Genomic DNA, 55,302 nt, shown 5'->3' on the forward strand with positions numbered 1-55,302 from the left:
TTGAACTCGTTGAGGATGCCCTCTTCCAGGGCGGTCACGTCGGCCGCGCCCTTGCCGGTGGCGAGGTAACGGACCAGCTTCGGCCGGTACTCGCCGAGCTGTGCGGTCTTGCGCAGCTCGATCTTGATGCCGGTCTGCTGCTCGTACTGCTTGATGAGCTCGTCGTAGCCGAACTCGCCGAAGGTGTCGACGACCAGCTTCGCGGGCTTCTCGCCCTCAGCCGGCGTGTCGTCGTCATTGCCGCAAGCCGCGAGACCGCCGACAGCGGTGATCGCGGCCAGGGCGGCTGCCGCCATGCGGGAACGCCGCGTGGTGAGGCTCATCCTGACCCCTCTTTCGATGGTGAGGCTGCATTTGTCTGTGGTGGGGGGTGCCGCAGCGCCTGCCGACACCGGCTGCGTCAGCCGGGGTCGGCGCCCAAGCGCGCGCCATGTGATCCACGCCTCTTGGGAACGCTCCCATGAGATTGCCGGCAGGTGTCGGGAGTGTCAATAGTCCAGTGGGAGCGATCCCAGATCGTTACCACGCAGCTCGTTTGACCCGGCAAACAATCGGGAAAGGCAGCTGGGTTGCGATCCGGAAGCGGTGTTTCAGCAGAGACGACGCAACAGGGTGTCCACCCGGCCGGCGTCGAAGGCCGCCGGGTCGAAGCCGGCACCCACCCAGTCCCGCATCGTCAGATGCTCCGGATGGCCCGGCTCGGCCAACGCGGCGAGCAGCACCAGGTAGCCCTGTGGCCCGCCGACGTCCTCCGGTGGGCAGGCCCGCTCCCCGTCGAGGCAGCGCGGATAGCGCTCGTCCGCCTCGGCGGTCAGGGCGTCCTCCACCAGCAGGTCGTGCTCCCACCAGTCACCGAAGTCGTACGTGTAGTGGAACCGGCTGCCCTTGCCGACCACCGCGTCCAACCGGACGTCCAACTCGTCGTGCAGGGCCAGCTCGCCGTCGGGGTCGGGTTCGCCGTACTGCACGCCGTCGATCTCAAACGAGTGCAGGTGACAGTCGTGCCAGCCCATCGCGTGCTGCACCACCCGGTGCAGCCGGTCCAGGGTGTAACCGCCGGGTACCAGCACCCGGCGCCAGATCGCCGGACGAACCCCGGACAGGGACATCCTCAGCTGGAAGATCTGACGCGGCATGGGTGTCCCATCCTCCCTCGGCATAGGCTGCGAGCATGATCTGCCGAGCGTGCCGGGCGCGGCGGCACGACGACTGCCCGGGCCGGAACTGGTGCGACTGCCAGCACCGTACCCCCCGACCGACCCCTCCCGTCACCGGTCCGGCCGGCGAATGAGCAACGGAGCACCGATTTCCGTCCTCTGGCCGGACCCGTCACCCGAGCCGGTGGACGACGACACGCTCATCGCCCGGTACGGCCGCGCCGGGCAACCGCACTTGCGGATGAACTTCGTGACCAGCGTCGACGGCGCGGTCAGCCTCGACGGCTACTCGGCCGGGCTGTCCGGCGCACCCGACAAGCGGGTCTTCGGACTGCTCCGGATGCTCTGCGACGCGCTGCTGGTGGCCGCCGGCACACTGCGTCACGAGGGTTACCGGGCGATCCGGCTCGATGAGCGACGCCGGGCCTGGCGGCGTGCGCACGGGCTGACCGAGTATCCGACCCTGGTCGTGGTCTCCGGCTCGCTCGACCTCGATCCGGCCCAGGCTGCCTTCGCCGACGCGCCCGTGCGCCCCGTGGTGCTGACCCGCCGGGACGCGACAGCGCCGCCCGGCCTGACCAGGGTGGCCGATCTGGTACGCCACGGCGAGGACCGGGTCGATCTGGTCGCCGGGCTGGCCGACCTGCGCCGTCGCGGGCTCGGTCAACTACTCTGCGAGGGCGGTCCGCACCTGTTCGGCGCCCTCACCGCCGCCGACCTGGTCGACGAGGTGTGCCTCTCGATCGCACCGCTGCTCGCCGGGGCCGGGCCCGGCCGGATCACCGCCGGTGACCCGAGTCCCGCCCGGCACCTGCCGCTACGGCACGTCCTTCGCGCCGACGACGGCACCCTGCTGCTCCGCCACGCCCGGCACTGACCGGCCGCTCCGCCACCACCGCTGCGGCCGCCGCCACGAGTTGTCGGAAAGACCGCGAAAGCGCAGGTCAGCTCACTACCGTGAACCGGTATCGGCGGCTGCCGGAGGGCGGAGACGTGGCGTACGAGGTGGTCGAGCTACGGGTCCACGGGGTCTCCGGAGCCGCCGCCGAAACACTGCTGGACCATCCGGTCGTGACCAGGGTCGCCGGCGACGACAACGCCGGCTTCTACCGCCCCCGGCCCGGCTTCGGCGTCAGCGACCGGCCGCAGGCGCTGCGGGTCGAGGCGTACCGCTGGGGGGCGCTGACGGCCGGCGGCGCCGTGCGTACCGCGTCGCTGCTGTTCCTGCTGCCGTTCATGCTTGTCAACCTCGCGGTGTGGACGCGGCCGGCGACCGGTGGGGCCGGTGGTTTGATCGGTCCGCTGTGCCGGCTGCTCGCCGCCACCCTGACCGCCGCGTTCACGCTCTCCGTGGTGGGCGTGACCGTCGACCTCGTCGGCTGGCAGTGTGTTCCCTATCAGCCCTGCCTGCGCGGACGCGGATACCTCTCCTGGCTGGCCCAGCTGCCGCTCGGGCCCCGCCTGGCACTGCTCGCCCTGGTGCCGATCGGCGCCCTGCGGCTGCTCTGGTGGCTCGGCGAACGGTCGGCCCGGGTGTTCGAGGCGTTTCCGGCGGCCCGGGGGCAGGATCGCACCAGCGGCGGAGAGGACCGCATCGACAGCCCGGGCTTCTGGAACGACGCGCTCGTGGTGCACCGATTGCGTGCCATCCACGTCGCGGTCGGGCTGGGCGTGCTCGACGCGAGCCTGCTCGCCGTGCTGGTCCACCTGCATCCCACGCCCGCCGTCCGCCTGCTCTTCGGTGTGACCCTGATGCTGCTGGCCACCTGTGTGGTCCTGCTTCTCCGGCCGGCGCGCACCGTGCCGGCCGGCCAGGGTCGGGGACCGGTGGACCTGCGCGGCATCCGACCGCTGCGGATCGGTGCTCTCGCCCTCACCGTGCTGACGCTCACCTACAGCGCGGTGGCGGTGGAGCCGGCGCCGCCGCACGGACAGTTGCCCGGACATGAGGGAGCGGTGGCTGGTCTGGTGGCAGTCCAGGCCGTCCTGCTCGGCGCGCTCGTCGCGGCGACGCTGCACCAGCGCCGGCGCAGCCCGGCGGCCAGCTCGTCGTGGCTGGGTGGGCTCGCCCCCCCGTCTTCGCCGCCATGGCGGTCGCCGTCTCGTACGGATTCGCCGCCGCGCTCGTCTACCGGGTCGCCGACCTGCTCGACCGAGGCGACATTCCGAATCCGGCCCGGTTGGACCGGTCCGGCGCGCCACCGCTGGAACCACCGGTCTCCTACCGCTGGGCCGCCCTGGCCGGCCTGCTGACGGTGCTGGTCGTGGCTGCGACGGCGCTCTGGCGGATCGCGGCTACCCGGCGGCAGCGACGCCGGATGGCCGAGGAGATCGTCCGGCAGGACTTCCCCGATCCGCCGCCGGAGGCGTTGCCTCGACGCGCCGACGTACGGGAGATCGTCGCCCGGTCCGCGATCGCCGAGCATCTGGGGCCGGTGCTCACCGTCTTCCTGGTGCTGTCGGTGCTCGGCGTCGCCGTCGTCGCCCTGGACCTGGTCGGCATCGGGCCTGCGGAACTCAGCCAGCAACTGGCTGGTACCGATGGCGCGGTCGCCACCGACCTGGCACTCGTGACCGATGCGGGGATCTACGTCATCGGCCTGGTCGGGCTCGGCATCGTGGTGCTCGGGCTGTTCTCCTACCGCTCCGAGGAGACCCGGCGCACGGTGGCGGCGATCTGGGACCTCGGCACCTTCTGGCCACGCACGGTGCACCCGTTCGCGCCACCCTGCTACGCGGAGCGGGCGGTGCCGGAACTGGCCAAGCGGGTCGCCGCGCTGACCGACCACGGTGGCGTGATCCTCTCCGGGCACAGCCACGGCTCGGTGCTGGCCGCCGCGACCCTGCTCCAGTTGCCGTCCCGGGCGCTGCCCCGGGTGGCGCTGCTGACCCACGGCAGCCCGCTGCACCGGGTGTACGCGCGCCTGTGCCCGGCCTTCTTCGGCGACCCGATCCTGACGGAACTCGGCGACCGGATCGGGTGGCGGTGGGTGAACCTGTGGCGGGACACCGACTCGGTCGGCGGGCCCATCTTCTCGGCCCACCGCCCGGGGCAACAGCCACACGTCACCGGGCCGGCCGGCACGGTCGACCGCCGGCTGCGCGACCCACGCGGCATCACCGTGCCACCCGACGACACCGTCCCGCCCCCGGTCAACCGGCACTGGCCGTACCACACCGACGAGGCGTACGAGACGGCCGTGCGGGACCTGGCCGGTTGGTTACGGCCCGCCACCGGTACCAACCCGCCACCGACGCCCTGACGGCGCGGCGGCGCCGCGGACTCGCGGCATGACGGGCCGCCGGCTTGGCGCCTTGTCTCACGAAGCCCGGACACCCGCCGTCAGGTTCCGATCGCCGTGCGCGTTCGGCGTGATGTCGTTACGTGGCCTGCGCCGCGTCGCGTGGCGGCCTGTCGTACTCCTCCGGCAGGATGCAGGGCGTGTGTGCCGACCGCGACGACCAACCGAGCGGAGTTGCCCGATGACCGACCAGGGGTTCGACGGCCCGGGCGAGGGGGTGGGCCGGGTGCTGGGCACCGCCGACGCCACTCCCCTGCAGTTCTGGACGGCGGTCGCCCCGGGCAGCTATCTCCAGCTCGACGACGTGGTGGTCACCCGGCGGGAGCTGCCCGACCGGGAGCCGGTGACCATCGCCGGGGTGGTCACCCAGGTCCGGGCGCGGCACGAGGGCGCGCAGTTCGATTCCGACGTCTTCGCCATCGCCGACGGCACACTGCCGGCGATGGTGCAGGAGGCCGCCGAGATCACCACCACCCGGGTCGACCCCGAGTTCTACGTGCCGCCGCAGCCGGGCGCCGTGGTGCACCGGGCCGAGGGCGATGCCCGCGCCCGGGCGCTGCACTTCGACCGGATGGAGCGGCGCATCCCGATGGGCACCGGCCGGGACGGCGTCCCGGTCTACCTGAACGCCGACTTCCTCGACGGCAGCCGGGGCGCGCACGTGTCGATCTCCGGCATCTCCGGGGTGGCCACCAAGACCAGCTTCGCCACCTTTTTGCTCTACTCGGTGTTCCGCTCCGGGCAGCTCGGCGGCGACGCGGTAAACGCCAAGGCGCTGATCTTCAACGTGAAGGGCGAGGACCTGCTCTTCCTCGACCATCCGAATGCCCGGCTCGACGACCCGACCCGGGCCGCGTACGCGCGGCTCGGCCTGGCCGCGGACGCCTTCCCCGACGTACGGGTCTACGCGCCGCCCCGGGTCGGTGACTCGTCCGGCACGCCGGACGTGAGCAGTCGGCTCACCGGCGTGGACAGCTTCTACTGGACGCTCACCGAGTTCTGCGCCGACCGCCTGCTGCCGTACGTCTTCGCCGACGCCGACGACGAACGCCAGCAGTACACGATGGTGGTCCACTCCGTCGCCGCCCACCTGGCCCGGTACGCCCAGCCCGCCGACGGCGGCGTCAGCATCGACGGTGTCCGGCTGGGCAGCTACGGCGATCTGGTCGACCACGTCGTCGAGCAGCTCAGCGACGACGAGACCCGCGGCGACTGGGCAGGCAGCGCGGTGGGGCTGGGCACTGTGAACGCGTTCGCCCGCCGGTTGATCGGCAGCAAGAAGGACCTGTCCCGGCTGATCCGGGGCGACCTGGCCACCCGCCGCCCGCACAGCATCAACACCGCCGAGAGTGCCCAGGTCACCGTCGTGGACCTGCACAACCTGCCGGACCGGGCGCAACGTTTCGTGGTCGGTGTGACGCTCAAGAGCGAGTTCGAGCGCAAGGAGAAGGCCGGCACCGCCAAGCCGCTGCTGTTCGTGGTGCTCGACGAGCTGAACAAGTACGCCCCGCGGGAGGGTTCCTCCCCGATCAAGGAGGTGCTGCTCGACATCGCCGAGCGGGGCCGTTCGCTCGGGGTGATCCTGATCGGCGCGCAGCAGACCGCAAGTGAGGTGGAACGACGCATCGTCACCAACTCGGCCATTCGGGTGGTGGGCCGGCTCGATCCGGCCGAGGCGTCCCGCCCGGAGTACGGTTTCCTCCCGCCCGCCCAGCGGCAACGCGCGCTGCTGGCCAAGCCGGGCACGATGTTCGTCAACCAGCCGGACATCCCGGTGCCGCTCTGTCTGGAGTTCCCGTTCCCCGCCTGGGCGACCCGGGTCTCCGAGGCGGGGGCCGCGCCGTCACAGACCCTGCGGTCGATCACCCAGTCCGCCGATCCGTTCGCGGTCGTCGGCTCCGGCGGCGGCGCCGACGACGACATCCCGTTCTGAGAGGCAAGTCCAGTGAAGATCCTGCACACCTCCGACTGGCACGTGGGCAAGGTCCTCAAGGGGCAGTCGCGGGCCGAGGAGCACAAGCAGGTGCTGGCCGGGGTCGTCGAGATCGCCCGCCGGGAGCGGCCCGACCTGGTCGTCATCGCCGGTGACCTCTACGACACGGCGGCACCGACCCCGGAGGCGACCCGCCTGGTCACCCGGGCGTTGACCGCGCTGCGCCGCACCGGCGCGGACGTGGTGGCGATCGGCGGCAACCACGACAACGGTCCGGCCCTGGACGCGCTGCGCCCGTGGGCCGAGGCCGCCGGCATCACCCTGCGCGGCGGCGTACGGGAGGATCCGGCCGAACACGTCATCGACGGCACCACCGCCGACGGGGAACGCTGGCGGCTGGCCGCCCTGCCGTTCCTGTCCCAGCGGTACGCGGTCCGCGCGGTGGAGATGTACGAGCTGACCGCCGCCGAGACCACCCAGACGTACGCCGACCATCTGGGCCGCATCCTGGCCCGGCTGACCGAGGGTTTCGACGAGCCGGACCGGGTGCACCTGGTCACCGCCCACCTCACGGTGGTCGGCGCGGCCACCGGCGGCGGCGAGCGGGACGCGCACACCATCATGGGTTACGCGGTGCCCGCCTCGGTCTTTCCCGGCACCGCGCACTACGTGGCGCTCGGGCACCTGCACCGCGCCCAGCGGGTGCAGGGGCCGTGTCCGATCCGCTACAGCGGTGCCCCGCTCGCGGTCGACTTCGGCGAGCAGGAGAACGTCCCGGCGGTGACCCTGGTCGAGGTCACCGCGACCACGGCGGCGCGGATCCGGGAGGAACCGGTGACCGCGGCCACCGCGTTGCGCACCGTACGCGGCACCCTCGCCCAACTCGCCGAGATCACTGCGCCGGAGGGTTGGCTGCGGGTGTACGTGCGCGAGCAGCCCCGCGCCGGCCTGCGCGAGGAGGTGCAGCAGTTGCTTCCCCGGGCCCTGGAGATCCGGATCGACCCGGAGCTGGTGCCGGCGCCCGGCACCGGCACCCGGGTGGCTCAACGGTCCGGTCGGTCGCCCCGGCAGTTGTTCGCCGACTACCTGGACAGCCGGGGGCATGCCGACGAGGGCGTCCGGGAACTCTTCGACGAGCTGCTCGAGGAGGTCGATCACTGATGCGGCCGATGCGGCTGGACCTGGCCGGTTTCACCGTCTTCCGCGACGACACCACAATCGACTTCACCGACGCGGACTTCTTCGCCCTGGTCGGGCCGACCGGTTCGGGCAAGTCGACGGTGCTCGACGCGATCTGCTTCGCCCTGTACGGCACGGTGCCCCGGTGGGGTGGCACCCGCGGGCTGGGCAACGCGCTCGCACCGTCGGCCACCGAGGCGCGGGTCCGACTGGTCTTCGAGTCCGGCGGTGCCCGCTACGTCGCCACCCGGGTGGTGCGTCGGGACAGCCGGGGCAACGTCAAGACCGCCGGTGCCGGCTTGCAGCTGATGCCGGACGGGTTCGACGTCACCAAGCTGGACACCGGGCTCAGTCCGGAGGACCTCGGTGAGGTGGTCGCCGGCACCCCGGCGGAGATGGACGCCGCCGTGCTGGCGGCGGTCGGTCTGCCGTACGAGCAGTTCACCAGCTGCGTGGTACTGCCGCAGGGCCAGTTCGCCGACTTCCTGCACGCCCGCCCGGCCACCCGGCAGCAGATCCTGGTCAACCTGCTCGGTCTCGGCGTGTACGAGCAGGTGCAGCAGCGGGCCACCACCCGGGCCGGGCAGGCGGAGGCGAAGCTGGAGGCGGTCGATCAGCTGCTCGCCGGGCTGGCCGACGTCGACGACGACGCGCTGGAACTGGCCACCGGTCAGGTCGACCGGATGCGGAAGCTGGCCGGTTCGGTGACCGCCGCCGTACCGGAACTGGAAGCGGCCCGCACGACGGTGCGGGAGGCCAACGCGGCGCTGGCCACGCTCGACGCCGAACTTGCCGCGTTGGACGAGGTTCGAGCGCCGGACGGGGTGGCCGAGGTGGCCCGGGCGGTAACCGCCGCCCGGGCCGAATCCGACGCGGCGGCGACCGCGGTGTCGCTGGCCGAGGAGCGCGAGGAGAAGCTGCGCGGCGAGTTGACCGCCGCCGGCGACGAGAGCGCCCTGCGGATGCTGCTGCGGGCGTACGCCGACCGGGAGCAGCTGTCCGCTCAGGCGGAGCAGGTGCGGGCCGGGCTGGAGGCGGCCGACGGCGAGCACGACGCGGCGGTGCGGGCACTCACCGGGGCGCAGGCGGCGGCGGAGCGTGCCGAGGCGGAACTGGCGGCGGCGTTCCAGGCGCACGAGGAGGCGAAGACCGCCGATCAGGCGACGGCGTTGCGGGCCCACCTGACCGACGGGGACGCCTGCCCGGTCTGCGAGCAGACCGTGGCCCGGGTGCCGGCGATTCCGACCGGCTCGGCGGTGGCGCGGGCGGTGGCGGCCGGCAAGGCGGCCCGGGCGGCGAGCGAGGCGGCCAGGAAGGTCGTCGCCGAGCGGGACGCTGCCGCGCGTGACCTGGAGCGGGTGCTGCTGCGCGCCCGTACCGAACATGACGGGCTGCGGGCCCGACTCGCCGAGCTGGATGAACGGCTGGCCGGGGCGGCGACCGCCGAGGCGCTGCGGGCGCGGTTGACGGAGCTGGCCCGGCTGCGGCAGGGGCTGGACGAGGCGACCACGGCGGTCCGTGCCGGCCGGGACGCCGCCCGGCAGGCTCGGGCGGCGGTGGAGGCGGCGCAGGATCGGCTGCGGACGGCGTGGCGCAGCTTCGACGGCGCCCGCGACGCGGTGGCCCGGTTCGGGCCGCCGGCCACCGACCGCGACGATGTCGCCGGTGCCTGGGCGACGTTGGCCGAGTGGGCGCGGGACCAGGCGCAGCACCGCCGGTCGGAGCGGGACGGGCTGGCCACGGCCGTGGTCGAGGCGGAGACGGCGGCCGGCGCGGCGGCGGACCGCATCGCCGGCATCTTCGCCGACGCCGGGCTGCCCGCCCCGGACGACCCGGTGCGTGCCGCCACCGTCGCGGTGGAGCGGGCCGAGGCCGAGCTGCGCCGGCTGACCGAGCGGCGCGAGCAGGCGGGGGCGCTGCGGGAGCAGCGGGCCGGGCACGAACGCGAGGCGCAGGTGGCTCGGGCGTTGGCGGGGCACCTGCGGGCGAACAACTTCGAGCGGTGGTTGCTGGCCGAGGCGCTGGATCTGCTTGTCGACGGTGCGTCGGGCATCCTGCGGGAACTCTCCGGCGGTCAGTACGACCTGGTCCACGACAAAGGCGAGTTCTTCGTGGTCGACCACCACGACGCAGGGCTGCGTCGCGGGGTGCGGACACTCTCCGGCGGTGAGACGTTCCAGGCGTCGCTGGCGCTGGCGCTGGCGTTGTCCGAGCAGCTGGCCGGGATGTCCACCACCGCGGCCAGCCTGGAGTCGATCGTGTTGGATGAGGGTTTCGGCACCCTCGACGCGGCCACCCTCGACACGGTCGCCGCCACCTTGGAGAACCTCGCCGCCCGGGGCGACCGGATGGTCGGCGTGGTCACCCATGTGCCGGCGCTGGCCGAGCGCATCCCGGTCCGCTTCGAGGTGCACAAGGACGCCCGCTCGGCCCGGGTGGAACGGACCGGCCGGTGATGTGGACGTGAACCGCTTCTTCGTCGATGCCTGGGATCCGGGCTACGGGGCGTCGTTCGAGGCCGCGCCGGCCGGTCCGGCCGCGCCGAGCAGCGCCCAGGTCGAGGCGGAGCACGAGCTGCCGGTGGTGGACTGGCGGGCGATCGGCCCCCGTCCGGAGGTCCGGGTACCGGACGTGGTGCTGCTGGTCGACGGGGTACGCCGGATCGACGCCAGCATCTGGACGGCCGAGGAGGACGGCGGTTCGTTTCCCGGGCTGGCCGCCTCGTACGCGGCCGGGGTGGTGCGGTGCGACCTGGATCGCGGTGCCGCGCAACTGGCCGGCGCCACGGTGGAGCGTGGCCTGTTCACCGCCAGCCCGTCGGCGACCGACGTGGTGGCCGGCAACGTCCGCTACCCGGTGCACCGGGTCAGCGGCAGCGGTGAGCTGGCCAAGCTGCCGGCGGCGGTGCAGGGGCCGTTGACTGCGCTTGAGGTGCAGGTCTCGGCCGCCGCGCGGACCGACGACGACCTGCTGGTGGTGGACGGGCCGTTGCGTAACCGGCGGCAGCTGCCGCGCACCCTCGGCTACATCAAGACCCAGCACAGCCAGTATCTCGACGCCCGGCTCACCGCCGTGGTCACCGGTCTGCCACCGGGCCACCGCTCGCCGGTGTTCCGGCTCGGCACCGCCTGGGGCGGCTGGTCGTGGTATCTGCGGCTGCCGGTGGCAGCGGGCGCGCCGTGGGCGGGAATTGTCCGGCTGGAATGCTCCGCCGACCTGGAGACCGCCGAGGCGGTGCGGTTGGCCGACCTGTCGGCGGTCACCCTGCCCCGGTTCGCGTCCAGCCCGTACAAGGATCCCCGGGCCCCGCAGAACCTGGTCCCGATCGCCGGATTGGAGCGGCTGCTGCGCTCCCGGCTGGGCGACGCGCGCCTGCTGCACCGCGCGCTGACCGTCGCCGCCCGAGCCGCCACCCGGACCGGCCGCTGATGGGTCGGCGTCGCGCCGCCGACCGGATCACCGAGCCGGTCGACACGGGGCTCGCCGAGCTGGTGCCGGACCGGGACCGGTCCGGCTCGTGGACGCTGCTGCTCGACGGCGCGCCGCAGTCTCATGTGGACCTTACCGATCCCACGCACCTGGAGTTCGAGTACGTCCGTCGACTGGCCGCCGCGATCGACCTGGTGGCACCGGCGGGTGCTCCGCTGCGGGTGCTGCATCTGGGCGGCGGTGCGCTGACCCTGCCCCGGTACGTCGCGGCCACCCGCCCGGGCTCGACGCAGCGGGTGGTCGAGGTGGACGGGGCGCTCGTCGACCTGGTGCGGCGGGCGTTGCCGTGGCGGGCCGATCCGCGCCTGAAGGTACGCGTGGGTGACGCGCGGGCGGTACTCGCCTCGTGTCGGGAGGCCAGTTACGACGTGGTGGTCGCCGACGTCTTCGCGGGTGCCCGGACACCGGCCCGGCTGACCTCGGTGGAGTACGCGGCCGAGGCGGCCCGGGTGCTGCACCCGGCGGGCTGGTATCTGGCAAACGTCGCCGACGGGCCGCCGCTGCGCCACGCCCGGGGGCAGGTGGCCACCGTACGGGCGGTGCTGCCCCGGGCGTGTCTGGTCGCCGACGCCGCCGTGCTGCGGGGGCGGCGCTACGGCAATCTGGTGCTGCTCGCCGGCCGTCAGGACCCGCCGGTGGCCGCGCTGACGCGCCGGGCCGCCGGTGACTGGTTTCCCGGCCGGGTGCTGGTCGAGGCGGAACTCGATCGCTTCACCGGGGGCGCCACGGTGGTGCACGACGCCGACGCCGTCGACTCGACGCCACCTCCGCCGGGGATTTTTTCCGTCGAACGTTGATCCGTTCGGTGCTGCCTCCCGTACCAGTCAGCAGCCATGCCCGTGGGGGGACGGCTTTCTGTCCATGGACGTCGGAGGTCTGCATGCACGCACTGGCGGTCGGTTGGCAGGGCGACCGGGTGCGGGTGGACTGGATGTCCGCCCGGTCCCAGTCGCGGCCGACCACGTCCACCCGTGGGGTCGACTCTCGTGCGGCGGCTCGCCAGAATAGCCCGGTGACGCCGCGACCCACCCCTGGCCGCCACCAGGCTTCCACCACCGAAGCCGCCCATTCCGACCAGCTGGTCCGCACGCTCTACGCGGAACACGCCGGGCCGCTGCTGATGTTCGTGATGCGGTTGACCGGCGGTGACCGGCAGCGGGCCGAGGACATCGTCCAGGAGACCCTGCTGCGGGCCTGGCGCAACGCGCATCGGCTGGGCACGCAGGGACAGGGGTCGCTACGGCCGTGGCTGGTGACGGTGGCGCGACGGATCGCCATCGACGAGCACCGCAGCGAGCAGGCCCGCCCGGCCGAGACGTACGACCGGGACCTGACCGCGTTCGCCGAGGCCGACAGCACCGACCGGGTGCTCCGGTCGATGACGGTGGCGGACGCGCTGCGAACGTTGAGTCAGTCGCACCGGGAGATCCTGGTGGCGACGTACTTCCGGGGCCGGACGGTGCCGGAGGCGGCCGAGGAGCTCGGTCTGCCACTGGGCACCGCGAAGTCGCGGGTCTACTACGCGCTGCGCGCGCTGCGCACAGCTCTGCAGGAGAGGGGGGTGACGGAATGAGCCGGGTTGACCACATGGACGTCGCCGCGTACGCGCTCGGCGTGCTTGACGAACAGGACATGGAGCGGTTCGAGGAACACCTCGCGACCTGCTGGGCCTGTGCCGCCGAGCTGGAGACGATGGTGCCGGTGGTCGGGCTGCTCTCCGACATCGACGAGGAGTCGATCACGGCGCTGGAGCAGACCCACTCGGATCCGGTCCTGCTGGACCGGACGCTCGTGGCGCTGCGTACGCATCGTCGGCGAGCCCGGTTCCGGCAGGTCCTCGCGACCGCGGCGGCCGTGGTGGTCTTCGGTGGGCTGACCGGTGTCGTGTTCAGCAATCTCACCGACAGCAGCACGGCGCCGCCGTTCGCCGGACCGACCACGGCTCCGGTGGGCCCACCGAGCGACCGCCCGGGAAATCCGAGCGGCCCGAGCGTGGGTGGCAACGAGCAGGAGGGTGAACAGGTCGACGTCACCGACCCGACCACCGGCGTCGACGCGACGTTCTGGCTGATCTCGAAGGACTTCGGCACCAAGATGGACTTCAGCCTGAGCAAGCTGCCGGGGCCGCGCACCTGCCGCCTGGTGGTGGTACGCGACGACGGCTCCACCGAGGTCGTCTCCACCTGGTCGGTGCCGGACGGTGGCTACGGCACGAACGCCAACCCGAACTTGCTGGCCCTGTCGGCGGCCACGTCGACGAAGCTGGACGACATCAAGCACTTCGAGGTGCAGGAGATCGACTCGCGGGGTGCCACGGACACTCTGGTGACCGTCCCGGCGGTCTGATCCACCTGTTCGAAAGGCCCGCCTCGATCGAGGCGGGCCTTCGTCGTTGCGGGCCCACCCGGTCGGGCGCGGCGCGGCGACCTGGGGATACGGACTCACACGGACAGAGAACCCAGACGGTTCAATGGATGCTTGTGAACTTGCCCACCCTTTCGGATTCAACCTTGACAGCGCTGGTCCCGTATCTCCCGGTGAACTTGCCAAGTATGAGGAGGGCACGTGGCACAGATGAAGCGAACCGTCATCGCCGTGGGCGCCATGTTCGCACTTACGGCCTGCGCTCCCGCAGGCTACAACGGGGCGGACGCGGGCGCGGCCGAGCCGGTCGCCGTCGCCGCGGCCGAGCCCAGCGTGACCGCCGACCCCGAGGCCAGCGCGGAGCCGGGCGCCTCGGCGTCACCGGGCGCGGAGGCCGAAACCGACGCTCCCCTGCCCGACGGTGTCGAACTGACCGACAGCCTGACCGGCAAGAAGTTCCCCCGGATGGGCAGCGCCGTGGTCAACCAGGACGGATTCATCCTGTACCGCTTCGACCGCGACACCAACGACCCGCCGTCGTCCAACTGCGACGGTCAGTGCGCCGAGGTGTGGCCGCCCGCGCTTACCGACGGCGCCCCGGAGCTGAAGGGCGTCTCCGACGACGCCGTCGGCACCATCACCCGCGAGGACGGCACCCGCCAGATCACCCTCGACGGATGGCCGCTCTACACCTACATCGGCGACAAGAAGCCGGGCGCCTGGAAGGGCCAGGGCGTCGGCGGCACCTGGTTCGTGGTCAACCCGGACGGCAGCAAGAACCTGGAGTGCCTGCCCAAGGGCACCCCGAAGGCGGTCGCCCCGCCGTCGAAGACCGAGTCGAACGATTCGGACTCCGACTACGACTACTGATCCATCAGCACGTCGGTGGCCGGCCGCAGCCAGCAATGGCGCGGCCGGCCACCGGCGTTCCTGACGCGGACCAGCGGGTGCGCCTCGTTGACCCGGGCGGCTCGCGTGGCAGAGTGAGCCGGTGAACTGGACGGCACCAACCACGAAGCGGGTCCTGCGAACACCAGCCGGCTACCGTTTCGCCGCCTCGGTGCGTTCGCTCACCTTCAGTCCGTACGACCCGTGCGCGCGGATGATCGCGGGCGTCTTCTGGTGGGCGGCGCGCACGCCCGACGGACCGGGCACCCTCGCCCTGCGGCCCGAGGGCGGCCATCTGATCGCCGAGGGTCACGGGCCGGGCGCCGGCTGGATGGGCGAGCATGCCGACGCGGTGGCCGGGTTCCGCGACGACCTGACCGGGTTCGCCGAGCTGGCCGCGAGCCACCCCGTGGTGGCGCGGCTGGCCAGCCAACAGGCGGGGCTACGGATGCCGGCCAGCGGGCTGATATTTCCCCGGGTGCTGCGGGCCGTGTTGGAGCAGAAGGTCACCGGCAAGGAGGCCTACCGGGGGTACGCGGCGACCGTGCGCCACTTCGCCGAGCCGGCCCCGGGTCCGGTACGGCTGCTGCTGCCACCCGACCCGGCGGTGATCGCGGCCGCGCCGTACTGGGTCTTCCATCCGTTCGGCGTGGAGCAGCGACGCGCCGAGACACTGATCCGGGCCGCGCGGGTGGCCGACCGCCTGCAACGATGCGCCGACTCGACCGAGGCCACCCGGCTGTTGCGGTCGATCCCGGGCATCGGGCCGTGGACCGCCGCCGAGGTGGTCCGGGTCGCGTACGGCGACGCGGACGCGGTGAGCGTCGGCGACTACCACGTACCCAACACGGTCGCCTGGGCCCTGGCCGGCGAACCGCGCGGCGACGACGCCCGGATGCTGGAGCTGCTGGAGCCGTTCCGGGGCCACCGGGGCCGGGTCTGCTGCCTGCTGGAGGCCGCCGCCGTGCAGGCGCCGAAGTTCGGCCCGCGCGCCCCGATCCGATCCTTCGCCCACTACTGAACGCCGGCCTCAGGCGGCCTCGCGCAGGTCGGCCAGGTCGACCGGGGTACGCCGACGCAGCAGCTCGGCCAGCTCGTCGACCGACCCCACCTCGCCGAGCACGTTCTTGCCGCCGCCGAAGCGCCGGGGATAGGTGTGCACCAACCGGTACACGTACCGGCCGTGGATCAGCTCGACGCTGACCCGCCACCGCCCGCAGCACCCGCACACCCACTCCGCCACCTCGCGAAAGTAGCTCTGACCTGCGGTTTTGCGATTCGCCCGGGTAGTACGTGACGGGTCAGATGCGGACAGGCCGCCCACCAGCCGACCGTGATCCGGCTCACCACTGTCGGTGCCGTCTGATTGACTGATCGCCGTGGACCTGCCGATCAATTCGCCGGTGGAGCCGATGCTCGCCCGCAGCGTCAATTCGATCCCCACCACCCCGGGGATGACCTACGAGCCCAAGTGGGACGGCTTCCGCTGCATCGTCCTCCGGGACGGCGACGAGGTGGAGCTGGCCAGCCGGGGCGGCAAGATGATGACCCGCTACTTTCCCGAAGTGGTCGAGCAGGCCCGCCGGCAACTGCCGCCGCGCTGCGCGGTCGACGGCGAGCTGATCGTGATCCGCCGCGACGGCCCGGACGGGAAGCCCCGGCTCGACTTCGAGCTGCTGGCCCAGCGCATCCACCCGGCGGCCTCCCGGGTGAAGCTGCTCGCCGAGACGACCCCCGCCGACTTCGTCGCCTTCGACCTGCTCGCGCTCGACGACGAGAGCCTGCTCGACGCCCCCTACCCGACCCGCCGGGCCCGACTGGAGCAGGCGCTGGCCGGGGTGCGACCCCCGGTGCACGTCACCCAGATCACCACCGACGCCGAGGTGGCGCGCCGCTGGTTCGACGTCTTCGAGGGCGCCGGCCTGGACGGGCTGATCGCCAAGCCCGCCGACCTGCCGTACGAGCCGGGCAAGCGGCTCATGTCCAAGGTCAAGCACGCCCGCACCGCCGACGCGGTGGTCGCCGGATTCCGCTGGCACAAGTCCGGTCCGGTGGTCGGGTCGCTGCTGCTCGGCCTCTACGACGACGCCGGGGTGCTGCACCACGTCGGGGTGAGCGCCTCGTTCACCATGGCCCGCCGCGCCGAGCTGCTGGACGAGCTGGCCCCCTACCGCGACGCCGGGCCCGAGCACCCGTGGGTGCACGGCGACCACGAACGCGGGCAACGCATCCCCGGCGGGGTTAGCCGCTGGACCGGCACGAAGAACCTGGAATGGGAGCCGCTGCGCCCGCAACTGGTGGTCGAGGTGGCGTACGACGCGATGGAGGGTGACCGGTTCCGGCACACCGCGCGCTTCGTTCGCTGGCGACCCGACCGCGACCCGCTCTCCTGCCGATACGATCAACTCGACCGGCCGGTCCGGTTCGACGTGGACCAGGTGCTGCGGGGTGACCCGGCGGTGCCGGCCGGGCCCGCATAGCTTGGCCGTCGACGATCACGGAGGCTCGTTCGTGACCCGTACGCCCGACCGGACCCGCCGTTTCCGGCTCACCGTGGCCGGCCTGACCGCCGCCGTGGTGGTCACCGCCGGCTGCACGCTGCCGGCGTTCGCGCCGCGCACCGACGTCGACGGCGAGGCCGCGGCACCGGGGGCCGCGCCGACCTGGCGATCCTGCCCGGAGGTGGCCGACGAGGTGGTCGGGCGACGCGCTCCGGACATCAGGTACGAATGCACCCGCATCCAGGTGCCGCGCGACTGGGCGGGTGGCAGCGCCGCCACGACCGGTCCCGGTGCCGGCGAGACCTTCGAGATCGCGCTGCTCCGGGCCCGCTCCACGAACCAGCGCGACCGGATCGGCTCGCTGCTGGTCAACCCGGGCGGCCCCGGCGGCTCGGGCGTCGACACCGCCGTCTACCTCACCTTCGGTGAACAGTACGGCGGCCTGCCCGACGCGATCCTCGAACGCTTCGACATCGTCGGCTTCGACCCGCGCGGAGTGGCCCGGTCCAGCCCGGTCGAGTGCATCCCGGACGCCGACCTCGACGCCGTCTTCGGTTACAACCCCGACCCGGAGAGCCAGGCGTCGTTCGACGACTTCGTCGCGCTCAACGAGCAGATCGGTCAAGGGTGCGGCGCCAAGTACGGCGACCAGCTACCGCTGTACGGCACCGAGCAGGCAGCCCGCGACATGGACGCGATCCGGGCCGCTGTCGGCGACGAGAAGCTGACCTACCTCGGCTACTCCTACGGCACCCTGCTGGGGGCCACGTACGCCCAACTGTTCCCGCAGCGGGTGCGGGCGCTGGTGCTCGACGGCGCGGTCGACCCCCGGCAAGACCTGATCGAAGGCTCGGAGAGCCAGGCGAAAGGCTTCGAACGCGCCTTCGACAACTTCACCCGCTGGTGTGCGGCAAACGCGGGCCGCTGCCCCATCGCCCCCGACGCCCGCGCAGCGGTCACCTCGGCGATCGACAAGGCAGAGGTCTCCCCCGTCCGCTCCGCCGAAGGGCGGGAGGCCACCGCCGGCTGGATCTTCTACGCCATCGTCTCGTCGCTGTACTCCGAACCCGGCTGGCAGCAACTCGCCCAGGCCATCGACCGGCTGAACCAGGGCAACCCGACGGACGTGTTCCGGCTCGCCGACAACTACACCGACCGCGACTCCGACGGCCGCTACAGCAACCTCTTCGACGCCAACCTGGCCATCAACTGCGCCGACGAGGAGCAACGCCCCGACCTGGAGCGGATCCGCCAGCTCCAGTCCGAGTGGCGCAGCCGGTATCCGCTCTTCGGCGCACCGCTGGCCGCCGGCCTGGTCTCCTGCACCGAATGGCCGGGCGGCAGCGACCCCTACCCGACCGGCCGCGCCGAGGGCGCCCCACCGATCCTTGTCGTCGGCACCACCGGCGACCCCGCCACGCCGTACGAGCAGACCCCGGCGTTGGCCGAGATGCTGGGCGTGGGGCGGGTGCTCACCTGGGAGGGCGAGGGCCACACCGCCTACCCGCAGACGGCCTGCATCACCCAGGCCGTCAACGCGTACCTGATCGACCTGACCGTGCCGGCCGACGGCGTGCGTTGTCCGGCCAGTTAGCCACCGGCCCTGACGGGGGCGTCTCGCAGTTGTCGTCGAGGTCAGTTCAGTCCGAGGCGGGCGGCGGCCATGTCGCAAACGGCGCGGGGATCGACGCCCAGATCAGCGAGGAGTTCTCGGCCGGTGTCGTCGGAGTCGGTAACGGCGGCGTACACCAGGTGAGCGCTTCCCGCCGGCATCCGCGCGCCGAGGTTGGCCAGTTCCCGAGCCCCCTCGGCGATCCGGGCAGCCGCCGCCGTCCACGGCGGGTTGTTTCGTTCGGTCTGCCAGGACCGCTTAGGGCGTGATTCGGCGAGTTCCGTGCCGTAGCTCGCCTTCGCCACCCGCAGAGCGGCGTCCTGCCGGGTCATTCCGAACCGGCCGAGCAGCATCTCGTTCGCGACATCGGACGGCGAGGCGGGCCGCAGATCCCCGGCCTGCATCTCCTCCTCGAGCACGAGAACTCCCATCATCAGGTGGGCCGGTGAGGTACGGTCGTGCCCAAGACGGACCGTCTCGGCGACCGCCTCCAACTCCAGCCAGTTCAGTGCCGGCGTGGTCTCCGCGAACAGCCGAGCGACCGAGAGCACGAGGCCTCTCTTCAACCGGCCGGTCTTCCTGCCCGGCTCCCGGGCGATGACCACGATCTCCTGTAACGGCCCGGCGAGCCCCGGCCGTGGCGGCTCCCGGTCACCCTGCGGCCACAGCTGAGCGACCACGGCATCCAACCGGCCGGGCACGATCTGGTCCGACACGAGGTACTCGTGGGCGTGCCGGCCCGGATCCTCCAACAGCGCCTCGAGTACATGGGGGCTGCCCACGTACGGTGCCCGACGCCGCACCGCAAGATGAGCGGCGAGCCGTAGCACCGCCACCGCAGGTGCCTCCCAGCCGAGTGCCTCGGCAAACCGGTCCCGCGCCGGGCCGGGCCAACCAAAACTCCGCCAATACGCCTCCCGCATCGCCCGAACGACCTCAAGGGTCAGCTCCCCCGACAACTCGACATCACCGGTCGAGACGCGCGACGCCTCGCTACGCCGCCGCGGCGGCTGCTGCGGCCGGACCGGGATCACCGACCGCAGCAGCGGATAACGCCCCAGCATGCCGAAGAGCACATCGTCGACGCCGATTGTCGTCTTCTTCAGGCGCACCGCCTCGCGCGCAGCGCGGCGCAGCACCGAGTAGACGCCTCCTCCCATCACGATAGACATCGTGGCCTCCCATCTGGCGCTACGCTCTCCGGCACCACAATGACGGTCGACATCAACTACTCCGGGTCGCCCGATGTGGGCTGGACAGGTCAGTGTTCCTACGAGGCGTGCCGGTACAGCCGCCGCAGCGCTCGGGTTGGCAGCAGCCCGCTCGAACACTTCGTAGGCGCCGAGCCGAACTGATCGAGCCTCAGGGTTGGTCGGCAGTGAGCGTAGAGATCGCAGATTTCGCCTGCGGCATCGCGAACAGTTGCTCCAGGACCTCGGGATAACTGGCACCTTGCGCGACCCGGCCACGCGATTGTTCAAAGGCCGTCTCAACCTCGGGTGAGGCGACCGGTGGGCGGGCCGGGATGGTGAGCGACTCCCCAGCGGACGCAGACAGCGCAGAGCCGGCACGAGCGACAAGTCGGCGTATCAGGTCCGCGTAGGAGAGGCCGTACCCGTCAAGTATGGGCCGGGAACTGCGCAACTCCTCCGGCTCAGGAATCTCACTCAGCGCCAACTGATGAAGGATCGAGGCTGCGGCGAGCACGATGTGCTCGAACTGAACATCGGCAGACCCCTCACGGACGGCCTGCCGAACTGCCTCATCCTCCAGCGTCGTCAGCAGGCCGGAACGCGGCCCGTCGACCTTCCACGAAAGCACGGTGATGGGCCACATCAGCAAGCGGCTCACCACGTTCACCCGCAGGAAACCTGTCCGCTCCAGCGAATCGACAGCAGGTGCCCACGGGTGCTTACCCTGGAATGGCTTCAGCCGGCCGACCTCCGACAACAGCTCACCCCGATCGACGCCGCTACGCGTCACGAGGGCACTCGCCGTCGTCCCCTCGCTCGCGAGAAGCGCAAGTAGCACTTCACGGTCGCCGACCCACGGAAGTCCCCGCTCCACAGACATCGATCGCGCATTGGCCAGGACCTGCACGGCCCCTGCCGTCCAGCCGGGCAACACCGCAGGCTGCTCACCAATGAGGAAGTCAGACCCCTCGCGAGAAACCTCGCGAAGGAGGGCACGAGCCACATACGAAGAGAGCAGCTCTACGGTGCCACCCTTCCCCTCGTTGTCGAAACTCGCGCCCACAAACGCCGAAATGTTCGACCTCAGAATGGACCTGAGTAGGGGCAAATTACCGCCCAACCTCCGACAGAAATCAAGCAGCAAGTCACCGGATCCGACGGAAAATCGACCGCTACGTGATGCTCTTTTGAATGCCGGCATAAGGACCGCCATAACCGTCCAGCTTGAATAGTCAAGCACGTTCACATGAAGATCATTCGTGAGGCTTCAAGTGCCGTCCCCGCATCCATCCGACGTGTTGCAACGAGCAGGTCGCCGTAGCGTCTCACGATCAGACTGCGACAGCGAGGTAGCGCCGCACAACGTCGGTGACGATGTCGCGGTCGCCCTCGATGCGTACGGTGCCGGCGCGCTCGGCGCCGGTGAGCGGCAGGCCGTCGAAGAGCACCTCGCTCCAGGCCGTCGAGTCGGCGGTCACGGTCGCCACCGGGTCGACGGCGGCACCGGGCCGGACGTCCAGCAGCCCGTTAAGGGCGGCCAGCCGATATTCGCGTACGGGCGGGTCGGGTTGGCGGGTGTCGTAGAGGCGCAGGGCGGTCGGCGGCAGGCCCTCGGGGACGGGGGGTGCCATGGTGCGCATGGCGAGGACCATGGCGTCGGGGGTCATGCCACCGCTGGTGCGGGGGTCCGGTCCGGAGGAGTACCAGCGGCCCAGGGACGCGAGGACCGACTCCAGGCCACGGCCCCACTCGGTGACGGCGTACGCGCGGGTGCGCGCCAGGTCGGTAAGCGTCACCTGGTCGACGATGCCGGCCTGTCGCAGGGATCTGAGCCGGTCACTGAGGACGGCCGGGGTGATACCGCGAACGGCGTCCTGAAGGTCGGCGAAGCGTTTGGGACCGAGGAGCAGTTCGCGGACGACGATGAGCGTCCACCTGTCACCCACCAGGTCGAGGGCGTTGGCAGCCCGGCAGGCGTCGCCGTGGTGCGCGTAGGTCAACTTGGCAGGCAAACCTGATCAACTTCTTTCACACGAGTGGACGCTATGTTTATAGTAGCGGCATGCAGAGTATGGACACATCGCCAGCGCCTCCGGTGGTCGACCGCGACACCTGGCTTCGGGAGCGAAACGCACTGCTCGTACGGGAGAAGGAGCACACCCGGGCGGGTGATGCCATCGCCGCCGCTCGCCGTCGCCTCCCGATGACCGAGGTCAACCCGGTCAAGCTGGTCGGCGAGCAGGGCCCGGTTTCGTTGCTCGACCTCTTCGACGGGCGTGACCAGCTCGTGGTCTACAAGCACATGTGGCACCTCGGCAAGCCGTTCGAGGAGCAGTGCGAAGGCTGCACCATCAGCATCTGGAACTTCCACGAGGCTAGCTACCTGGAGGCACGGGGCATCAGGTTCGCGGTCTTCGCGGAGGGACCGTACGAGGAGATCGCACCGTTCCGCGAGTTCATGGGCTACCTCCACCCGTGGTACTCGACGTACGGCATCGAGGATCCCGCCGTCGCCGGCGGCGGCGTCATCGCCTGCTACCTGCGCCGGGGTGACCGGGTGTTCCTCACCTACGAGACGACCGGACGCGGCGTCGAGGCGATCATGGGCTCGCTCCAGCTGCTCGACATGACGGCGTACGGACGACAGGAAGCCTGGGAGGACTCCCCCGACGGCTGGCCGCAGGCCGACCCAACGTACAGCTGGTGGCGCAAGGACGGCCGCCCGGTGGCCCAGTGGACCCGCCCCGGCGCCACGCCCGTCCAGTCGGACCAGCACCACTGCCACTGAAGACCTGAGCCGAACGGTTGCCACCTACCCGGGGCCATCGGCGCAGAGACCACGCCACCGACCGGCATGTCGCTAAGGGATAGACGTGGACATTACGGATCTAATGGGTCGGTGCTAAGGATCGATGTCGTTGCTGCCGGGCTGTTGCTGGCACTGACCGGCTGCACCGGTGGCCCTCGGACACCTACCAGCACCGAGAAGGCCCCTGGTATCTCGCCGGGGCGGGCGCCGGAACCGACGCCTGCCCCGGCGGTCGGGGGCGGCCGGGTGCTGGACGGTGACGGTTACCGGACCCTGGTCGCCGGTGCGACGTACGACTTTCTCGCGGCGATGCACGGTCGAGTGGCCGTCGGTGATGGCGGCTGCCTGACCCTGTGGGACGAAGCAGGGGCCGCAGTGGTGGTCTGGCCGCCGGGCACCACGTTGCTTCCGAATGGCCGGGTGGGCGTACGCGTGCCTGACGTCGGGGAGATCGTCGTGGGTGATCGGGTCGACGGCGGCGGCGGCTTCTTCGAGGCTCCGCTCACCGAGGCCGGCCCGCCGGAACATCTGCCACCCATCCCGGCCGCATGCGCCTCCGTCGGCGCAGCCTTGGCGGTACTCGAACGCGTCAGCCGGTACAGCGACAGTTGACGGTGCTCTGCCGCACATCGGGGCGCGCCGTTGTGGGACGCTCGCGGGATGAGTGAGGTGATCTTCCGTGAGGCGGTCCGGGCCGACCTGCCGGCCATCCTCGACCTGCTCGCCGACGACATGCTGGGGCGTACCCGTGACGTCGGCGAGGTCGACGCCACGTACGAGAAGGCGTTCGCGGAGATCACCGCCGACCCGCGTAACCAGCTCGTCGTCGCCGAGGCGGGGGGTGAGCTGCTCGGCTGCATGCAGCTCACCTACATCCCCGGGCTCGGCCGGCACGGCACCGAGCGACAGTTGATCGAATCGGTCCGGGTCCGCTCGGACCAGCGCGGACGGGGCCTGGGCCGGCAGATGATGACCTGGGCGATCGCCCAGGCGCGGCGGCGCGGCTGTGGCCTGGTGCAGCTCACCACCGACAAGAGCCGCCACGACGCGCACCGCTTCTATCTCGGTCTCGGCTTCGTCGCCAGCCACGAGGGCATGAAGCTCAGTCTCTGACACCCGCGGGCGGAGGCCCGGCCAGCCGGGGTCGCCCCACGTCGCAGCCGAGGATTGTGGCCCAGAAGGTCGTCAGCGTCGCCAGACTCGACCCGTGGGTCAAGGATCGGGTGGACTTCCGGATCAGCCAGAAGTCTCCCTCGGGCAGGACGACCGCCCAGCCGATCGGAATGTCGTTCTCCGCCACGAGCACCAGCAGTTCCGGCTTGCTGTCGACCTCGATCTCGGGCAGGTCCGCCACCTCGACGGACCCGATCCCCTGCTCCGCGCTCACCGGTAGCTCCGCCGGTGGCATCGCCGCACGGCGTGGCGGGACCGCCACAGCCTGGCCAGCCGCAGCAACGGCCGCTGCCGCGGCTGGCCCGCCGTCGGGGCGTTACGTCCGGGTTGATCAGCACGGTACGCACCGGCTCGCTCGTGGTACGCGGACCGTTGCACCACGTCGATCGGTTCGTCCTGCCGTTGAAACCATTTCCACCGAGCCACCACGAGCCTCCCGCGAACACGCACCGATATTGCCGATGCCCGCCACCATCGGCCCGCGCTTCGCCAATCTGCAGCGTCTCATTCGGAGATTCGGGGAAAGATATTTACGGTGTGTCGTCTGGGCCTCGATGCTGTTCCAAACGAGACACTGGCTGCACCGATGTGAGACGGGGTGACATGAGCGACGTTGGGTCTTCGGTGCCACGGCGGCAACTGGGCAGGTTGTTGCGCCAGGCCAGAGAGGAAGCCGGCATCAACCTGGAGGCTGCCGCCGAGGCCCTCGAATGGTCGCGCGCCAAGATGTATCGCTTGGAGAGCGGACAGACCTCTCTGCGTACCCACGATGTGACGCTGATGTGCCAGCACTACGGCACCTCCGGCGAGCTGACCGAGGTCATGGTCAGTCTGGCCCGGGAAAGCAAGAGTCGGGGTTGGTGGCACGCCTACGGTGAGGCCATCCCGGCGTGGTTCGAGTTGTACGTCGGGCTGGAGGCGGCGGCCCGCCGCGTGCGTCAGTACGAGCCGACGCTGATCCCTGGGTTGCTCCAGACCGCCGAATACGCTGCGGTCATCTTCAGCGCCAAGGCTGGCCGGAGCCAGGATGAGGTTGCGCAGAAGGTCGCACTACGCATGGAGCGTCAGAAGCTGCTCGCTCGCCGCAGCCCAAAGGCTCCCAGCTTCGAAGCCATCATCGACGAGGCCGTGATCCGCCGCCCCATTACCGACCTGGACGCCTGGCGCAGCCAATTCGCACACCTGGTGAACGCCGCACAGCGACCGAGCATCTCGGTCCGGGTGCTGCCGCTGGGCAGCGGCCCCCACGCGGCATCCGTTGCCGGGTCGTTCATCATGCTGGACTTTCCGGCGGTCGGCACGCGGCCCGCAGAGCCGTCGACCGTCTACAGCGAATCGCTGACCGGCAGCCTTTACCTGGACAAGCCGACAGAAGTGGCGGCTTACGCTGACGCCTGGTCCACCCTTCTGGACCTTTCGCTGGGCGTGCGCGAGTCTGAAGATCTGATCGGGACGGTTATCAAGGAGACCTTCGATGAATGACTTGACCAACGCCCGGTGGCGCAAGAGCAGCCGGAGCGGGGAGGGCGAGTGCGTCGAGGTGGCCGACAACCTGGCCGACGTCGTCGGGGTGCGGGACAGCAAGGACGTTGCCGGGCCGGTGCTGCGGTTCGACGCCTGCCAGTGGCGCTCCTTCGTGAACGGTGTGAAGGGTGGCACCCCGAGCTGACGCTCGATCGGCGCGGGCGCGTTGCCCGCCGTAGCGCGGGGCTGGTTCGATCACCGGCATGGAGATCTTTCTGGCCACACTCCTCGCTCTGGTCGTCGGCCTTCTGCTCGCTCAGGCGCCGAGCCGTCGCGAGGTGGCCCGCACCGCATACCGGCTGACCGAGCTGGAGCGGCGGCTGACCCTGGTGATGGATCACCTCGGCGTCGCCGACACCGACCCGCTGCCCCCGGTCGTCCGGGAGCACCTCGCCCGCGGTAACAAGATCAAGGCGATCGCGGAGTACCGGAAGATCACCGGCGCGGACCTGCTGACCGCCAAGACCGTGGTGGAGGCGGGCGACACTCGCCGGTGACGGTCAGCGGGGGCGGTCGCGGTCCTTGGACGGCTGCACGCGTTTCGGCTCGCCGGGCATCTTCGGGGAGTCCGCCCCTTAGCGGTGTGCTTCACCAGCAAAAACGCAGGTCGCAGACGAGCGTAGACACGGAGGTTATCCGGCGGATTCGCGCTCGTCTGGAGGCGTCATGTCGCACCCGATCACCCGGGTTTCTCGGCCGATCGCTCGCTTGGGCGTGGCCCTGGCGGTGGCGGTCGTCGCTGGCGTCGCGGTCGTGCTCGGCCTGGCCGCCGCTCTCGATGCCACCTGGGATCCGCGCGGTGCGGTCATTCTCGCTCTGGCCGCCGTGTGGATCCCGCAGGCACTCATCACTGCCGCCCGTCACCGGCGGCGCTGACCAATAGGACGGCCCCGGCAGGTGCGCCAACACCTGTGATCCGGGGCCTTGACGGGAATCGGAGTCCCGCCCATGAGCACCCTACCGACCCTGCCCGTCTGCGGACGGCCCGCCACGATCCGCGTCGAGGCGTACGGCACGCTCGACGGCAACCCGTGCGGCACGCTCGACGCGTCCGTCTACGTCTGCCCCGACCACGCCGCCCAGACCGTCACCGTGTTGGAGGCGGCCGGGTTCGCTACCCGCCGCCTGGCCGGCGGCACCGAGGTGAAGCGCTGCGGCGACGGCATGGACTTCACCGACCCGACCGAGGTCCGCACCCTGACCGCTCCCGTGTCTGGCGTGCCAGACACCACCTCGGCCGAACCGCCGTTCAAGCTGCCCGAGTGCACCGCCCCCGCCACCGTCCGCCTGGAGGTCTACAGCTCCGCCCCCGGTGACCTGTACGGCTCGCTCGACGCCTCGGTGTACGCCTGCGACCGGCACAGCATCGACACCGTGACGGCCGTCTGGGTGGCGAACCTGACCGCCCACAAGGTCGGCATGGCACCCGACGTGCAGCGCACCTGCGGCGAGGTGCACATCTTCCCCACCGGCACCCTGGGTGGTGCCCGATGAGCCGCCCGGACCGGTGGTGGCGGCCGGAGGCGACCCGACGGCCCGGTGGTGGCGCGCGCCGTCGGGCCAACGTGCGACGGCAGACCAACGCCGCCTATGACTCCGGCTACGCGGCCGGCTACGTCGACGGCCTGGAGCGCACCCGGGCGCGTGACGAGCAGATCACGCGGCTCGCGCGGGCCGCCGACGCCGCCGAGAACGGGGATTACACCCTGTTGGACGAGATCGCCCGGGAGAACGGTCTACCGGAGCCGGGCGTTGCGTCGCTGGCCGAGGTCGACGGCGCGCAGCTGGTCGCCGGCCTCGAGAACTGGCTCGCCGAGCAGAACGGGGACGACCGGTGACGGCACCCGCGAGCGCCCACCCGCGCAGCGTCGACGACCTGTTGCCGGCGGCGCGCGCCCTGGCCGACGAGCAGGGCTCGGTGCCGTCCCGCAACGCGATCATGCAGCGGCTCAAGGTCGGTGCGCCGAAGGCGACCGCCCTACGCTCCGCCCTGCTGGCCGACGTCGTGTCTGGCATGCCAGACACCAGTTCGCCAATTGGCGAACTGTCCGAGCCTGGACAGTTGGCCGAGGTGTCCCAGGTGGGACAGTTGCCGGACCCGTGGGAGCACGCCGTACCGGTCGCTCCGGAACCCATGGGTTCCACCGAACCAGACCCGGGCTCGACCGTTACAAATGTAGCGGTCAGCGCCGAGCCGGAGCAGCAGGCCACGGGCGACGGACACCCGGGCACGGCCGCCGACGTGGTGTCTCCAATTGGAGACGTGGCGACTGATGCACCCGCATCAGACGGACCCGACCGCATCACCCTGGCCGAACTCCGGTCGCTCAAGCGGGTGCGGTGGGCGGTCCGCGGCGTGCTCGCGTTGGGCGTGGCCGCGTCGATCGCCGGGAACGTGCTCCACGCCCGAGACGACCTGATCTCGCAGATCATCTCGGCGTGGTCGCCGCTGGCGCTGCTGCTCACCATCGAACTCATCTCCCGGGTGCCAGTGCACCGTCGGCACCTGGCCGTCGCTCGGTGGTTCGCCACGGCGGTGGTCGCCGGCATCGCCGCGTGGGTCAGCTACTGGCACATGGCGGACGTGGCAAGCCAGTACGGGGAGAGCGGCGGCAGCCAGTACCTGATCCCGTTCTCCGTCGACGGCCTGGTGGTCGTCGCGTCGATCTGCCTGGTCGAGCTGGGCGGCCGGATCGCAGCGGCGGGCCGTAAGCAGCGCTGAAACCCGTGAGCGGGATACGGATTTGAGGGCCCAGCCGGATCTGTCCCCGGCTGGGCCCTCAGCGCGCTACGGGGAGCAGGTGCACCGCGTCCAGGCGGTGAATCGGGTGACCAGCTCCCCCGGATCAGCGGCCGGCAACTCGTCCAGAGCGGTCGTCAGCAGCGCCCCGACGTACATCGACAGGGCCACCCGATCACGGCCGTACGCCTCGGCCAACCGGACCCGCGCCGGGGAGCACGGCCACGGCGTGCCGGGCTCGCACGTCCCGCACGTCCAGGCGGGCCGTAGCGGCGTGTGCTGGTCGCCGAGCCGGGCCGGTAGGGCGTCGACGGCGCGGCCGATCCGGGCCGCCTCAGCGGCCATGGCGTCGCGGTACGACACGATCCGATACGTCATGCCGGCCACCGGGCGTTACGCCGCGCCTGGTCGAGCAGACGTTGCCGGGCCGCGTCCCGCTCGATGTCCTGCCAGCGTTGTCCGGTGCCCGGCGGTACGGGCCGCTGTCGCAGCCGTTGCCAGAACCTGCGCCACATGCCCACCGCCACCACCTCCGCCGGGTCGGGGAAGGCGGCGGCGGGTGCCCTGCAACGTGGGACGCGATGGACCACCGCCGCCGCCGAGGGCCTGGCGCAGGGGGACCACGCTCGGCCTCTCCCGTTCACCGTCCCGGTTGGACCGACGATCAACCAGGGACGCCGGCGACCAGACGCGCAGGTCGGCGGGGTAACTGGTACGTGGTGTGCCAGTCAGGGCGTGCAGCCGACCAGCGCGGCCAGTTCGGACAGCTCGGCCGACATCGCTCGACGGCGCCCGTCGGAGATCTGCTGCACGATGTCGCGGGCGTACCGCTGGTGCCGCAGCCACGCCGGAGCGCGGTCCCGCAGGTCCAACAGCACCCCGGTGGCGTCGGCGTACTGACGCCGCTCGGCGTACGCCCACGCGACGTCCAGGCGGTGACGCTGCCACGAGGTGGCCACCGTCTCCCCGACGGGCACCCGGTCCGCCAGCTGGAGCACCCGCACCGGGTCGCCAGCCACGGCCGCCGCCTCGACGCGCATCATGTCGACCCGGGCCGTTCGGAACCCGCCCAGGATGGTCAGGTGCCCGCCATTGACGGGCCGGTCCGCGAGTCGGGCTGCCGCAGCTGCGGCTGCGTCGAGCAGCGTCGTGGCGTCGTCCGGTCGGTTGTCCCGGGCGGCAGCCGCGGCGGCGGCGAGCAGCAGCCACCCCCAGACGGCCAACTCGGCTGGCTCGGCCTGCCGTAGCCGCGGCTCGATCGCGTCGGCGCTGGACACCGCCACCCGTTCCGCGTCCGACAGCCGTCCCTGGCGCAGCAGCAGCCACGACGAGCCTTTGACCGTGGACGCGCCGAGCACCGGGTCGCCGGCCGCCTCGGCGGCGTCGAGCGCGCTGACCACAGCCGCGTACGCCAGATCCCCGGCGCGTAGCTGAATCAGCAGCTCGGTGGCCAGGTACCGGGCCTGCGCCAGCGTCGCGTGTGCCCGGCGGCGTGCCGGGTCTGCGCTGGCGTCGGCGGCGTGCCGGGCGTCGTCGAGCAGGCCGGGCATCCCGGCCAGTGCCGCCGCGTAGTCACCCCGGTGGTAGGCCGCGTCGGCGTTAGTCAGACGGCGGCGGACCGCGTCCAGGGTGGGCGGCGGTCCGTCCGGCGCAGTGGCCACCGTTCCGACCAGGCCACGGGCGGGGGTCAGGGTGCGCCGGATCTCGGCCAGGGACAGCGGCCGGTGGTCGGGCTCGCGTCGGGCTGCGGCCTGCGAGGTGTCGCCGAGCAGCGCGGTGGTGGACACGTCCAGGGCGCGGGCGAGGGCGTGCAGCGTCGCCATGCGGGCGGAGGCACGGGCGCCGCTCTCCAGCTTGCGGATGGTTTCCACGGACACCCCGGCGCGCTCGGCGAGCTGCTCTTGCGTGAGTGTGGACTGGCGGCGGATGCGGGCGAGGTGCTCGCCGATGGTCGGCATGGTCGATCGTCTCCCCAGGTGGAGGGCTGGGCGGCGACCTGCCGGCCTCCACACCGGCGGGCCGCCACAGTCGACGGTACTCCGCGCCGGGATGCCACGACAGCGGCCGGCACGCGAGCCGGGCCGTGTCGGCGAGGCGACACCGCGATCCGCCCGGTACGGCGCAAGATGCCGTGGTGAAGATCGACCGCAAGATGGTTCTGCTGTTGGGCGGCACGGCTGTCCTGTTCGTTGTCGCCGTGGTGTTCTGCATCGCGGCGTGGGCGGTGGCCAACGCCCCCGATTCCGGTCCGGAGCGCCCGAAGGTCACCGACTGGATGCAGGCGTGGGGAAGCATCGGCGGCGTGATCGCCGGCTTGGCGGCAGCCGGCGCGGCCACCATGCTGCTGCTGCACGAACGCCAGCGAGCGGCCGAGGCGGAGCGTCTGCTGGCCGAGGAGCGACACGAGGCCCGACTGGACGTGCCCCGCTCGCTCGTCGTCTCCCGGGCTCGATTCAGCACGTACGGCCAGGGCGGTGACTACATCAACGGGGTGGTGGTCAACCTGAACAACTTCGGAGCGACACCCCTGCGCAATGTGGCCCTGGTTGTGGAGCTTCCCGAGGACGGCCGCTATCTCATTCTGAGACCCATTCCGCTGATCGCGCCCGGCGAGGCCGTACCGGTGCGGCAGGACTACAAGGGCGCGGTCCACGTACCCGGACCGTGGGTGCCGAGGACCGGCACTGCGCCGGTCACTGCTTGCTTCATCGATCACACGAACACCGCGTGGGAGAAGACGAGCGACGGCGAGATATCCCGGACAACGCTGCCGTATCCGCCGGTCATCCGTGCTGCTCAGTCCGAGGCCATCCCTGCATAGAAGGCGTGATCGGTAAGTGCGGGACGAGTTGACCGATCCTGTCAGGGCCGCCGTCGCGGTGGCGGTTTCGACGGTGAGCGGGTGTCGGGCCGGCGGGGACCGCCTGGTGACGGGCCGGCAGGGCCGGTCGGCTTGGGCGGTCCGCCCGGCCGTGGACCCGCCGGACCGGTGGGCACGCCGCTCAATAGCCCAGGGTCAACTGGACGTTGCCGCCGCCGATCAGGCGTACCTCCCGGCGCAGCATCCGGATCAGTTCGGCCTCCAGGCTGCCGCGCGGTGCGCGCAGCTCCAGCACGACGTGCACCTGCTGAGGTGTCGCCGCTGCCGCCATCCCGCCGCCACCGGCAGCTGCTCCGCCGGCCGCCGAGCGGCCACCAGACGCGATCACCTGGCGCAGCCGGTCGAACCCGTCCTTGCCGCCGAGCCGATCCACCTCGGCGGCCGTCAGGACACCTTCACCGGGGGCGAGGACCGCCGGCACCGAGTCGACACCCTTCGGGCCGGCGGCGTCGATGTAGCCACCCCGCGAGAGCGAGAACTCGCGGTGTCCGCCCCTGGCCGTGTGCTGCTCCCTGACCAGTCGCTGGTAGATCGTCGAGGTCTTGTCGAGGTTGACCTTCTCCAGCCACGCCTTGTAGGTGCGGACCTTCTTGATCGCCGCCGCCGTGTTCGCGTCGAGCCTGGTCTCCCACTGCTTCGGGATCGACAGGACGCTGTTGACGTACGCGCGGGCCTCGGCGTCGGTGCGCCCGTACGCCCTGGCCTGGTTGTACAGGGCCTCCCGACCTTCGTTGATCTTCGCCGTGGCCGCCGACGTCGACTGCGTCTGGTCGTAGATGGCCTGCGCGGACGTCTTCGCCGAGGTGGCGATCCGGTCGAGGGCCTCGCCGTACTCGCGTCCCCGCTCGGTGCCCCCGGCGAAGTCACGGGACTTGCCCTGGAAAGCCTTCCGGGCGTCGTCGATGGCGGCCTGGAAAGCGCGCTCACTGGCGTTCACGTCGAGCTGTACGCCGTTGAGGGCCTGGAGGACGTCGAGCAGCTTCGCCGACTCGCGGGCGGCGCCGCCGGCCGAGTCGCCGACCCCGTCGAGTCCCTCGGAGAGCCGCTGCGCCCGCTCCGCCGCGTTCGCCTCCCGGTCGGCGATCAGCGCGAACCCCTTCGCCAGGTCGCCGGACAGGAACGCACCGAGAATCTCACCCTGCGAGTAGAGCTCGCTGGTCACCTTGAGGAACGCGAACAGGGTGTGGACGCCGCCCTCCACCAGCGTCAGCAGCACTGACAGGGCACGGCCGCCTTCGTCGGCGTACTGGCTCAGGTCACTGAGGCCGTCACCGATCGCCTTGCCGATGCCGGAGATGCCCCGCATCAGCGAGTGCACGGCCGGGCCGGCGTTCTCCACCGCGTCGGTCAGCCCGGGCAGAATGTTCCGCCAGGTGTCGGCCAGGCCGTCAGTCACGATCGGCACCAGCCGCGCGGCACCGGCGAACAACCGGGTCATCTCCGGCTCGGAACGCTTCGCCTCGGTGCGCAGCTCGGCCAGGGCCCGCAACGCCGCCGGCACCATCGGCGCGGCGGAACGCTCCAGCACCCCGCCCACCTCATCGGCCAGATCTCCGGCCGCCGCCTTCACCGCCGGATCCCGCGCGGCTACCGCCAGGCCACCGGCCACACCGCCCAGGCCCACCCCGCCGACGATCGCCGACCCGAGGCCCGCACCGACCAGCGTGACCAGCCCGGCCACCAGCGGGGCACCGATCGCCGCGACGGCGGGGTTGAGGCCCGCCATCGGCATCCGGGCCATGACCGGACCGAGCCGACCCACGAACGACACCCCGACATCGGACGCCAGCTGCGCGCCCATCTGCGCGCCCACGTTGTCCGGCAGTAGCCCGCGTACCTTCGTCAGCCGACGCACCTCGGTCTGCTGCTTGCGCATCGCCCGCGTCAGGTCCAGGCGGTCAGCAGCATCCTGCGTGCGCGCGTACTGGCGGGCCAGATCCCGCAGCGACCCCTCGGCGGCCTCGATCTCCCGATCCAGGCGGCGAGCGTCGTCGGCGGTGTCGTCCAGCTGGTCGCCGAACTTGTCCGCCGCCCGGCCTGCCTTGTCGAAAGCCGGGCTGACCGTCTCCCGGCCCAACAGGTTGATCAGGATGTCGCGGGTGCTGCGCGTGGTCACTGGTCGCCGCCCTCGGCCGGCGGATCACCGAGCTGCATCTCGGCGAGCATCGGCAGCGGGTTGAAGTCGGCCAGCTTCACCGGACTGCCGCCCAGGTGCAACGCCAGCCACATCACACCCACCGTGCCGGCCATCTCGCCCCGCAGCATCGACGCCACCGCCGACACCACACTCAGCCCCAGCTCGGCCCGCAGCTCGTCGTCCAGGGCCATCAGCGCACGGGCGCGCAGACCGTTGAGCTTCTCCTGGTCGAAGTCGTGCCACCCGTCGCCGTAGGCTTCCCGGTCCACCTCGGCGAACCGGAACCGGATCGCCGGAAGCTCTCGCCCCATCACCCGACACCCCCTTGATCAGCGAGCACACCGGGCACCCGGTCAGTCAGCGCGGCCCGCAGTTCCGCCGCCAGCACCGCCCCGTCGTTGGTGCCGGAAATCTCGACCAGCATCCGCATGGTCAGCTCCATCAGCGACAAAATCAGGTCCGTCTCGTGGGCGCGGCTGGTGATCGCGTACACGGCCTCGAAATCGCCGTCGAGCAGCGCGGTCAGCAGTGCCAACGCCGCCGCATCCGTCACCACCGCCACCGCTCAGCCCTCCACCGGACGCGCCGGCCGGTCCACGCAGCCCGGACAGGCCACCCGCCAACCGCCGCCCGCCTCCACCGCCGTCAGGTGGCCGCCCAGCATGACGTGCGGGTCGCGGGCCACTGCCCCTGGGCACCAGTTGCCCCACCGGAAGACGTGCCCGCGCACCGCCGTGTCGACGGCGTGCTGACGGCGGGCCCGTTCCGCGTCGGCGTCCTCCAAGCGCTGCGCCAGCTCGGCGGCCCGCTCAGGTGTCAACGGCCGCGCCAGGTCGAACAGGCCCGGCGCATCCCGCACCAGCCACGGCAGGTCACCCGGGAACGGCGTGACCGGCTGACCGGCCCGCCACGGCCCGATGCGCCGCCCGTCGCGGGTCGCCTCGTAGCCGTGCAGCGCCTCGAACATCGCCGCCGGCATCAGATGCCGTCCATGTGCAGGATCACCCACACCACGGCCGCCAGGTCCGCCGAGGTGCCGTCCCAGCCCGCGTTGGTGGTGATCTCCGCACCGATCAGCGCGCCGGCCGGGAACGTCACCGTGCCGCGCGGGATCCTCGTGCGCCCCGACTGGCCGGTGGTCATCGCCACCGCCGACGCCGCGGCCTCCGTGCCGTCGACCGTCGCCCCGACCGTCAGTGTGCCCGCCGTCGCTGCCGCCGACAGCCGCGTCGACACCGCCACGATCTCGCCCTCGAACGGCATCACGTACCCGTCCACGGCGTTGCTGGCCGCCGACGCCACCTCGGCGATCAGCAGCTGCGTGTCCGTCTGCGACGCCGCCACCGCGTCCTGCATGAACACCAGCGGCACCAGCTGCCCCTTGGCGATGATGCGCTCCATCAACGACGTGCGACCCATCTACCGGCCCCCCTCGATCAGTTCCCTCACCAGCAGCACCGCCACCCGGCGCCGCAACGTCTCCTCGCTGATGCGCTCCTTGGCCCGCGCCAGCCGCCACCGCAGGTCTCTCGTCATCCGCATCAGCTCGACGTCACGGTCATGCCGCTTCGGATCCAACGCGTCCAGCAGTTGCCGAGCGCCACGTGGCGACACCCGGCCCGTCGACCGTGGCACCGCGCCGGACGAGAACGACGTCGAGCCGTTCAGGTAGCCGATCACCTGCGTCGCGCCCGGCCCCGGATGCGGCCGGCCGGCCCGGTTCACCGGTCACCGCCGAGCCGGGCCACGATCGCCCGCTTGCTGTCCAGGTGGGTGCGGATCGCGTTCACGACCTGATGCCGGCTCATGCCGGTCGCCTTCGGACCCAGCTGCCGCATCAGATGCTGCAACGACGACGGCACCGCGAACTGCCCGCCCGTGTTCGCGCCCAGCTTCGCGGCCTCGTCGACCACCGCCGCCACCTGGTCGAGCAGCGGCAGCACCTCCGCCAACTTCTCCCACGCCGCCAGTGCCCGCCGCACCGTGTCCAGCTGCGCCCGCTCCGCGTCGATCGGTTGCAGGTAGCCGCGCAGCCGCAGGTGCTCCTCCGCCAGCGGCTCACGCTGGCCGAGCAACTCGGAGATCCGCCGCCGCGCCGCGTGCAGCATCTCCTCGCTCCGCCACAACTCGACCGAGCCACCTGCGCGGGCCCGCACCGACTCGACGATGGCCTCCGCCGCGTCGCGCTCCGCCTCCTGCTGCCGCAACTCGCCCTCGATCGCCGCCAGCTGCTGCTCAACCTCGGCGAACCGTGCCCGCAACGCCTGCTCGTCCGGCGACACCACCGCCACCGGCTCGACCTGCGGCTTCCGTTTCGTCAACACCGCCACCCGCGCGCCTCCTGCTCATCCACCGGTCCACCGCCGGTCCGGTGAACACCCATCGGCCCCCGGTGATCCGGCCCGCCAGAGCGCCAGCCCGAGCGGCCTTCCTGACCGCCCTGTCCGACGTCCCGGCGAGCCGGGCCACCTCGACCGACCCCAGGACCGGGCCGCCTTCAACCTCTGCCACCGAGCCTCCAGCAGCGGAACCGGGCCGCGCGAGCAGCGGAACCGGGCCGGTACCGGCAACGGAACGGCGAGCCGCGATCAGCTGCTCCGCCTGCTCGGCGACCGCCAGCACCTCCGCCAACGCCGGATCGAACGTCACCCCGTCACGGGCCGCGCTGCGCCTTGCCTGACGCAATGCGACCGCCAGCACCCGGGCGGCCACCTCGGCGTCGATGACGACGGCCTGGCCGACCAACGCGGCACGCGACGGGAGCGCGGCCATCCTCACTCGCCCCGGAACTGGTCGGCGGTTCGCTCGTACATCTCCACCAGCCGCGCAGCACGCCGGGCCGTCAGACCGTCGATCACGCCCGCCTCGGGTCCGCACGTACGCATGTGCGACAACGTCAGAGCCAACTCACGGCGCGCCATCTCGCGCGTGTCCCCGCCGTCCACCAGCCGCGCGAACCGCACCGCGGCGTCAGCCAACGTCACCCACGCCGGATTGGTCGGATGCACCGCCCGGCGCACCCGGGCCCGGGTCGCAGTCTCCACCGGCCCCATCACGCCCCCCGCAGCAACCTGTCCAGGTCGTCATCGGACAACGCGACCGGCTCCACCGGCACCGGATCCCCCGACAACGCGGCGATCGCGTTCCGCAGCTCCCGCGCCAACCCCGCCAGCGCGTACAGCGGCGCCTCATCGCCCTCCATCACCGCGGCGATCCGCCGGGCGGTCGCGGCATGTACCTGCTGCTCGGGAGACAACTCGCCCAGCGAATCGACCAGCTCGTTGACGCGCCTCAGGATGTCGTCAGCCACGGCCGTACCTCCTTGCCTGTTGATCGTTTTTCCTGCGCGCCGCGCGGAAAGATGTCCACCGCTACGCGTTGGGGTGACAGGGGCCTTACTCACCGTGATTTCAGACCCCCTATCCCCCGGGCCATAGGGGGTTCGCGGTCACGACCGCGCACGTCCCGGTGACCCCATGCACTTACCTCGCTCGCCATCTGTACAGGTCTGGAGTTTTCACGTCGCCGCCCCACCGTCGGGCCGCCCGCTGGCCTCGGCCGCCTTGCCGGACTCGCCCACCACCTGGTGCCCGCCCCCGGATCGAACGCGGATGCCCGTGTGCCTCAGCTCGCGCCGCTGCTGGCGGTGCTGCGGGCACCCGTCCGGCTCGTTGGCCTCCCGGCAGCACGCCGGCGGCAGTGGCTGCGTCACAGCGCGCTCATCCGGCTGACGATGTCGTCGAACCGGCCCCGGTCGTCCGGGGTCATCAGGGGTCGCAGGTCGCCGAGGGTGGCCCCGTCGCCGAACCGGTCGAAGTACGGCCGGGTGAGGGTGGCCAGCTCGTCGGCCAGGGCGTGTTGCTCGCGGGCGTGCTCGGCGAGCTTGGCGGAGTGGTCGCGGGCGGCCTGGAGTTCCGCCATGGTCGCCCGACTGACGAGGTCGTGCTCGGCGTCGCTGAACGGCCGCCCGTCGCGGTGGCACAGCTCCCGGTTGGTGAATGCCTCGGGGGTGAGGTTGGCGCAGTCGAGGATCAGCTCGACGACATCGAGGTTGACGGTCACGGTCGGTTCCTTCCGGTTGGCCACGGCGATCAGGTCGTCGACGTGGCAGGGCTGTTCGGGCTTGCACCAGCAGGCCAGGTCACGGCCGGCCAGGTCGGCGCGTGCCGCGTCGGCGAGGCCGGGCAGCACCTGGTGGCGGTAGAGGCTCAGGGACTCGGTGAGGTTGTGTGTGGTGCCGCCGCAGTCGGGCACCCGGCAGGGTTTGCCGACGCGGTGCGGGTTGGCGTACGGGGAGCCGCGTAGCCCGTAGCCGGCCCGTCCGACGTAGACGGCCCCAGCGGGCACGGTGGTCTGCCCGGCGCGGCGGGTGGCCTTGACCCGTTGTGGCGCGTTCACGGTCGGTCCCTCCTGGCCCGTGCGAGCCGTTCCCGGTGTCGTTGTGCCAGCCCGGCATCCCGGGCGGCCTGGCGCTGCTGGCGTTCGTCGCGTCGCCGTTCCCGCCGAGCGACGGTCGCCGCGACGGCCTCCCGTAGCCGCGCGTCCCAGTCGATTTCGAGGGGCGAGGCACTCCCACCCCCTCTAAAGAGGGGGGTGGGAGCGTGCACCTCAGGGGCGTGCACCCCCGTGTACCTATGCGTGCACCTGTGACCTGCGGTTTCATCCGGGGCGTGCACCTGGAATGCACCCCGTGGACGTGCACAGCCGTTCATGCGGCGTGCACCCCTTCGTGCACCTCGGAGAGAGCCAGGTAGTAGCGGGCTGGAGACCCACCCGTCTCCCCACCCGTGCGGCTCAGGTGACCCGCGTTGACCTTCTTCTCCAGCAGCCGGCGGGCCTTCTCCTTCTGCGCCCGGGACGGGTTCGGACGCTCGAACAACGCGACGGCGTACTCCATCGCGGTAAGGCCCTGCACGCCGGTACGGCGCACGAGCGCCACCAGGTCGACGTTCACCTCCACCGTGCTGGTGCCGTGCTCGTGGTCGTGCACCACCCGGAACGGGCCGACCTCCTGCGACGGCTGCTTGAGGTGCCGCCACGTCACCACCGGATCGCCGGCCTCGCCCCACAGGCTCACCACCGACCCGGCACCCGACGTCAGCCACGTCGAGCCGTAGACGCCGGCCAGGTCGTCCGGAGCGGACCCGTTCGCGCCCCGCTTGATCGTGTGGTGCAGCTCCAGCACCTGGATGCCCTCGGTCAACGCCTGCTGCCTGGCCCGGTTGTAGCCGGCACCGACCGCGTCCTCGGCGATGCCCAACGCGGCGTCCTTGATGCTGTCCACCACCACCGTGTCGGCCTTGGCCTTCTGCGCCATCACGGCGAGGATGTCGCGCCGCTGCGCCATGTCGTACGGCGGTGGGCCCTTCCAGATGGCCAGCCGTTCGTCGAGCAGCGCCCGGTCCTGCGGCCGGAAGATCCGGCGTGCGGCCCGTTGGAACTGCGCGGGCCGGTCCATGGCGAGGTAGAGCACCCGACCGTCACCCGGGCGCACCGTGTGGCCGAGCACCTGGTCGGCCAGGCCGAGCCGCGCCCGGACAAGCTGGATCGCCAAGGTGGTCTTACCGACGCCCTGCGGCGCGGCGATCATCAGCGCCTCACCCTCGGCCCAGATGACGTGCTCCCCGTCGCCCCAGACCGCAGGCGGAGTGTCGGGGATGTCGAGCACGAACGCCCCGCCGCGGTGGAACAGGTCGGGTGTCTCGGCTTCCACCTCGGCGCGGCTCACGGCCGGAGCGACGGGCCGCTCCGTGGTGACGCCCTCCGGCCAGCCCTCGGCGCGACGGCCGGGCAGGGCGTCGACCGGCACCGAGCCGGGCACGGCCACCGTGACGTCCTCCCACTCGACAACCTCGGTCACGCGGCACCGCCGGTGGTCGTCAGGTAGATGGTGCGCAGTTCGTCGGGCTCCCGGCGGCATTCCTCGCCGTACCAGCCACCCGGCCATTCGAGCACCGCGCCGACCCGATCGGTGTAGAGCACCTTGCGCACCGGACCGAGGAACTCCTCACCCTGGCCGGCGGCCTCCACCTCGAACCGATGCCAGAGCGTCGCCAGCCAGCCGACCACCTCGCCGGGCGTCTTCCCGCCGAGCAGCATGACGATGATCTGGCCGTCGAGCGTCCGGAGCGACCCGTCGATGCCGGCCTCGATCCGAGCCAGCGTCGCCCGGTCCGTCTCCGGCTGGGGCACCTCGGGGTGGGGAACTCCCCACCCGCCCCGGCGGATCGCCCCGACCGTCTTGTGGTCGACGCCGCACACTCGACCGATCGCCCGATCTGACCGCGACGGGTCACGCTCCAGCTCGGCGACCACCAGCGCGCGACGCTGCGCCCGGGTGAGCATCCTGCGGTGCGCGTTCACCGCGACCGCGTGGTGCCGTTTCTCTTCCTCGGTCAGCCCGGCCACCACGCGGGTCGGGCAGTCGATGCCGAGGTCCTCGGCGATCTGCTGGCGGTGGTGGCCGTCGAGGACCTGGCCGTGCTCGTCGACGTCGACGGGCACCCGGATGCCGTGGGCCTCGATGTCGGCCCGCAGGGCGGTGTACTCGTCGGCGGTGAGCGGGGGTAGCAGCTGGTACGGCTGGTCGGTCACGCTGCCAACCTCCACGGGTGCCGTGCGCCGGCGGCTTCCCGCTCGGCCACGGTGAGGTTGAGACCGGTGCACGGGCCCCACCAGTCGTGTTCCCCGTCGTGCCGGACGGCGCAGTCGACGGCCGGCGGCTTGTCGACGGCCAGGTGCCGGTCGAGGGTCAGCACGGCGCGGCGGTGGTGGTAGAGGCGCTCGCGTAGCTGAGCTCGGCGACGCGGGTCTCCCCCGCGCGGGTAGGTCGGCGGTAGCATCTGTGCGACGTCCTCGCCGGCCGTCATCTGCGAGGCCGCCCCGTTCCCGGTGGGGCGGCCTCCGTCGTTGGCGGACATCAGGCGACGGCTTCCGCCTGGTCGCTGCTCTCGGCAGCCTTCCGTGCCGCCCTCGCCCGCCGGGTCTGCGCCGACTTCAACGCGAGCCGAGCGAAGTACGCCTTGCGGGCGGACTCGGCACGCTTCGCACGTTCGGCCGGTGGCAGCTTCCCGTCGGGGTCGACCTGCTTCTCGAAACGCTCGTTGAAGGCGCTACGGGCGGCGGCGGTGGCCGCGGCGCGGTCGTCGCAGCCGGCCCACTTGATGTGGGCGGCGAGGGCGGCGATCTGGGATCGCTCGGTGGGGTGTGCTGATGCCATTCGGGGGAGTCCTCTCGACTCGCCCCACCCCGAGTTTCACGAACGGGTCCACGGTGACGCTGGGTAGCAGCCGACGCCCCGCCGATTGGTCGGGGCTGGCCACTGCTGGCACGTTGCCCGTTGGCAACATGCGCTGTGCGTCGTTAAGTTGTGGCGTGAGCGCCTCCGGCTGCCCGGCCGTTGGTGCTCGGTTCCCGTCCGAGTTGGTGCTCGGGTTGGGGGCTTACATCCATGTAGTGATCTCGGCGGTGTGCCGGTGGACAGCACCGTATGGCACACCGCCGGGGTCTCTCAACTGTGACTGCGACCTGCGGTAACGCTAGACGTGGATTCGATGCGCGTAGCGACTGAAGATCGGGCGCACGGTGCGGCGTAGTGCAGTCGGGTCAGCCGAACGCCGCAGGTCAGCGACGTGGAGTGATCGGAAGCCCGAAACCATCCTGTGACCTGCGCCACAGCGGTGACTCTTCCACGTCGAATCGGACATAACTGTCCGTGATCCCCAGGCGTAAACGCTCGACAATCCGGGACAGCACTCAGAGCCGGTCACCGAGCGCCATCTTGCGGTGAGCACCGCGCGCCCGTTCCACCGCCGTCGACCGGGCGTAGACCGACAGCATGGCGTCGGACCGCCACCCGGCGAGCTGCATCAAGTCACGCTCCTGGCCGCCCTCGGCGAGCCACCGGTGAGCGAACGTGTGCCGAAACGCGTGCGGGTGCAGGTCGGGCACCTCGGCGGCCTGGCCGAGCACCTCCAGCCGCCAGCGCACCCCATCGGCCGACATCGGCCCGCGCTCGCCGAGCAGCAGCCGGGGCGTACGGGTCGCGTACGGGTGCGCGTTGCGGGTCCGCAGGTATCGGTCGATGGCCTGCCCGGTCCGGGCGCCGAACGGCACCACCCGCGGCCGGTTGCCCTTCCCGACCACGTACACCAGCTCCTGTTGCAGGTCGACGTGCTCGGGGTGCTCCAGCCCCACCAGCTCCGACACGCGCAGCCCGCAGTCGGCGAGCAGCCGCACCAGCACCTCGTCGCGGCGGCCGTCGAAGATGCGCCGGTCGTACTGGCCGGCCTTGCCGCGTGGCACCTGGCACGCCTTGAGAATCCGGGCCAGCTCGTCATCGGTGAGCACCCGCACGGGCTTCTCCGACCGGGCCGGCATCTCGACGCCCTCGGTGGGTGCCTTGTCGAGCTCGCCCTCGGCGACCAGCCACCGGCAGAACCGGCGCATCCCGCGCAGCCGGGTCCGCACGGTCTCGATGTCGACGCGGTCGGCGAGGTCGGCCAGCCACGCCGACAGGGCGTGCCGGTTGAGCTGGTCCAGGGTGGTCGGTCGTCCCTGGGCGGTGAGCCAGTCGCAGAAGAACCGGATCGACTGGCCGTAGAGGATCTGGGTGCGCTCGGCCTTACCGGCGGCGCGCAACGATCGCCGGAACGAGGCGGCGAGGTCGGGGATCTCGGGCGGCATGCCGGGTAGATTATCTGGCGAGTCAGCGTTATGCTACCCCTGTCCACGCTCGACGGATGAACGTTCTAGCTGGTAGATGGCCTCGCGCGGCTGGGTTGAACTCTCTTCGGCTCGCCGGGCATCTTCGGGTGGTCGGGCGGGTAGGGCAGGTCGCCCTCGCCGGCGGCGGCGTCCCGCTCGGCCCATTCGAGCAGCGGCGTGATGTCCCACGCGGCGTCGTCGATGCCGGCGTGCGGGTCGCCGCGCTGGGCCAACCGTTCCGGCACCGTACGCAGGTCGAAATCGTCCGGCTCGACGTCGGGCAGCTCGTCCCAGGTGACCGGGGTGGAGACGGTCGCCCGGGCGTTAGCCCGCAACGAGTACGCGCAGGCGATGGTGCGATCCCGCGCCATCTGGTTGTAGTCCACGAAGACCCGCTCGCCGCGTTCCTCCTTCCACCAGGCGGTGGTGACCAGGTCGGGCCGGCGGCGGGCCAGCTCCCGGGCCAGCGCGATGGTGGCCCGGCGTACCTCGACGAACGTCCAGCGCGGCTGGATGCGCAGGTAGACGTGCACGCCCCGGCCGCCGGAGGTCTTCGGCCAGCCCGGCACGCCCAACTCGTCGAGGATCGCCCGCAGCTCGGCGGCGGCCGTCGCGGCGTGGGCGAAGTCGGTGCCGGGCTGCGGATCGAGGTCGACCCGCAACTCGTCGGGCTGGTCGACGTCGGCGGACCGGACCGGCCACGGGTGGAACACCACAGTGCCCATCTGCGCAGCCCAGGCCACGTGGGCCAGGTCCGCCGGGCACAGCTCCGCGGCCTTGCGACCGCTGGGGAAGCTGATCTCGGCGGTACGCACCCAGGGCGGCACGCCCCGGGTCGGCACCCGCTTCTGGAAGAACATCTCCCCCTCGATGCCGTCGGGGAAGCGTTGCAACGTGGTGGGTCGGTCGCCCAGCGCGCGCATGATGCCGTCGCCGACGCTTACGTAGTAGTGGAAGACGTCGGCCTTGGTGAAGCCCCGCTCCGGGAAGATCACCCGGTCGGGACTCGACAGTCGTACGCTCTGCCCGGCCACCTCGATCTGCTCGGCCGCAGCCTTCGTGCCACCCATTGCGCGACCATATGCGATGGGTCCGACCTTCGGCGTACCGTTGACCTGTGACTCTTCCCGACAGCGAACTGCCCCGCACCGAGGACGAGTGGCGGGTCCGGCTCAGCCCCGCCGAGTTCCGGGTGTTGCGCGAGCATGGCACCGAGCCGGCCTGGACCGGCGAGTACGTCGACACCAAGACGCCCGGCATGTACCGGTGCCGGGCCTGCGGCGCCGAGCTGTACCCGAGCGACACCAAGTTCGACTCGCACTGCGGCTGGCCGAGCTTCGACGACGCGATCCCGGGCGCGATCAAGGAGATCGAGGACAATTCCCTCGGCATGAGTCGCACCGAGATCCGCTGCGCCCGCTGCGACAGTCACCTCGGTCACGTATTCCGGGGCGAGGGCTTCACCCCGAAGGACACCCGGCACTGCGTGAACTCGCTCTCCATCCGCCTGGACCCGACCGACGTCTGACCCTGGTCACCCCGGCCGGCCGGCCATCAGCGCGACCTGAGCGGTACGCGACTGCTCGACGCGGCGGGCCAGGTCGAGTACCCGTGCGTCGGTGCCCGCCGCCTGATGTGCCCGGGCCAGGTCGGCCGCGGCCTGCTGGTGCGCGCTGAGCACCTCGATCAGCACCTTGTCGACCTCGGTGTCCGGGGCGTCGCGCAGCCGCGCCAGCTGCTCGGGTCCGGTGCCGTGCCCGGCGTGGTCGTCGGCGCGGGCACTGCGCCCGGCCGCTGCCAGCCAGCCGCGTGCGGTGGCCAGTTCGTCGGACTCGGTGGCCTCGACGGCTGCGACAAGGGTGCGCAGTTCGCTGTCGGTCAGTCGGTCCCGGACGAGCCCGACGATCTGGAGGGTCTGCTCGGTGTGCCCGGCCATCATCGACAGGAACAACAGGTCGATACCGGTCATCTCGCTGGTGGCACCAGGCGTCCCGGCGGGGGTCGCGGCCACCGGCGGCGTGGCGTCGCCGGGCGCGGGCTGCCCGGACGGCGCGGGCGAGCCGCCGCACCCGGCAACCAGCAGCACCGCGATCAGGTGCAGCGGCAGCACACGCAGCGCGGCACGCCGTACCCCCGCCACCGCGCGCCCTTCGGACGGCCGGGCCGACGACACGGCGACTCGGGTCCCCAGCACGCCGGCTCCGGCCCGCGACACGGCAGCTCCGGCCGACAGCACGGCGGCTCCGGCCGACCGCACACCAGCTTCCGCCCACAGCACGGCGGGCGGGTGCGACGGTACGGCGGGCGGGAGGTGCGGCCAGCTCCAGCCGCACCTCCCGTTGGTCAGAGCTGACTCCACAGCGCCGGCACGTTCGGCGGTTCCCAGCCGGCGATGGCGGTGTGCGCCTGCCGGCAGCGGTAGGTCCGGCCACCGTAGGTGACCTGGTCCCCGACGGAGTACGCCCGACCGGCCGCCCAGGTGCCGCCCGTCGGCGGGTTGGTGGTCGGGGCGACCGTCGGGGTGGGCGACGGGGCGGGCGGGTTGGTGGTGGGGCTGGGCGTGGGATTGCCGCCGCCACCGCCGATCTGGAGGTCCACGCAGGAGTAGAAGGCGTTTGCGGTGTCGGAGATGTTCCACACCGCCAGGAGCTTCTGTCGACCCTGATAGCCGGACAGGTTGACGGTGTGCGAGACGGTCGCGCCGGGCTGGCGTCCGCCGCCGGAGAAGACTGCGACCCGGGTGTTGCCGATGAAGTACTCCCAGTCGCGGGTGGCGTGCATGGCCGTGTTGACCCAGGTGAACGTCACAGTGGTGCCGACCGAGGTGGCCGGCCAGCCACGGTTGTCGTCGTTGAGGACGGCGAAGTGCGAGATGTTCGCGTGGCAGTTGCGTAGCCCCTTGGGGCCTTCGACGCTCTGTGGCTCCCACCTGATCTGCCCGCAGTCGGGCACCCGGTTCTGGGCGCAGAGTGCCTGGCGGCTTGGCGGCGACGAGACGTAGCCGTGGGCCTGAGCGGGGGTGGCGACGGCCAGGGTGGAGACCATGGCGCCCGTCGCGACGAGCGGAAGGGTGATTCTTCGGCGCATGGCGGCAGCTCCTTGTCGGCGTGATGCCTGGTGAGGTGCCACCAACATAATTTAAACCTTGTTAACAGTAAAGACCACTGTCGATAAAAGCAGAGCCGCCGGAGGTCATGCCGCAAGATGGGACAAAAGGTCTACTGATGGAGGTACGGGGCGTGGCTACCTGCGAGGTCTGCGGCAACGACTACTGGCTGGCGTTCGAGGTGCGTACGGTCAGCGGCGACGTACACACCTTCGACAGTTTCGAGTGCGCGATCCACCGGCTGGCGCCGATCTGCGAGCACTGCGGCATCAAGATCTCCGGCCACGGGGTCGAGGTCTCCGGCCGGTTCTTCTGCTGCGGTCACTGCGCTCGGGCGGTGGAGACGGAGCAGGGGGCCGAGATCCGCGACGCGGTGGGCGCGCGTCCCGCCTGACGGCCGTCGACCGATCATCCGCAGCGACCGAGCACCATGGGAAATCCCGCCCGAGAAACGAAGACGCCAAGGTAGACCTTGGACATTTTCCGTTCGCGAAGAACGGAAAATGTCCAAGATCCGTAATCCGGTTCCGCGCGCATGCCGGCAAACGCGTACGAAGCCAGGCGGCGCAACCTGCAGGGCAGGCTGAGCCAGGCCAGGGGCACCTCCACGCCGACGTCCGGTGACGACAGCACTAGCCTGGCGGGATGTCTGACACGCAGCTGCACAGCGCCAGTTTCGCCGAGTTGGACGCCCGCACCTTCCACGATCTGGTGCGGCTCCGCGTCGACGTCTTCGTGGTCGAGCAGGAGTGCGCGTACCCGGAGATCGACGGGCGCGACGTCGAGCCCGGCACCCGGCATCTGTGGCTGGCACGCGACGGCGCTCCGGTGGCGTACCTGCGAATTCTGGCCGACCCCGGCGGGGTGGCCAGGATCGGGCGGGTGGTGGTGGCCCCGACGGCCCGGGGTGCCGGGCACGCGGGCCGGCTGATGACGGCGGCACTCGCGGAGATCGGTGACCGGCCGTGCGTGTTGGACGCGCAGTCACATCTGGTCGACTTCTACACCCGGCACGGCTTCACGGTCAGCGGGCCGGAGTACGTCGAGGACGGCATCCCCCACACACCGATGCGCCGGAAGTGGTGAGCCACCCGAACCCGGTGGTGGAAGCGTTTCGACGACGCCTCGCACCCGGTGCTGGAAATCGCTTTCCTCATTGACGGGTGACGATCGATCGTGCCATCCTTCCGAGTCAGCGCACGAGGGCCACACTGACGGCACGGGAGAGGGCAACTCCCGAGCGTCCGGGCGATGTCGAGATCCGACGACTCCCCCTGGGGGCTCCATGTCCAATTCGCTCAGATCATCGCGGGCACTGTGGCTGCTGGCCGTCGCGGCCGTTGCCACGCTGCTGCTCTCCACGGCATTTGTGCAGTCCGCCTCCGCGCACGGCTCGGTGGCCAACCCCATCTCCCGCAACTACGGCTGCTGGCAACGCTGGGGTGGCGACTTCCAGAACCCGCGGATGGCCACCGAGGACCCGATGTGTTGGCAGGCCTGGCAGACCGACACCAACGCCATGTGGAACTGGAACGGCCTCTACCGCGAGGGCGTGGCCGGCAACCACCAGGCCGCCATCCCGGACGGCCAGCTCTGCTCCGGCGGGCGCACCGAGAACGGGCGCTACCGGGCGATGGACGTGCCGGGTGCCTGGCGGACCACCTCGGTCGGCAACAACTTCCGGCTGAAGTTCTACGACCAGGCCAGTCACGGCGCCGACTACATCCGGGTGTACGCCACCCGGCAGGGCTACGACGCGTTGAACACGCCGCTGGCCTGGTCGCACCTGGAACTGGTCGGTCAGATCGGCAACACGCCGGCCTCCCAGTGGCAGCAGGAGCCCGGTGGGGTCTCCATCGAGATCCCGGTCAACGCTCCGGGCCGCACCGGCCGGCACGTCATCTACACGATCTGGCAGGCCAGCCACTCCGACCAGTCGTACTACATCTGTAGCGACGTGCAGTTCGGTGGCGGATCCAACCCTCCGCCCACCACGCCGCCGCCCACCACGCCGCCGCCCACCACGCCCCCGCCGACCACGTCGCCGCCGACCACGCCGCCGCCGACCACCAACCCGCCACCGGCGGGTGCCTGCTCGGCGACGTACCGGGTCACCTCGACCTGGTCCGGCGGCTTCCAGGGCGAGGTCCAGGTGACCGCCGGCAACGCCGCCATCCGCGGCTGGCGGGTGAACTGGACCAACGGCAGCGGACAACAGGTCAACCAGGCCTGGAACGCCACCGTCACCTCCAGCGGCTCCACCGTCACCGCCACCAACGTCAGCTACAACGGCAACCTCAGTGCCGGCGCCAGCACCAGCTTCGGCTTCCTGGCCTCCGGCAGCAGCACGAACACACCGACGGTGACCTGCACCGCCACCTCCTGACCCCGGCCGGGGCCGCGCCACACTCCCTCTGGCGCGGCCCCGCCCGGCTCAGCGGACGAGCCGGGCGGACGAGCCGAACGGACGGCCCGGCGACGCCAGCCGGAAGGTAAGACAGCGGCACCCGGTAGCCCGGCGGGGTGCCGGCACCTGGCTGGTGGTGGTGCCGGAGGCCCGCTCCGGAGAGCCCTTCTCGCGTTGACGTACGCCGATACCCCGTGGCACGCTTCCCTCGGAGCCAACACCACAGGGGCAACGCAGATCGACCACGGGAGAGGCAACTCCCGAGTGTCCGGGCGCTTTCGCGAACTGACGATTCCCTTGGGGAGCTCCATGTCGAACGTACTCAGAACACCACGCGCTGCCTGGCTGCTGGCCGTCGCGGCCGTCGCCCTGTTGCTGCTCACCACCGCGCTGACAAACCCCGTCTCCGCGCACGGCGCCACGGTCAACCCGGGTTCCCGCGCCTACGGCTGCTGGGAACGCTGGGGCGGTGACCACATGAACCCGCGGATGGCCACCGAGGACCCGATGTGTTGGCAGGCCTGGCAGGCCAACCCGAGCGCCATGTGGAACTGGAACGGCCAACTCCGCGAGGGGGTCGGCGGCAACCACCAGGCGGCCGTGCCGAACGGCCAGCTCTGCTCGGGCGGGCGTGCCGAGGGCGGTCGCTACAACGCCCTCGACACCTTGGGTGCCTGGCGGACCACCCCGGTCCCCAACAGCTTCCAGTTGAAGTTCTTCGACCAGGCCAGCCACGGTGCCGACTACATCCGGGTGTACGCCACCCGGCAGGGTGTGGACACGCTTACCAAGCCACTGGCCTGGTCCGACCTGGAACTGGTCGGCCAGATCGGCAACACGCCGGCGTCGCAGTGGCAGCGGGAGGTCGACGGGGTGTCGATCCAGATTCCGGTGAACGCGCCCGGCCGCACCGGCCGGCACATCATCTTCACCGTCTGGCAGGCCAGCCACTTCGACCAGTCGTACTACCACTGCAGCGACGTCCAGTTCGGTGGCGGCACCACCCCGCCGACCACCACGCCGCCCACGACCACTCCGCCGACCACCACGCCACCCACCACCACCCCGCCCACCACTGCACCGCCGACCACCAACCCGCCGGTGACGGGTGCCTGCTCGGCGACGTACCGGGTCACCTCGACCTGGTCCGGCGGCTTCCAGGGCGAGGTGCAGGTGACCGCCGGCAACGCGGCCATCCGCGGCTGGCGGGTGAGCTGGACCAACGGCAGCGGACAACAGGTCAACCAGGCCTGGAACGCCACCGTCACCTCCAGCGGCTCCACCGTCACCGCCACCAACGTCAGCTACAACGGCAACCTCGGCGCCGGCGCCAGCACCAGCTTCGGCTTCCTGGCCTCCGGCAGCAGCACGAACACACCGACGGTGACCTGCACGGCCACCGCCTGACCCCGGCCGGGGCCGCGCCACACTCCCTCTGGCGCGGCCCCGCCCGGCTCGGTGGACGAGCCGGGCGGACGACCCGGCGGGCCGGCTCAGCCCAGGGCGGAGACGATGTCGGCGATCGAGCGGCGGCGGCCGGTGTAGAAGGGAACTTCCTCGCGGACGTGCAACCGGGCGCGAGAGGCCCGCAGGTCACGCATCAGGTCGACGATCCGGTGCAGTTCGTCGGCCTCGAAGGCGAGCATCCACTCGTAGTCGCCGAGCGCGAAGGAGGCGACCGTGTTGGCCCGTACGTCGGGGTAGCCACGGGCCATCTTGCCGTGCTCGGCCAGCAGTTCCCGCCGCTCGGCGTCGGGCAGCAGGTACCAGTCGTACGAGCGGACGAACGGGTAGACGCAGAGGTAGGCGCGGGCCTCCTCGCCGGCCAGGAACGCCGGGATGTGGCTCTTGTTGAACTCGGCCGGCCGGTGCAACGCCATCTGCGACCAGACCGGAGTCATCGCCCGACCCAGGGCGGTCCGCCGCAACCGCAGGTACGCGTCCTGGAGCGCGTCGCTTGACGATGAGTGCCACCAGACCATCAGGTCGGCGTCGGCCCGCAGCCCGGACACGTCGTAGGTGCCGCGTACCACCACGTCCTTGCCGGCCAGCTCCTCGATCAGCGACTCGACCTCGCCGGTGACGTTGTCGCGCAGCGACGGCAGTGGCGCGCTGGCCCGGAATACCGACCACATGGTGTAGCGGATGGTGGAGTTGAGTTCCTTCAGGCGGGCCGCGTTGCTCTGCTCGGTCATCTCCCCGATCCTTCCAGTGCCGTGATGATCTCCTCGGCCGCCGTCTCACCGGAGCGGACGCAGACCGGGATGCCGACCCCGTCGTAGCCGGCGCCGGCCAGCCGCAGCGTCGGATGCGTCGCCCGCAGGGTCGAGCGGGCGGCCACCACCCGGTCGAGATGACCGGGGGTGTACTGGGGCAGCGCGCCACCCCAGCGCTGCACGTGCCCGGCGACCGGGGCGGGCAGCGGCGTTCCCAGCACCGCCGACACCTCCCGGTGCACGGTGGCGGCGAGGTCCTCGTCGGTGCGCTGGAGCTGCTCCTCGTCGCCGTACCGGCCGACCGAGGCGCGCACCAGGGCCAGCCCGTCCGGCCGGCGCAGGTGCCTCCACTTGGTGGTGAAGAAGGTGGACGCCTTGACCAGCAGTCCTTCGGTGGCGGGCACCAGGAAGCCGGAGAGTTCCGGCAGCACCGGTTCGGGCAGCGCGAGGGTGACGAGCGCGACGCTGGCGTAGTCCAGCCCGCCGATCTCCTTCGCCGCTTCGGGGGCGACGTCGGCGAGCAGACGCGCCGCCGGCCGGGCCGGCACCGCCAGCACCACCGCGTCCACGTCGACGTGCTCGGGATCGCGGGTCGGGCCGACGGTCAGCCGCCAGCCGACGCCGGTCGGGGTGAGCTCACGCACCGCCGCGTGGCGGCGGATCGTCGCGCCGCTGGCCGTCACCGCCGCGTCGACCAGGCTGCTCAGCCCGCCGTCGAGGGTGCCGAAGACCGGCTCGCCGGGAGCACGGGGCGCGGCGGCCTGCGCCGCGCGTACGGCGGCGACAAGCGTGTGTTCCACCCGGGCGGCCCGGGCCAGCGCCGGCATGGTGGTGACCAGGGACAGGTCGTCGGCGCGGCCCGCGTACACCCCGCCGAGCATCGGGTCGACCAGCCGGTCGACCACCTCGTCACCGAACCTCGACCGGACCAGCGCGCCCACGGAGACGTCGGCCCCGGGGCCGAGCAGCGGCCCACCTCCGTCGCGGTCGGCCTCCGGAGTGGGCCGGGCCACCGCCGACACCTTGTCCAGATCACCGGGTACGCCGACAAGCGTGCCGCCGGGGATCGGGCGCAGTCCGCCGTCGACGGCCAGCGCCGCCTGCCCGACGGTGGGGTGGACGATCCGTCCCGCCAGGCCGAGCCGGCGGATCAGGGCGACGGCGGCGGACTCCCCGCCGGCCGGGTCACGCATCAGGAACGACTCGGCGCCGAACTCGACCGAGCCGCCGGCCAGCTCGCCGGTGCGCAGCTTGCCGCCGAGCGCGCCGGACTGCTCGTACACGGTGATGTCGACCTCGGCGGGGGCGCGGTCGCGTAACCGGACCGCGGCGGCCAGGCCGGCGATGCCGCCGCCGACCACCGCCACCCGCCGCCGCGTCGCCACGACGGTCAGCCCTGGTCGACCGGTCGGACGGACAGCTCGTGCACCAGGGCGACCACTCGGGTCAGCACCTCCGGGTCGGTCTCCGGCAGCACCCCGTGGCCGAGGTTGAACACGTGCCCCGGCGCGGCCCGGCCCTGCTCCAGGATCCGGCGCACCTCGGTCTCCACCACCGGCCACGGTGCCAACAGCAGGGTCGGATCGAGGTTGCCCTGCACGGCCCGCTCCGGTCCGATCCGGCGGGTCGCGACGTCCAGCGGGGTACGCCAGTCGACGCCGACCACGTCGGCGCCGGCCTCGCCCATCGCGCCGAGCAGTTCGGCGGTACCCACCCCGAAGTGGATCCGGGGTACCCCGGTGTCGGCGAGCCCGGACAGCACCTTCGTCGAGTGGGGCAGCACGAAGCGGCGGTAGTCGGCCTCGGAGAGCGCGCCGGCCCACGAGTCGAACAGCTGCACCGCCGACACGCCGGCCTCGATCTGCACCCGCAGGAACGCCAGGGTCACCTCGGCCAGCCGGCCGGCGAGGGTGTGCCACAGCTCGGGCTCGCCGTACATCAGCGCCTTGGTCTTGGCGTGGGTACGCGACGGGCCGCCCTCCACCAGGTAACTGGCAAGCGTGAACGGGGCACCGGCGAAGCCGATCAGCGGGGTGTCGCCCAACTCCTTGACCAGCAGCCGGACCGCCTCATCGACGTAGTCGACGTCATCACGGCCGATCGGCCGGATCCGTTCGACGTCGGCGGCGGTACGCACCGGCTCGGCCACGACCGGCCCGGTGCCGGGCACGATGTCCAGGTCGACCCCGGCGGCGGCCACCGGCACCACGATGTCGCTGAACAGGATCGCCGCGTCCACCCCGTGCCGGCGTACCGGCTGAAGGGTGATCTCGGTGACCAGGTCCGGGCGGCGGCACGACTCCAGCATCGCCACGTTGGCCCGGATCTCGCGGTACTCCGGCAACGACCGGCCCGCCTGGCGCATGAACCAGACCGGGGTGTGCGGGACGGGCCGGCGGCGGCACGCCCGCACGAAGGGCGAATCGGCGGGCCTGCCGGGGCGGGGCTCATCGTCTCGGGCGGCGGTGCCCGTGGTGTCGGTGGTCATCGCGGCAATCGTGCCACGCGGCCGATCGCCGTCCCGCGCCCACCGCCACCTTTGTGACGTAGCGCGGTAACGGGCGGCGTGGTACGCGCCGGGTGATCGTCGGCGCGCCTCGCGGGCGGGAAACGGGCGGCGGAATAGGCTGCGGGCATGGGCCCCCCGATCGCGCTTCCCGACACGTTCGCTCGCGCGGTCGCGGGGCTCCGGTCGGCGACGCCCCGGCCGGAGATCCTGCTGGAAGAAGTGGGGGCGCCGCAACGGCTGGCCCCGTACTCCTTCGCGCTCTCGGCGTCGGTGCTGCGCGACGGTGACGAGGTGGCCAGCGGGCGGCTGATCCTGCTGCACGACCCGGCCGGGCACGAGGCGTGGCAGGGCACCCTGCGGCTGGTCACCTACGTGACCGCCGAGTTGGAGGTCGACCTGGCCGCCGATCCGCTGCTGCCCGGGGTGGGGTGGACCTGGCTCACCGACGCCCTCGACGCCCAGGACGCGGGGTACCGGGCCATCGGCGGGACGATCACGCAGACGATGTCGACCCGGTTCGGTGAGCTGGCCGGCCCACCCGCGGCCGGCGACGTGGAGATCCGCGCCTCCTGGACACCGACCGGCGGCGACCTCGCCGCGCACCTGGACGCCTGGTGCACCCTGCTCGCCTCCACCGCCGGCCTGCCGCCGCCCGGCGTCACCGCCCTGCCGGAGCGCCGCCCGGCCGCCACCGGCTGAGCCCGCCCGAACCACTCCGCCGACACGCGGCGGGGCGGGTGGCGGCACTCGATCCACTCGCGCACTAGGGTTGTCAGGTGACCGACGAACCACCCCTGAGCCGTCGGGCCGCCGCAAGCCGTACGGGAAACGACACGCAGCACCCGCCATCGGCGAGGTCGGAGCCCTCGGACGCGGGGTCCGAGCCCACCGGCGGCCAGTCCGTGCCGCTGACCGCACCCCGCGAGGGCACCCCCGAGCCCGTCGCCGCCCCGGAGCAGCTCGCCGAGGTCGTGGCGCGGTTCGCCAGCGGTGCCGGGCCAGTGGCCCTGGACGCCGAACGTGCCTCCGGCTACCGGTACAGCCAACGCGCCTACCTCGTACAACTGCGTCGCGCCGGTGCCGGCACCGTACTGATCGACCCACTGCCGCTGCCCGACCTCAGCGCCCTGGACGCCGTTATCGCCGAAACGGAGTGGGTGCTGCACGCGGCGAACCAGGATCTGCCCTGCCTGGCGGAGCTGGGGCTCCGTCCACGCCGGTTGTTCGACACCGAGTTGGCGGCGCGGCTGGCCGGCTTCGAGCGGGTGGGGCTCGCCGCGCTCACCGAGCAGCTACTCGGATTCAGCCTGGAGAAGCACCACTCCGCAGCGGACTGGTCGAGCCGGCCACTGCCCGAGTCCTGGCTGACCTATGCCGCCCTGGACGTCGAGCTGCTGACCGACCTGCGCGACGCACTCGACGCGGAGTTGGCCCGGCAGGGCAAATCCGAGTGGGCGGCGGAGGAGTTCGCCGCGCTCGTGCTGAACGGCAGCCGACCGCCCCGGGTCCGCGCCGAACCGTGGCGACGCACCTCCGGCATCCACCGGGTCCGGGGCGCGCGGGCACAGGCCCGGGTCCGGTCCCTGTGGTACGCCCGGGACCAGATCGCCGCCCGGCGGGACACGGCACCGGGCCGCGTACTGCCCGACTCGGCCATCGTCGCGGCGGCGGAGCTGGACCCGAGGGACGAGAAGACACTGCTCACCCTGCCCGGCTTCGGTGGTCGCTCGGTGCGGCGGTTGGCACGTACCTGGCTGGCGGCGCTCGACGACGCCCGGCAGTTGCCGGACGACGCCCTGCCGGTGACGCCGACGGTGGAGGGACCGCCCCCGCCGCATCGCTGGGCGGAACGGGATCCGGCTGCCGCCGCCCGGTTGAGCCGCTGCCGTGAGGTGGTGTTGCGGGTGGCCGGCGAGCACAACCTGCCCCCGGAGAACCTGATCTCGCCCGACACCATCCGTCGGGTCGCCTGGCAGCCGCCCGAGGAGATCACCGAAGCCACCGTCGCCGAGGCCCTGCGCGCCCACCACGCCCGCGAATGGCAGATCACCCTCCTCCTCCCCGACCTCGCCCAAGCCCTACCCCCCACCCCCTGACCCCCACCCCCTGACCCCACCCCACCCGCGCCCCCTCCCCGCGCCCGCCCGCCCCCGCCCCGGTGATCAAGAAGTTTGGGTCGGCGACACGCCGGGCGGCTGACGCAAACTTCTTGATCACCGCAAGGTGCAGGGCGCGCGGCGCGTGGGCACGCGGCGCGTGGGCACGCGGCGCGTGGGCACGCGGCGCGCGGGCGGGAGCGGGGTGGGTGGGGTGTGGGGTGGGTTACAGGGGGAGGTGGCGCGGGGCTTATTACTGGCGAGTAGCATCGGGGAAACGCCAGTGCTGGCGACCTTCGTCCGGTCCGTCACGTCGGTTACCGCGCGGACGACCGGATCGTGGTCGAATAGGAGGCTCATCGTGCCCCGTGAAGTCCGGGATGTCGTCTTCGTCGACGGCGTCCGCACCCCCTTCGGCAAGGCGGGTGGCATGTACGCCAACACCCGCGCCGACGACCTGGTGATCCGCTGCATCCGCGAACTGCTGCGCCGTAACCCCCAACTGCCGCCGGAGCGGGTCGAGGAAGTCGCGATCGCCGCCACCACCCAGATCGGCGACCAGGGCCTGACCATCGGTCGCACCGCCGCGCTGCTGGCGGGGCTGCCCAAGACCGTGCCGGGTTTCGCCATCGACCGGATGTGTGCCGGGGCGATGACCGCCGTGACCACCGTCGCCGGCGGCATCGCCATGGGCGCCTACGACATCGCGATCGCCGGCGGTGTCGAGCACATGGGCCGCCACCCGATGGGTGAGGGCGTCGACCCGAACCCGCGCATCATCGCCGAGAAGCTGGTCGACCCGTCCGCGCTGGTGATGGGCGCCACCGCGGAGAACCTGCACGACCGGGTCCCGCACATCACCAAGCAGCGCACCGACGCCTTCGCCCTCGCCTCCCAGCAGAAGACCGCGAAGGCGTACGCCAACGGCAAGCTCCAGGACGACCTGGTGCCGGTGGCGATCCGCGACGAGGAGAACGGCTGGGGCCTGGCGACTGTGGACGAGGCGCCCCGGGACACCTCGATGGAGAAGCTCGCCACGCTCAAGACCCCGTTCCGTCCGCACGGCAAGGTCACCGCGGGCAACGCGGCCGGTCTCAACGACGGCGCCACCGCCAGCCTGCTCGCCGACGAGGCCACCGCCCGCGAGCTGGGCCTGCCGGTCGCGATGCGGCTGGTGTCGTACGGCTTCGTCGGCGTCGAGCCGGAGGTGATGGGTGTCGGCCCGATCCCGTCGACCGAGAAGGCGCTGCGCATCGCCGGTCTGACCATCGACGACATCGGCCTGTTCGAGCTGAACGAGGCGTTCGCCGTGCAGGTGCTGGCCTTCCTCGATCACTTCGGCATCGCCGATGACGACCCGCGGGTCAACCCGTGGGGCGG

65 protein-coding genes (2 of these 65 running past the window's edge) are annotated in these 55,302 nt (G+C 71.7%); 32 read left to right on the plus strand and 33 right to left on the minus strand.

All coding sequences use genetic code 11. The annotated features are described in order from the left end of the window. On the minus strand, positions 1-323 hold the start of the coding sequence (locus tag O7624_RS07745; protein WP_282239499.1) for an extracellular solute-binding protein. Its footprint begins 967 nt before the window's first position; the window shows 323 of its 1,290 coding nt (coding positions 1-323); its start codon is at positions 321-323; its stop codon lies beyond the left edge, outside the window. Positions 324-590: 267 nt separating this feature from the next. Further along, entirely contained in the window at positions 591-1,136 is a 546-nt protein-coding gene (locus O7624_RS07750; protein WP_282239500.1) for a plasmid pRiA4b ORF-3 family protein, read from the minus strand. A gap of 151 nt (positions 1,137-1,287) precedes the next feature. Here O7624_RS07750 and O7624_RS07755 point away from each other — a divergent pair, with 151 nt between their 5' ends. From O7624_RS07755 to O7624_RS07805, 11 genes are all read left to right on the plus strand, one after another. Continuing rightward, complete coding sequence (locus O7624_RS07755) at positions 1,288-2,034, plus strand: pyrimidine reductase family protein (RefSeq protein ID WP_282239501.1); 747 nt, start codon at positions 1,288-1,290, stop codon at positions 2,032-2,034. Positions 2,035-2,114: 80 nt separating this feature from the next. Further along, complete coding sequence (locus tag O7624_RS07760; RefSeq protein WP_282239502.1) at positions 2,115-3,410, plus strand: hypothetical protein; 1,296 nt, start codon at positions 2,115-2,117, stop codon at positions 3,408-3,410. 1,230 nt (positions 3,411-4,640) lie between these two features. Then, positions 4,641-6,392 carry an ATP-binding protein gene (locus tag O7624_RS07765; protein ID WP_210939668.1) on the plus strand — a complete coding sequence of 584 codons (1,752 nt, stop codon included), beginning with the start codon at positions 4,641-4,643 and terminating at the stop codon, positions 6,390-6,392. 12 nt (positions 6,393-6,404) lie between these two features. Next, positions 6,405-7,553 (plus strand): exonuclease SbcCD subunit D, encoded by a 1,149-nt coding sequence (locus tag O7624_RS07770; protein WP_282239503.1) that lies wholly within the window; start codon positions 6,405-6,407, stop codon positions 7,551-7,553. After that, on the plus strand, positions 7,553-10,027 hold the full coding sequence (locus O7624_RS07775) for an SMC family ATPase (RefSeq protein ID WP_282239504.1): 2,475 nt from the start codon (positions 7,553-7,555) through the stop codon (positions 10,025-10,027). Before O7624_RS07770 ends, O7624_RS07775 begins: the two co-directional genes overlap by 1 nt. Before the next feature lie 7 nt (positions 10,028-10,034). Next, positions 10,035-11,000, plus strand: a complete 966-nt coding sequence (locus tag O7624_RS07780) for a hypothetical protein (protein WP_282239505.1) — start codon at positions 10,035-10,037, stop codon at positions 10,998-11,000. Continuing rightward, positions 11,000-11,857: a fused MFS/spermidine synthase gene (locus O7624_RS07785; protein WP_282239506.1), complete on the plus strand. Its 858-nt coding sequence runs from the start codon at positions 11,000-11,002 to the stop codon at positions 11,855-11,857. The genes O7624_RS07780 and O7624_RS07785 overlap by 1 nt, the downstream gene beginning before the upstream one ends. 83 nt (positions 11,858-11,940) lie before the next feature. Beyond that, on the plus strand, positions 11,941-12,633 hold the full coding sequence (locus tag O7624_RS07790; RefSeq protein WP_093402862.1) for a sigma-70 family RNA polymerase sigma factor: 693 nt from the start codon (positions 11,941-11,943) through the stop codon (positions 12,631-12,633). Then, positions 12,630-13,406: a zf-HC2 domain-containing protein gene (locus O7624_RS07795; RefSeq protein WP_282239507.1), complete on the plus strand. Its 777-nt coding sequence runs from the start codon at positions 12,630-12,632 to the stop codon at positions 13,404-13,406. The genes O7624_RS07790 and O7624_RS07795 overlap by 4 nt, the downstream gene beginning before the upstream one ends. A 228-nt stretch (positions 13,407-13,634) precedes the next feature. Next, positions 13,635-14,294: a hypothetical protein gene (locus tag O7624_RS07800; RefSeq protein WP_282240571.1), complete on the plus strand. Its 660-nt coding sequence runs from the start codon at positions 13,635-13,637 to the stop codon at positions 14,292-14,294. A 121-nt stretch (positions 14,295-14,415) separates the two neighbouring features. Beyond that, positions 14,416-15,333: a DNA-3-methyladenine glycosylase 2 family protein gene (locus tag O7624_RS07805; protein WP_282239508.1), complete on the plus strand. Its 918-nt coding sequence runs from the start codon at positions 14,416-14,418 to the stop codon at positions 15,331-15,333. Between the two features lie 9 nt (positions 15,334-15,342). On the opposite strand, the gene O7624_RS07810 is transcribed toward O7624_RS07805, so the two are convergent. After that, a complete protein-coding gene (locus tag O7624_RS07810; RefSeq protein ID WP_093402858.1) occupies positions 15,343-15,555 on the minus strand; it encodes a hypothetical protein in 213 nt (70 codons plus the stop codon). Between the two features lie 136 nt (positions 15,556-15,691). Between O7624_RS07810 and O7624_RS07815 the strand changes: the two genes are divergently transcribed. Beyond that, complete coding sequence (locus tag O7624_RS07815; RefSeq protein ID WP_282239509.1) at positions 15,692-16,792, plus strand: ATP-dependent DNA ligase; 1,101 nt, start codon at positions 15,692-15,694, stop codon at positions 16,790-16,792. A gap of 73 nt (positions 16,793-16,865) precedes the next feature. After that, on the plus strand, positions 16,866-18,407 hold the full coding sequence (locus O7624_RS07820; protein ID WP_282240572.1) for an alpha/beta hydrolase: 1,542 nt from the start codon (positions 16,866-16,868) through the stop codon (positions 18,405-18,407). Positions 18,408-18,448: 41 nt separating this feature from the next. On the opposite strand, the gene O7624_RS07825 is transcribed toward O7624_RS07820, so the two are convergent. From O7624_RS07825 to O7624_RS07835, 3 genes are all read right to left on the minus strand, one after another. Beyond that, positions 18,449-19,597 (minus strand): Clp protease N-terminal domain-containing protein, encoded by a 1,149-nt coding sequence (locus O7624_RS07825; RefSeq protein WP_282239510.1) that lies wholly within the window; start codon positions 19,595-19,597, stop codon positions 18,449-18,451. Between the two features lie 190 nt (positions 19,598-19,787). Next, complete coding sequence (locus tag O7624_RS07830; protein ID WP_282239511.1) at positions 19,788-20,864, minus strand: hypothetical protein; 1,077 nt, start codon at positions 20,862-20,864, stop codon at positions 19,788-19,790. A gap of 85 nt (positions 20,865-20,949) precedes the next feature. Beyond that, positions 20,950-21,618, minus strand: coding sequence for a helix-turn-helix domain-containing protein (locus tag O7624_RS07835; protein ID WP_282239512.1), 669 nt, complete (start codon positions 21,616-21,618; stop codon positions 20,950-20,952). A 62-nt stretch (positions 21,619-21,680) separates the two neighbouring features. On the opposite strand from O7624_RS07835, the gene O7624_RS07840 reads away from it, so the two are divergent. From O7624_RS07840 to O7624_RS07850, 3 genes are all read left to right on the plus strand, one after another. Further along, complete coding sequence (locus O7624_RS07840; RefSeq protein ID WP_282239513.1) at positions 21,681-22,406, plus strand: DUF899 family protein; 726 nt, start codon at positions 21,681-21,683, stop codon at positions 22,404-22,406. A 267-nt stretch (positions 22,407-22,673) separates the two neighbouring features. Next, positions 22,674-23,039, plus strand: a complete 366-nt coding sequence (locus O7624_RS07845; RefSeq protein WP_282239514.1) for a hypothetical protein — start codon at positions 22,674-22,676, stop codon at positions 23,037-23,039. A 48-nt stretch (positions 23,040-23,087) separates the two neighbouring features. Beyond that, on the plus strand, positions 23,088-23,540 hold the full coding sequence (locus O7624_RS07850; protein WP_282239515.1) for a GNAT family N-acetyltransferase: 453 nt from the start codon (positions 23,088-23,090) through the stop codon (positions 23,538-23,540). Here the strand turns inward: O7624_RS07850 and O7624_RS07855 are convergent. Beyond that, positions 23,530-23,814 (minus strand): hypothetical protein, encoded by a 285-nt coding sequence (locus tag O7624_RS07855; protein WP_282239516.1) that lies wholly within the window; start codon positions 23,812-23,814, stop codon positions 23,530-23,532. The genes O7624_RS07850 and O7624_RS07855 overlap by 11 nt on opposite strands. A gap of 389 nt (positions 23,815-24,203) precedes the next feature. On the opposite strand from O7624_RS07855, the gene O7624_RS07860 reads away from it, so the two are divergent. The 7 genes from O7624_RS07860 to O7624_RS07890 all read left to right on the plus strand — a co-directional run bounded on the left by O7624_RS07860 (position 24,204) and on the right by O7624_RS07890 (position 27,846). Continuing rightward, positions 24,204-25,082 (plus strand): helix-turn-helix transcriptional regulator, encoded by an 879-nt coding sequence (locus O7624_RS07860; protein WP_282239517.1) that lies wholly within the window; start codon positions 24,204-24,206, stop codon positions 25,080-25,082. After that, positions 25,075-25,269, plus strand: a complete 195-nt coding sequence (locus O7624_RS07865) for a DUF397 domain-containing protein (RefSeq protein ID WP_282239518.1) — start codon at positions 25,075-25,077, stop codon at positions 25,267-25,269. The genes O7624_RS07860 and O7624_RS07865 overlap by 8 nt, the downstream gene beginning before the upstream one ends. Before the next feature lie 58 nt (positions 25,270-25,327). Then, complete coding sequence (locus tag O7624_RS07870) at positions 25,328-25,621, plus strand: hypothetical protein (protein ID WP_093402848.1); 294 nt, start codon at positions 25,328-25,330, stop codon at positions 25,619-25,621. A gap of 169 nt (positions 25,622-25,790) precedes the next feature. Then, positions 25,791-26,000 carry a hypothetical protein gene (locus O7624_RS07875; protein ID WP_282239519.1) on the plus strand — a complete coding sequence of 70 codons (210 nt, stop codon included), beginning with the start codon at positions 25,791-25,793 and terminating at the stop codon, positions 25,998-26,000. A gap of 72 nt (positions 26,001-26,072) precedes the next feature. Further along, positions 26,073-26,618 (plus strand): hypothetical protein, encoded by a 546-nt coding sequence (locus O7624_RS07880; RefSeq protein ID WP_282239520.1) that lies wholly within the window; start codon positions 26,073-26,075, stop codon positions 26,616-26,618. After that, positions 26,615-26,962, plus strand: coding sequence for a hypothetical protein (locus O7624_RS07885; RefSeq protein WP_282239521.1), 348 nt, complete (start codon positions 26,615-26,617; stop codon positions 26,960-26,962). Before O7624_RS07880 ends, O7624_RS07885 begins: the two co-directional genes overlap by 4 nt. Further along, positions 26,959-27,846 carry a DUF2637 domain-containing protein gene (locus O7624_RS07890; protein WP_282239522.1) on the plus strand — a complete coding sequence of 296 codons (888 nt, stop codon included), beginning with the start codon at positions 26,959-26,961 and terminating at the stop codon, positions 27,844-27,846. Before O7624_RS07885 ends, O7624_RS07890 begins: the two co-directional genes overlap by 4 nt. A gap of 66 nt (positions 27,847-27,912) precedes the next feature. Here O7624_RS07890 and O7624_RS07895 read toward each other — a convergent pair whose 3' ends face one another. The 3 genes from O7624_RS07895 to O7624_RS07905 all read right to left on the minus strand — a co-directional run bounded on the left by O7624_RS07895 (position 27,913) and on the right by O7624_RS07905 (position 29,822). Next, positions 27,913-28,242 carry a hypothetical protein gene (locus O7624_RS07895; RefSeq protein ID WP_282239523.1) on the minus strand — a complete coding sequence of 110 codons (330 nt, stop codon included), beginning with the start codon at positions 28,240-28,242 and terminating at the stop codon, positions 27,913-27,915. Then, entirely contained in the window at positions 28,239-28,454 is a 216-nt protein-coding gene (locus O7624_RS07900; protein ID WP_282239524.1) for a hypothetical protein, read from the minus strand. Before O7624_RS07900 ends, O7624_RS07895 begins: the two co-directional genes overlap by 4 nt. A 138-nt stretch (positions 28,455-28,592) precedes the next feature. Then, a complete protein-coding gene (locus O7624_RS07905; protein WP_282239525.1) occupies positions 28,593-29,822 on the minus strand; it encodes a helix-turn-helix transcriptional regulator in 1,230 nt (409 codons plus the stop codon). 176 nt (positions 29,823-29,998) lie between these two features. Between O7624_RS07905 and O7624_RS07910 the strand changes: the two genes are divergently transcribed. Next, positions 29,999-30,685 carry a hypothetical protein gene (locus O7624_RS07910; protein WP_282239526.1) on the plus strand — a complete coding sequence of 229 codons (687 nt, stop codon included), beginning with the start codon at positions 29,999-30,001 and terminating at the stop codon, positions 30,683-30,685. A 181-nt stretch (positions 30,686-30,866) separates the two neighbouring features. Here the strand turns inward: O7624_RS07910 and O7624_RS07915 are convergent, their stop codons facing one another. The 18 genes from O7624_RS07915 to ligD all read right to left on the minus strand — a co-directional run bounded on the left by O7624_RS07915 (position 30,867) and on the right by ligD (position 42,658). Beyond that, on the minus strand, positions 30,867-32,861 hold the full coding sequence (locus tag O7624_RS07915; protein WP_282239527.1) for a hypothetical protein: 1,995 nt from the start codon (positions 32,859-32,861) through the stop codon (positions 30,867-30,869). Further along, the gene (locus O7624_RS07920; RefSeq protein WP_282239528.1) at positions 32,858-33,193 is read right to left on the minus strand and encodes a hypothetical protein; all 336 of its coding nucleotides are present in this window, start codon (positions 33,191-33,193) and stop codon (positions 32,858-32,860) included. Before O7624_RS07920 ends, O7624_RS07915 begins: the two co-directional genes overlap by 4 nt. Continuing rightward, a complete protein-coding gene (locus O7624_RS07925; RefSeq protein WP_282239529.1) occupies positions 33,193-33,435 on the minus strand; it encodes a hypothetical protein in 243 nt (80 codons plus the stop codon). The genes O7624_RS07920 and O7624_RS07925 overlap by 1 nt, the downstream gene beginning before the upstream one ends. A 12-nt stretch (positions 33,436-33,447) precedes the next feature. Further along, complete coding sequence (locus O7624_RS07930) at positions 33,448-33,861, minus strand: hypothetical protein (protein ID WP_282239530.1); 414 nt, start codon at positions 33,859-33,861, stop codon at positions 33,448-33,450. Continuing rightward, complete coding sequence (locus O7624_RS07935; protein WP_282239531.1) at positions 33,861-34,301, minus strand: hypothetical protein; 441 nt, start codon at positions 34,299-34,301, stop codon at positions 33,861-33,863. Before O7624_RS07935 ends, O7624_RS07930 begins: the two co-directional genes overlap by 1 nt. Further along, entirely contained in the window at positions 34,302-34,607 is a 306-nt protein-coding gene (locus O7624_RS07940) for a hypothetical protein (RefSeq protein ID WP_282239532.1), read from the minus strand. Next, on the minus strand, positions 34,604-35,203 hold the full coding sequence (locus O7624_RS07945; protein ID WP_282239533.1) for a hypothetical protein: 600 nt from the start codon (positions 35,201-35,203) through the stop codon (positions 34,604-34,606). Before O7624_RS07945 ends, O7624_RS07940 begins: the two co-directional genes overlap by 4 nt. Continuing rightward, entirely contained in the window at positions 35,118-35,654 is a 537-nt protein-coding gene (locus O7624_RS07950) for a helix-turn-helix domain-containing protein (RefSeq protein WP_282239534.1), read from the minus strand. Before O7624_RS07950 ends, O7624_RS07945 begins: the two co-directional genes overlap by 86 nt. Positions 35,655-35,656: 2 nt before the next feature. Then, the gene (locus O7624_RS07955; RefSeq protein ID WP_282239535.1) at positions 35,657-35,926 is read right to left on the minus strand and encodes a hypothetical protein; all 270 of its coding nucleotides are present in this window, start codon (positions 35,924-35,926) and stop codon (positions 35,657-35,659) included. A gap of 8 nt (positions 35,927-35,934) precedes the next feature. Continuing rightward, positions 35,935-36,192, minus strand: coding sequence for a hypothetical protein (locus O7624_RS07960; protein WP_282239536.1), 258 nt, complete (start codon positions 36,190-36,192; stop codon positions 35,935-35,937). A gap of 207 nt (positions 36,193-36,399) precedes the next feature. Beyond that, the gene (locus O7624_RS07965) at positions 36,400-36,594 is read right to left on the minus strand and encodes a hypothetical protein (protein ID WP_282239537.1); all 195 of its coding nucleotides are present in this window, start codon (positions 36,592-36,594) and stop codon (positions 36,400-36,402) included. Then, positions 36,591-37,280, minus strand: a complete 690-nt coding sequence (locus O7624_RS07970; RefSeq protein WP_282239538.1) for a DUF4326 domain-containing protein — start codon at positions 37,278-37,280, stop codon at positions 36,591-36,593. The genes O7624_RS07965 and O7624_RS07970 overlap by 4 nt, the downstream gene beginning before the upstream one ends. Before the next feature lie 310 nt (positions 37,281-37,590). Continuing rightward, positions 37,591-38,742, minus strand: a complete 1,152-nt coding sequence (locus O7624_RS07975) for an AAA family ATPase (protein ID WP_282239539.1) — start codon at positions 38,740-38,742, stop codon at positions 37,591-37,593. Continuing rightward, positions 38,739-39,476: a ParB N-terminal domain-containing protein gene (locus O7624_RS07980; RefSeq protein WP_282239540.1), complete on the minus strand. Its 738-nt coding sequence runs from the start codon at positions 39,474-39,476 to the stop codon at positions 38,739-38,741. The genes O7624_RS07975 and O7624_RS07980 overlap by 4 nt, the downstream gene beginning before the upstream one ends. After that, the gene (locus tag O7624_RS07985) at positions 39,473-39,802 is read right to left on the minus strand and encodes a hypothetical protein (RefSeq protein WP_282239541.1); all 330 of its coding nucleotides are present in this window, start codon (positions 39,800-39,802) and stop codon (positions 39,473-39,475) included. Before O7624_RS07985 ends, O7624_RS07980 begins: the two co-directional genes overlap by 4 nt. Beyond that, entirely contained in the window at positions 39,802-40,101 is a 300-nt protein-coding gene (locus O7624_RS07990) for a hypothetical protein (protein ID WP_282239542.1), read from the minus strand. The genes O7624_RS07985 and O7624_RS07990 overlap by 1 nt, the downstream gene beginning before the upstream one ends. 536 nt (positions 40,102-40,637) lie before the next feature. Next, complete coding sequence (locus tag O7624_RS07995; protein ID WP_282239543.1) at positions 40,638-41,567, minus strand: tyrosine-type recombinase/integrase; 930 nt, start codon at positions 41,565-41,567, stop codon at positions 40,638-40,640. Between the two features lie 65 nt (positions 41,568-41,632). Then, positions 41,633-42,658: a non-homologous end-joining DNA ligase gene (gene ligD, locus O7624_RS08000; protein ID WP_282239544.1), complete on the minus strand. Its 1,026-nt coding sequence runs from the start codon at positions 42,656-42,658 to the stop codon at positions 41,633-41,635. A gap of 47 nt (positions 42,659-42,705) precedes the next feature. Here ligD and msrB point away from each other — a divergent pair, with 47 nt between their 5' ends. Beyond that, complete coding sequence (gene msrB / locus O7624_RS08005; protein WP_282239545.1) at positions 42,706-43,116, plus strand: peptide-methionine (R)-S-oxide reductase MsrB; 411 nt, start codon at positions 42,706-42,708, stop codon at positions 43,114-43,116. Positions 43,117-43,122: 6 nt separating this feature from the next. On the opposite strand, the gene O7624_RS08010 is transcribed toward msrB, so the two are convergent. Both O7624_RS08010 and O7624_RS08015 read right to left on the minus strand, forming a co-directional pair. Beyond that, positions 43,123-43,782: a DUF305 domain-containing protein gene (locus O7624_RS08010; RefSeq protein ID WP_282239546.1), complete on the minus strand. Its 660-nt coding sequence runs from the start codon at positions 43,780-43,782 to the stop codon at positions 43,123-43,125. A 149-nt stretch (positions 43,783-43,931) separates the two neighbouring features. After that, positions 43,932-44,675, minus strand: a complete 744-nt coding sequence (locus O7624_RS08015) for a lytic polysaccharide monooxygenase (RefSeq protein WP_282239547.1) — start codon at positions 44,673-44,675, stop codon at positions 43,932-43,934. 152 nt (positions 44,676-44,827) lie between these two features. Here O7624_RS08015 and O7624_RS08020 point away from each other — a divergent pair, with 152 nt between their 5' ends. The 4 genes from O7624_RS08020 to O7624_RS08035 all read left to right on the plus strand — a co-directional run bounded on the left by O7624_RS08020 (position 44,828) and on the right by O7624_RS08035 (position 48,508). Next, a complete protein-coding gene (locus O7624_RS08020) occupies positions 44,828-45,088 on the plus strand; it encodes a Prokaryotic metallothionein (protein ID WP_281566631.1) in 261 nt (86 codons plus the stop codon). Between the two features lie 251 nt (positions 45,089-45,339). Then, positions 45,340-45,780 carry a GNAT family N-acetyltransferase gene (locus tag O7624_RS08025; protein WP_282239548.1) on the plus strand — a complete coding sequence of 147 codons (441 nt, stop codon included), beginning with the start codon at positions 45,340-45,342 and terminating at the stop codon, positions 45,778-45,780. 199 nt (positions 45,781-45,979) lie between these two features. Then, complete coding sequence (locus O7624_RS08030) at positions 45,980-47,080, plus strand: lytic polysaccharide monooxygenase (protein WP_282239549.1); 1,101 nt, start codon at positions 45,980-45,982, stop codon at positions 47,078-47,080. 330 nt (positions 47,081-47,410) lie between these two features. Then, the gene (locus tag O7624_RS08035) at positions 47,411-48,508 is read left to right on the plus strand and encodes a lytic polysaccharide monooxygenase (protein WP_282239550.1); all 1,098 of its coding nucleotides are present in this window, start codon (positions 47,411-47,413) and stop codon (positions 48,506-48,508) included. An 86-nt stretch (positions 48,509-48,594) separates the two neighbouring features. On the opposite strand, the gene hemQ is transcribed toward O7624_RS08035, so the two are convergent. Genes hemQ through hemE form a run of 3 tightly spaced genes read right to left on the minus strand, consistent with a single transcriptional unit; the run spans position 48,595 to position 51,805 of the window. Then, the gene (hemQ, locus tag O7624_RS08040; RefSeq protein WP_282239551.1) at positions 48,595-49,296 is read right to left on the minus strand and encodes a hydrogen peroxide-dependent heme synthase; all 702 of its coding nucleotides are present in this window, start codon (positions 49,294-49,296) and stop codon (positions 48,595-48,597) included. After that, complete coding sequence (gene hemG, locus O7624_RS08045; RefSeq protein ID WP_282239552.1) at positions 49,293-50,702, minus strand: protoporphyrinogen oxidase; 1,410 nt, start codon at positions 50,700-50,702, stop codon at positions 49,293-49,295. The genes hemQ and hemG overlap by 4 nt, the downstream gene beginning before the upstream one ends. A gap of 5 nt (positions 50,703-50,707) precedes the next feature. Continuing rightward, positions 50,708-51,805 (minus strand): uroporphyrinogen decarboxylase, encoded by a 1,098-nt coding sequence (gene hemE, locus O7624_RS08050; protein WP_282239553.1) that lies wholly within the window; start codon positions 51,803-51,805, stop codon positions 50,708-50,710. A 147-nt stretch (positions 51,806-51,952) separates the two neighbouring features. Here hemE and O7624_RS08055 point away from each other — a divergent pair, with 147 nt between their 5' ends. The 3 genes from O7624_RS08055 to O7624_RS08065 form a co-directional block, all read left to right on the plus strand. Next, complete coding sequence (locus O7624_RS08055) at positions 51,953-52,525, plus strand: DUF3000 domain-containing protein (RefSeq protein ID WP_093410397.1); 573 nt, start codon at positions 51,953-51,955, stop codon at positions 52,523-52,525. A gap of 77 nt (positions 52,526-52,602) precedes the next feature. Continuing rightward, positions 52,603-53,922 (plus strand): ribonuclease D, encoded by a 1,320-nt coding sequence (locus O7624_RS08060; RefSeq protein ID WP_282239554.1) that lies wholly within the window; start codon positions 52,603-52,605, stop codon positions 53,920-53,922. Between the two features lie 361 nt (positions 53,923-54,283). Further along, positions 54,284-55,302 carry the 5' portion of an acetyl-CoA C-acyltransferase gene (locus O7624_RS08065; RefSeq protein ID WP_093410393.1) on the plus strand. It continues 175 nt past the right edge of the window, so only the first 1,019 of its 1,194 coding nucleotides appear in the window; it begins with the start codon at positions 54,284-54,286; its stop codon lies off the right edge, out of view.

This window comes from Verrucosispora sp. WMMD1129, assembly GCF_029581255.1.
GTDB classification, from domain to species: Bacteria; Actinomycetota; Actinomycetes; order Mycobacteriales; family Micromonosporaceae; genus Micromonospora; species Micromonospora sediminimaris.

What these genes read in the sequence shown, in the direction of transcription:
- O7624_RS07750 (WP_282239500.1), bottom strand. Translation starts at nt 1,136, where the DNA reads ATGCCGCGTCAGATCTTCCAGCTGAGGATGTCCCTGTCCGGGGTTCGT.
- O7624_RS07755 (WP_282239501.1), top strand. Translation starts at nt 1,288, where the DNA reads ATGAGCAACGGAGCACCGATTTCCGTCCTCTGGCCGGACCCGTCACCC.
- O7624_RS07765 (WP_210939668.1), top strand. Translation starts at nt 4,641, where the DNA reads ATGACCGACCAGGGGTTCGACGGCCCGGGCGAGGGGGTGGGCCGGGTG.
- O7624_RS07775 (WP_282239504.1), top strand. Translation starts at nt 7,553, where the DNA reads ATGCGGCCGATGCGGCTGGACCTGGCCGGTTTCACCGTCTTCCGCGAC.
- O7624_RS07785 (WP_282239506.1), top strand. Translation starts at nt 11,000, where the DNA reads ATGGGTCGGCGTCGCGCCGCCGACCGGATCACCGAGCCGGTCGACACG.
- O7624_RS07790 (WP_093402862.1), top strand. Translation starts at nt 11,941, where the DNA reads ATGCACGCACTGGCGGTCGGTTGGCAGGGCGACCGGGTGCGGGTGGAC.
- O7624_RS07795 (WP_282239507.1), top strand. Translation starts at nt 12,630, where the DNA reads ATGAGCCGGGTTGACCACATGGACGTCGCCGCGTACGCGCTCGGCGTG.
- O7624_RS07800 (WP_282240571.1), top strand. Translation starts at nt 13,635, where the DNA reads ATGAAGCGAACCGTCATCGCCGTGGGCGCCATGTTCGCACTTACGGCC.
- O7624_RS07825 (WP_282239510.1), bottom strand. Translation starts at nt 19,597, where the DNA reads ATGTCTATCGTGATGGGAGGAGGCGTCTACTCGGTGCTGCGCCGCGCT.
- O7624_RS07840 (WP_282239513.1), top strand. Translation starts at nt 21,681, where the DNA reads ATGCAGAGTATGGACACATCGCCAGCGCCTCCGGTGGTCGACCGCGAC.
- O7624_RS07850 (WP_282239515.1), top strand. Translation starts at nt 23,088, where the DNA reads ATGAGTGAGGTGATCTTCCGTGAGGCGGTCCGGGCCGACCTGCCGGCC.
- O7624_RS07860 (WP_282239517.1), top strand. Translation starts at nt 24,204, where the DNA reads ATGAGCGACGTTGGGTCTTCGGTGCCACGGCGGCAACTGGGCAGGTTG.
- O7624_RS07865 (WP_282239518.1), top strand. Translation starts at nt 25,075, where the DNA reads ATGAATGACTTGACCAACGCCCGGTGGCGCAAGAGCAGCCGGAGCGGG.
- O7624_RS07870 (WP_093402848.1), top strand. Translation starts at nt 25,328, where the DNA reads ATGGAGATCTTTCTGGCCACACTCCTCGCTCTGGTCGTCGGCCTTCTG.
- O7624_RS07875 (WP_282239519.1), top strand. Translation starts at nt 25,791, where the DNA reads ATGTCGCACCCGATCACCCGGGTTTCTCGGCCGATCGCTCGCTTGGGC.
- O7624_RS07880 (WP_282239520.1), top strand. Translation starts at nt 26,073, where the DNA reads ATGAGCACCCTACCGACCCTGCCCGTCTGCGGACGGCCCGCCACGATC.
- O7624_RS07885 (WP_282239521.1), top strand. Translation starts at nt 26,615, where the DNA reads ATGAGCCGCCCGGACCGGTGGTGGCGGCCGGAGGCGACCCGACGGCCC.
- O7624_RS07895 (WP_282239523.1), bottom strand. Translation starts at nt 28,242, where the DNA reads ATGACGTATCGGATCGTGTCGTACCGCGACGCCATGGCCGCTGAGGCG.
- O7624_RS07905 (WP_282239525.1), bottom strand. Translation starts at nt 29,822, where the DNA reads ATGCCGACCATCGGCGAGCACCTCGCCCGCATCCGCCGCCAGTCCACA.
- O7624_RS07920 (WP_282239528.1), bottom strand. Translation starts at nt 33,193, where the DNA reads ATGGGGCGAGAGCTTCCGGCGATCCGGTTCCGGTTCGCCGAGGTGGAC.
- O7624_RS07930 (WP_282239530.1), bottom strand. Translation starts at nt 33,861, where the DNA reads ATGCCGGCGGCGATGTTCGAGGCGCTGCACGGCTACGAGGCGACCCGC.
- O7624_RS07935 (WP_282239531.1), bottom strand. Translation starts at nt 34,301, where the DNA reads ATGGGTCGCACGTCGTTGATGGAGCGCATCATCGCCAAGGGGCAGCTG.
- O7624_RS07950 (WP_282239534.1), bottom strand. Translation starts at nt 35,654, where the DNA reads ATGGCCGCGCTCCCGTCGCGTGCCGCGTTGGTCGGCCAGGCCGTCGTC.
- O7624_RS07985 (WP_282239541.1), bottom strand. Translation starts at nt 39,802, where the DNA reads ATGTCCGCCAACGACGGAGGCCGCCCCACCGGGAACGGGGCGGCCTCG.
- O7624_RS07990 (WP_282239542.1), bottom strand. Translation starts at nt 40,101, where the DNA reads ATGGCATCAGCACACCCCACCGAGCGATCCCAGATCGCCGCCCTCGCC.
- O7624_RS07995 (WP_282239543.1), bottom strand. Translation starts at nt 41,567, where the DNA reads ATGCCGCCCGAGATCCCCGACCTCGCCGCCTCGTTCCGGCGATCGTTG.
- ligD (WP_282239544.1), bottom strand. Translation starts at nt 42,658, where the DNA reads ATGGGTGGCACGAAGGCTGCGGCCGAGCAGATCGAGGTGGCCGGGCAG.
- O7624_RS08015 (WP_282239547.1), bottom strand. Translation starts at nt 44,675, where the DNA reads ATGCGCCGAAGAATCACCCTTCCGCTCGTCGCGACGGGCGCCATGGTC.
- O7624_RS08025 (WP_282239548.1), top strand. Translation starts at nt 45,340, where the DNA reads ATGTCTGACACGCAGCTGCACAGCGCCAGTTTCGCCGAGTTGGACGCC.
- O7624_RS08030 (WP_282239549.1), top strand. Translation starts at nt 45,980, where the DNA reads ATGTCCAATTCGCTCAGATCATCGCGGGCACTGTGGCTGCTGGCCGTC.
- O7624_RS08035 (WP_282239550.1), top strand. Translation starts at nt 47,411, where the DNA reads ATGTCGAACGTACTCAGAACACCACGCGCTGCCTGGCTGCTGGCCGTC.
- hemQ (WP_282239551.1), bottom strand. Translation starts at nt 49,296, where the DNA reads ATGACCGAGCAGAGCAACGCGGCCCGCCTGAAGGAACTCAACTCCACC.
- hemE (WP_282239553.1), bottom strand. Translation starts at nt 51,805, where the DNA reads ATGACCACCGACACCACGGGCACCGCCGCCCGAGACGATGAGCCCCGC.
- O7624_RS08055 (WP_093410397.1), top strand. Translation starts at nt 51,953, where the DNA reads ATGGGCCCCCCGATCGCGCTTCCCGACACGTTCGCTCGCGCGGTCGCG.